Origin of the sequence: Bradyrhizobium sp. JYMT SZCCT0428, assembly GCF_018131075.1 — a bacterium.
Classification (GTDB): domain Bacteria; phylum Pseudomonadota; class Alphaproteobacteria; order Rhizobiales; family Xanthobacteraceae; genus Bradyrhizobium.
In genome coordinates this window covers 1-54673 of record NZ_JAFCLS010000042.1, presented here as the reverse complement: position 1 = coordinate 54673, position 54673 = coordinate 1, and the positions used below count along the sequence as shown (strand labels likewise).

Genomic DNA, 54673 nt, shown 5'->3' with positions numbered 1-54673 from the left:
TGAACTTCTCATGGGTCAGCAGCATCGCGTAAATGGTGTCGGAAAACACCATGCAGGACGCGGTGTCGTCGCAGAACTGCTCGTTCTTCACGGCGCCGATCGCCTGGTAGAACGCGGTGGCGCGGGCAAGGTCGCTGACCGGCAGGTTGACGAAGATCATTTTGGCCATGAATGGGCTCCTTTCGAGGGGTTCGGATCAAGGACGAACCAGCCGGGACCGATCCGACATCGGTTTTGGAGATTTTTTTCGGGCTGATTTTCCGCGCCGTGACGGGGCTTTGCCTGGACTTCAGCAAACCAACTTCGGCAAGCCAATACGCAAATGCCCGGCACGAGGCCGGGCATGACAGATTTGATCGTTATCGCGAAGGGCGACGAGAAGTTACGATTTCTTCTCCGCGGGGTCCCGGTGCACGGGGTCGACCCACAGCACGGTCTCCGGCTTTTCGATCGGCTCGATGTCGAGGTTGATCGCGACCGCTTCGCCGTCGCTGCGCACCAGCACGCATTCCAGCACCTCGTCGCGGCTGGCGTTGATCTCCTGGTGCGGCACATAGGGCGGCACAAAGATGAAATCGCCGGGACCGGCTTCGGCGGTGAACTGCAGCTGCTCACCCCAGCGCATCCGCGCCTTGCCCTTCACGACATAGATGATGCTTTCGAGATGGCCGTGATGATGCGCGCCGGTCTTGGCGTCGGGCCGGATTGTCACGGTGCCCGCCCATAATTTCTGCGCGCCGACGCGGGCGAAATTGATCGCGGCCTTGCGGTCCATGCCCGCGGTCGACGGCACGTTGGGATCGAGCTGATTGCCGGGAATGACACGGACGCCATCGTGCTTCCAGCGCTCGGCGTCGTGGCTGTGCGAGTGATCGCCGTGAGAATGATCGTGCGAGTGATCATGTGTGTGGTCGTGAGAGCCTGACATCGCGCTGCTTTCCGTAAAATCGTTCGCCTTAAAATCGTTCGATGGCCAAGCGTACATAAAAACGTGAACAGAAACCAGCGTTTAGAGTGAACCGCTGGCGCATTGGTGCGTTGCTCTATCGAAGTACAAACATCAGAAGGAATGTTCCATGGGTAGCACGGCAGACAAGGTTAAAGGCGCCACCAACGAAGCCATCGGCAAGGCCAAGCAGGGCATCGGCGAAGCCACCGGTTCTGAGCAACTGCAGGGCGAAGGCATGATCCAGGAAGTCAAAGGCAAGGGCCAGAAGGCCATGGGCGACGCCAAGGAGGCCACCAAGGAAGCCATCGACAAGGCGGCTGCCGCGGCAAACAAGAACCTCTGATCGCGCTGACTGCGCGAAACTGAAAGACCGGTCCTTTGGGACCGGTCTTTTTTTGTTTGCACCATCGGGCGCATGAAGCGAGAAGCCGCGGTTACTTCACCGCCAACAATTCGACATCGAACATCAGCGTGGCGTTGGGCGGAATGACGCCGCCGGCGCCGCGCGCGCCATAGCCCAGCGCGGGCGGAATGATCAGCGTGCGCTTGCCGCCGACCTTCATCGAGGCGACGCCCTCGTCCCAACCCTTGATGACGCGGCCCTGGCCGATCGGAAAATCGAACGGCTCGTTGCGGTCGACCGAAGAGTCGAACTTCTTGCCCTTCTGGCCATTTTCATAAAGCCAGCCGGTGTAGTGCATGACGCAGGTCTGGCCGGGTTTCGGCGAAGCGCCGGTTCCGACCGTGCTGTCGATGATCTGTAAACCTGAAGCTGTGGTCATGGGTTTTCCTGCGGTCTGGGCCGATGCCGGGGCCGGAATAAGGGTTGAAGTAGCAGCCGCCGCCACGGCGGCAAACGCGGTCTGAATGATCGTGCGTCTGGAAGATCGCATCTCGTTGCCTTTCTCGATAAGTCGGAGCGTGTCTAGCGCAACGGAGCTGGTGTTGTCACCCCGTCGGCGCAGCCAAATACGCGTGAAATCGGCGCGCTTCCGGCGTGGTTAATCGGCATCCTTCCTCACTTCTTTATCCCGATGCCGCTCGATCTCTTCAGGCTCCTGCTCGTCGAGGTGAGTAAGCTCCGACCTTGCATCGCAATCCACGCGCAAAAGCTCATCCAGCTTGGCATGGAGCGCCAGATTATCGCGCCGGTTGGCGCGCTGGATGAACAGCGTCATCATGAAAACCGCCAGTGTGCCGACGGCCTCCCAACCGAAGCTATCCCTGGCAAAGGCGAACCACAGCGCACCGTAGGCGACGACCCCAAGGAAGGCGGCGGGGTGTCCCGCCGCTTGCCCGATGTGGGTTGTCCAGTGCTGCTCGGGTACCTTCGCCATCGCTCCTGCTACTTCATCTTGACGCTGGGCTCCCGGCCCCAAACCCGCAATTGACCGAGCTTGCCGACAAAGCCTGCCACGTCCTTTGCCGAAGCCAGATCAATGAAACCTTCGTCGATATCGTCCTCGGCGATCCCGGCTTTCCCAAACAGCGGTGTTGCCGCTTCCACGTGACCGATGAACTTGCAATGGGCAAACGCGTCGGCGACGAAATCGCGCGCGGTGGATTCCTGCAGCAGATCGTCCATTGCCGCAGCCGCCGGCAGCAGCGCAACCGCGTCGTACAATACCGAGGGAGCGCCATCGATCATCTGATCGGCTTCGATCCAGCTGCCGTCGCCGGCCCTGGCTCCTCCGACCTTCGGGGCGATGATTTCGAACGTGGCGCCTTCCTTGGTGAGCGCCTTCTGCAGCGCTTTCAGCAACGCCGCATCGGTGCCGTCGGTGACGAGGATACCGAGCTTGCGGCCCTCGAACCGTTGCGGCCCGTTTTCGACGATGCTCAGTTTTGGGGACGGATCGAGGTCCTGCCGCGTCGGCATTGCCGCAGCGGCCGGCTTGGGCATCGCTTTCAGCCCGAGCCCTGTGCCGACCTTGCCCGCCAGCGTCTCGTCGATGTTGAGCAAATGCGACACCATCCGCTCGCGAATGACAGGGGTTTTCACCTTGCTGAGTTCGAAGGTCAGCGCCGCCGCGATATGATGCTGCTCGCCGCGGGTTTGGCTGATCAGGAACTGCCGCGCCTGGCTGTAGTGATCGGCAAAGCTCTCCGCGCGAAGCCGGCGTTTGGCGCCCTGCTCCACGTCCGCAAATGGCACGAAGCCACGCTGCGGGGACTCGCGTGGTCCTTCGCCGAATGAATTCGGTTGATAGTTGACGCGCCCGACCGGGTTGCGCATCGCCATATGACCGTCTTGCTGGAAATGAGCGAATGGACATTTCGGCGCGTTGATCGGAATATGGGTAAAGTTGGGTCCGCCCAGCCGCTTCAACTGGGTGTCGAGATAGGAAAAATTGCGCCCCTGCAGCAGCGGATCGTTGGAGAAGTCGATGCCGGGCGGCACGTTCTGGGTCATGAACGCGACCTGTTCGGTCTCGGCGAAGAAATTATCCGGCATCCGGTCCAGCACCAGACGGCCGACCGGGATCGGCGGCACCATTTCTTCCGGAATGATTTTGGTAGGATCGAGCACATCGAAGTCGAAACGGTCCGCGAAGGCCTGATCGAACAGCTGAAACTGCAGTTCCCATTCCGGAAAATTTCCGGTCCGTATGGCGGTCCAGAGGTCGCGACGATGGAAATCCGGATCGGCGCCGTTGATCTTCACAGCCTCGTTCCACAACACCGACTGCAGGCCGAGCTTGGGCTTCCAGTGGAATTTGACGAACGTCGACTCGTTCTTCGCATTGACGAGACGGAACGTGTGGACGCCGAACCCTTCCATGAAGCGGAACGAGCGCGGGATGGCGCGGTCCGACATCACCCACATGATCATGTGCATGCTTTCGGGGGTCAGGCTGATGAAATCCCAGAAATTGTCGTGGGCTGATTGGGCCTGTGGAAACGCGCAATCCGGCTCTTCCTTCACCGCATGAACGAGGTCCGGAAACTTGATCGCGTCCTGAATGAAGAACACCGGAATGTTGTTTCCGACGATGTCCCAGTTGCCTTCCTGCGTATAAAGCTTGACGGCAAACCCGCGCACATCGCGCGCCAGATCGGACGAGCCCTTTGCGCCCGCCACCGTCGAGAACCGCACAAAGGCCGGCGTTCGCTCGCCGGCGCGTTGAAACAGGTCGGCACGGGTGTATTTCGAAAGCGGCTTGTAGTTCTCGAAGAAGCCGTGTGCGCCGTAGCCGCGGGCATGAACCACGCGCTCCGGAATGCGCTCGTGGTCGAAGTGGAAGATCTTCTCGCGGAAATGAAAATCTTCGAGCAGCGTAGGTCCGCGGGGGCCGATCTTGAGCGAGTTCTGATCGTCCGACACCGGACCGCCCTGGGCGGTGGTCAGCACCGGCACATCAACTGTCGCAACCTGATGCAGCTCGCCGCCCTCGCCGCGACTCAGTTTCTGATCGTGAATCGTTACCGACCGGGCGGATATTGCTTTGCCGTTGACGGCTGACTTGGAAGATTTGGCCATGAATTTTCCTGGTTAGAAACAATGGCACCAAGCGTCGGTCCATCGAAATGACGAGAAGGCAAAATCCCCCGCGACCGCGGGGGATTTTCAGCTCTGGTTTCAACTGCCTATCGCAGCAGCAGGATCAGGATGATCAGCGGAATCGGAATTCCGACGAGCCAAAGAAAAATGGGCATGGGACGTTCCTTTCATGTTGCAGAGTTAGCGGTGAGCCGCGCGTCGCCATGTACCGTCGCGAAGGGCACCGCCTTCGGTCGCAGCAAGGCTTGCGCAGAACGCGCCGATCAGAAGTGACGCCACGAGCCAGAACGCGAGTTGCGCGGTGGCCTTGCGGGCCGCATCAGCATCTGCCTTGATCTGCGTGACGACATCATTGACGCGCTTTTCGGCATCGGCCTGGCTCAGACCGGTTCGCGCAGCAACGACCTTCGAAACGTAAGTCTTGTCGGGCGCTTTCAGTTCACCGCCGTTGCGGAAGCTTGAGGTGAACAAGCGGGTCATTTCACCGCGCGGGTCCTGCGTATTGCCGGTGCTGGCCGGCGCCGGCGTGTCCGCACGCAGCAGCGTGTCGACGTAACCGTCCATCGGGCCGGACTGGCTCGCCGCAGTCGTCGCCGCCTGGCTTACGCCGGACGCCGCGCCGCCAATCAAGCTGCTCGCTGGCGATGCCAGAAGGATCGCGCCGAGCACGGAAGCGAAAGCCCAGGCGATAAAGCCATGAGCGGTGTCACGAAAATAGACCTCGTCGGTGTGAACGCCGGTCCATCGCGTCCGCAGCCGACCGGCGATATAGCCGCCGATCGAGGAAGCGAGCATCGCAATGACGATGAGATAAAGGCCCGTTCCGATTTTGAAGGTCGTTGCCGACACGCCCGAGCCGCTCCAGGGCGACACGACGGAGAGACCAAGACCGATGCCGAACGCCAGCAATACCAGCGTGAGCGCACAACTGACGACGGCGCCAGCGGCAACCGCGGGCCATGAAACGCCGGAGACGGACGGCTCGACCGTATCGACTCCCGGTTGAATAACGACTGCATCCATAATAGTGCGCTCCAAGCTGACGGCAGAAATTTCAAGTGCCGCATTGTTGTTCAGATGCCGCACCAATGTGCTGTGAGAACTTTGGTTCCGAAGCATTGCCTTCTTCTTGCCGAGAAGCATCGGAAGCACCGACTGAACACGACAACGAGCACGCCCTCGGTTTTTCCGAGGGCGCGTGATCGCTATTGTCTCTGTGCGACGATGGGTCGGCCTAGCCTACCGCGCGATCCGCAGCCTCTTTGGCTTTCTTGCCTGTCTTCTTCACGGACTCTTCGCCGGCCTTTTCAGCTTCGGCGCGCCGCTCGCATCTGTCTCGGATTTCCTCGAGTTCGTCATCGGTGAGATGTTCTATTCCGACAAAGGAATTCTGCGCGGTGCTGACGCGAATGAGTTCGTCCAGCTTGACCTGAATGGCCGCGCTGTCGCGGTTCTGGGAGTTCTGGATCAGAAACACCATCAGGAAGGTGACGATCGTCGTGCCTGTATTGATGACGAGTTGCCAGGTGTCCGAATATTGAAACAACGGCCCCGTGATCGCCCAAACCAAAACGACTCCCGCCGCGACCATGAACGCGGAGGCGCGGCCAGCCGCCAGCGACGTCTTGTTCGCGAGATCACCGAAGAAGCGGCTGAAACCGCCGTGATGCTCCACGGATCTGTTATCCTGCGGATAGGTGTTTTGGCCGGCCATCGACGAAATCTGCTCCTTCAATGCCTGACCGCCCAGCGCGACGCGCCGGCAGCGGCGCTGGCTCCGATCCACGGAGCGAAGTCCTGGATCATTTCGACAGCGCCACAAGGTGAATGAGGTGCATCCGGAGCCTCACTGCGGAATTGTCCGTTGGGGGCTCCGGACGCTCAACACCTAGCGGTTCATGAATAGTGCAAGAAGCAAAATGATCGGAAGCGGAATACCGATTAACCAGAGAAGCGCGCCTTTTCCGAAACCCATGTCAGCCTCCATGATTGATGACTGCATGGACAACGCGTGGCGATGAGCCAGGTTCCAATAGTGCAACCGTCAACCGATCGATCCACCATCCCGGTCCAGCGCGAAATCGCGCAGCAAGGGCGAACTCGCGCCGGCAATCAAATCGCCGATCATCTGCGCGGCGAGATAGCTGAACGTGATCCCGTTGCCGCCATAGCCGTACGCCGCAAAGACGCCCTTGTGTCCGGGCACCGGGCCGATCAGCGGCAGCCCGTCGTGCGTGGTGTCGAACGTGCCGGACCAGCGGAATTCGATTTCGGTGTTTGCGATCGGCCATAGCGCCGCAAGTTTTTGTGCGAGAATCCTGGACTTCTCGGGGATCAGGCGGTCGCGCGCCTCCGGCTCGATCACATCGTCACTGTCCTCGCCGCCGATGATGATCCGCCCTGCCCGCGTCGTGCGCGCATAATGATAATCCTTGCTGTTCTCCCAGATCAGCGCGGCGTCTTTCCAGATGTTCTGCGGCTGCGGCGTGGTCGCAATCGCCCAGCTCGATGACACCGCATGCACCGTCGAATTGACGATATCCGGCATCGTATAGCCGGTCGCGAGTATCACCGAACGCGCCTCGATCTCACGGCCATTGGCCATGGCGACACCGACCGAACGTCCCCCAGGATCGAACGCCACGGCATCGCCTTCAAACGAACGGGCGCCCCGCGCAACAGACGCCTTGAGAAGCCCGCGCGCCAGTTGCATCGGATCGGCATCGGCGGCGCCCTTTGATACGATCGCGCCGGCCCGCGCAATTCCATAAATTTCCAGCAGCCTGGCATGGTCGAGATAATCGCCGGGCAGAGCGGCGCGCTGGCGCAAACGATGCTCTTCGATCAACTCACCGCCGGTGTCACCGGCCGCCAAATAAAGCGACTCCCTGTCATGCAGGTCGCAGGCAATGCCGAGCTGTGCTACCAGCGATCTCAGGCCGGTGACCGCGTTCAGGCTGGCGCGATAGGCGCGCGAGGCGCGCTCGAAACCATAAGCCTCCGTCAGCTCCGTCAGCGAGCGGTCGATTTCCCACAGCAGCATCGAAGTGCTGGCGGCGGTGCTGCCGCGACCCGGCAACTCGCGATCGACGATCACGACGTCGAGCCCTTGGCGCGTCAGGCGCTCGGCGACCAGCGATCCCGTGATCCCCGCGCCGACGATCAGCGCATCGCATTTGAGATTCTCGCTCACCTCACGGCGCGCTGGAAGTCCGGCCGCCGCAAACCACGGTGATTGGCCGCCGCGCAGATCGGCCTGTTCGGTGTCGTCGGTATCGAGAACGCTGATGGCGGACCTCAGGGGGCTGACGCGGGGGACAAACCGGCGCACGCCTGCGCCCATCGCTTAACGAAAGCGATGGGAACTGGTTCCGAGGTCGATGAGGTGAGAGACAGCGGCGGGCAGCAAGCCTGCCCGATCGCTTTAGTATCCCAGCGCGCAACCATCCTTGCGGGGATCGGAACCGCCGGCCAGCGTGCCCTTGTCCCAGTCGATCCAGATCGCCTGGCCGCCGCCGAGCGGGCCGACCACGCTGGTGGTCTTGTGCCCGATCTTCTTCAGGCCCTCGACGATGTCAGCCGGCACGCTGTCCTCGAGCTGGTAGACGCCCTCGTAATGCAGGCCGCGCGGCATATCGATCGCTTCCTGCACGTCGCAGCCATAGTCGAGCATGTTGGTCAGCACATGGCTCTGGCCCACCGGCTGATACTGCCCGCCCATCACGCCGAACGGCATCAGCGCGCGGCCGTTTTTGGTCACCAGGCTCGGGATGATCGTATGCAGCGGCCGCTTGCCCGGCGCGATGCAATTGGGATGGCCGGGCTGGATCCGGAAACCGCCGGCGCGGTTCTGCAGCAGCACGCCGGTGTTGTTGGAAACGATCGCCGAGCCGAACGAGTGCGCGATCGAGTTGATGAACGAGCAGACGTTGCGGTCCTTGTCGACCACGGTGATGTAGACGGTGGATGGATTCATCGGCGGCGCGACGTTCGGCAGGTCGAGCAGTCCGTCCATCCGGATCTTGCTGATGTGCTCTTCGGCGAACTCCTTGGCGAGGATGCCGGCGACATCGACGTGAACCTGCGCGGGGTCGCCGATGTACTGCTCGCGCATCATGTAGGCGATGCGCGCGGCCTCGGCCTCGAGATGAAAACGCTCGACGCTCAGCGCGGGATATTTCGTCAGGTCGAAGCGGGAGAGGATGTTGAGCATGACAAGCATGGTGATGCCCGGGCCGTTCGGCGGGCACTGCCAGACGTCGTGGCCCTTATAGATGGTGCCGATCGGCGAGGTCGTCTCGGTCGAGTGGGCTGCGAAATCCTCCAGCGTGTGCAGACCGCCGATGCCGCGCAGGGTATCGACCATGTCGGCGGCGATCTCGCCGGTATAGAACGCGTCGCGGCCGTTCTTGGCGATCGCGCGCAGCGTCTTGCCGAGTTCCGGCTGGTGGATCACATCGCCGGCGGCGGCCGGCTTGCCGTGCGGCAGCAGATAGCGCTCGGTGTTGGTGCCGTTCTTGAGTTTCTCGAAACCGTTCTTCCAGTCGAAGGCGATGCGCGGGGCGACGATGTAGCCTTCTTCGGCGGCCTTGATCGCGGGCTGCAGCAGGGTATCGAGCCCCATCTTGCCGTGATCGCGCAGGATCGTATCCCAGGCGTCGATGCTGCCTGGAATGCTGACGGCGTGCGCCGAGGTCAGCGGCACCGAGTTGATCTTGCGCTCGAGATACCATTCGGCGTTTGCCGCCATCGGCGCGCGGCCGGAGCCGTTATAGGCGACAATCTTGCCTTCGCCCTTGGGCTGGATCAGCGCGAAACAATCGCCGCCGATGCCGGTCGATTGCGGCTCGATGACGCCGAGCAGTGCGCAGGCTGCGACCGCGGCGTCCGCGGCGGTGCCGCCGGCGCGCATCACGTCGACCGCCACCAGCGCCGCGGCGGGATGCGAGGTCGCCACCATCGCGTTCTGGGCATGGACCGTCGAGCGGCCGGCGAAATGGAAATTCCTCATCAGGAAAGCTTTCTTTTCAGCGTTTTCTTTGGCCACGCCGGGGTCAGGCGCGGGCTAAGTGTGGGTTCTTGGCATATTCATCCCGGGCAGGGCAATGGCTGGTATGCCAGAGATTTGGCCACGAGGGCAGGCCGGCAAACGCAGGGGCTGGCGGCTGATTTTGCAGGGTTTCCCCTCCCCTGCCCGCCTGATAAACGGTCGCCATGCCCCTCAAGGTCGCCGCCTTCTACCAATTCGCTGCGCTGCCGGATTTCCGGGAGCTGCGCGAGCCCTTGCGCGCGTTCTGCGCGGGCCTCGGGCTGAAAGGCAGCGTGCTGCTGGCGCATGAAGGCATCAATGGGACGTTGGCCGGAGACGCCATAGCGATCGACGCCCTGGCCGAGGCGTTGCAGACCGGCGCCCTGTTCGGCGGCCGGCTCGACAACCTCGAACTCAAATTCTCGCAGGCCGCCGCGATGCCGTTTGCGCGGCTGAAGATCCGGCTCAAGAAGGAAATCGTAACACTGGGCGACGCAATTGCCGACCCGACCCGGCAGGTCGGCACCTATGTGGAGCCGGCCGACTGGAACGCGCTGATATCAGCGCCGGATACGCTCGTGATCGACACCCGCAACGCCTTCGAGGTCGCGATGGGGACGTTCGAAGGCGCGGTCGATCCCGGCATCAGGAGTTTTGGGCAGTTCAAGGATTTTGCCGCGCGGCAGCTCGATCCGGCCAAGCACCGCAAGATCGCGATGTTCTGCACCGGCGGCATTCGCTGCGAAAAGGCCAGCGCCTATTTGCTGGCGCATGGATTTAACGAAGTCTATCACCTCAAAGGCGGCATCCTGCGTTATCTGGACGGCGTGCCGAAAGAACAAAGCCGCTGGCGCGGCGAATGCTTCGTGTTCGACGAGCGCGTAGCGCTGGGCCACGGCCTGGAGGAGCGGCAAACCAACGGTGGCTCCCATGAGTGACACCAACGCGCTCGGCGAGCGCATCGACGCACTGGAAATGCGGCTGACGTTTCAGGACGTAACCATCGAGACGCTGAACCAGACCATCACCGAGCAGTGGAAGCAGATCGACGCCCTGACGCGCCAGCTCGCGGAGCTGAAGGATCGGCTGCAGGATGCCGAAAGCAATATCACCGGTCCGGTCAACGAACGGCCGCCGCATTATTGAGGCGACAACGGGAAACGGCCCCCACCAGGGAGGCCGTTCCACCAAACTCAACGCTAAAACGCTCTACTAGCGCTCGCGCTCGATGATGACCTTGCGGTCAGGATCGTAATCGCGCTTGCGCTTGATCACGACGGTCTCATCGCGATCACGGTACTCACGCTCACGGATCACTTCGCGGTCGCGATAGCGGTCACGGTCGGCGCGGCCGACGGTGACGCCAACGCCCGCCGGTCCAACGCCGACGCCCACGTCTTGCGCACTCACCGGCTGAACGAAGGAAATTCCGGCTACCGCGACGGCAGCCATGACAAGATGCTTGATCATCACATGTTCCTCTCTGTGAATCTCTGTGTTATCTGGGAGCAATTCGCGGTGATATGAATTGTTCCGGGGCAATCACGCGCGCTGCAATTGCACTACGCGCGTATGCCAAACCAGATCGCGAGCGCGATCATAGCAGCCACGATCACGGCCCAGACCACAGGCGCGACTTTCTTCGAACTGCCGCTACGCGGCGAGTTGTTGGCGGCGTGGTTGAATTCAGGCTTCATCACATCACCCGCCAGTAAGTGCTAGCGGAAAACCGCGAGCACCTTGTCCCACAGCGTTACGTTGGCGCGATCGCCGTCATGTTTCGACGGCGCCGGTTGCGCGGCGCTGGCGGGATCTGAGGCCGGAAAACTGCCCTCCAGCCCCGCATCGAGTTTTTCGTGCATTTCCCGATCGGCCAACAGCGCGTCACGGGGGTCATCGGCGTGCTTGTCATGCGCCGCGGGATTGAATTTCTCAGCCATGTGGTTCCTCCATTGCCGAGATAACGTCCCCGATCTGCGCCTGTTCCATATCTCGCCTTGGCCAAGCTGGAACCTGCTGTTATCAGAGGCATCAAATATCAGCCTTTCACGCAGGAACCTTTTGTTGACCCAGATATCCCAGAAGCCGTTTCTCGACGTGTTGTCCGGCCACCGTCAGCCGGTGCCGCCGGTCTGGATGATGCGGCAGGCCGGGCGTTATCTGCCCGAGTATCGCGAACTGCGCGCCAAGGCGGGCGGCTTTCTCGATCTGTGCTTCACGCCGGAATACGCCGCCGAGGTGACGCTGCAGCCGATCCGCCGTTTCAACTTCGATGCCGCGATCATCTTTTCCGACATTCTCGTCATCCCCTACGCGCTCGGCCGTTCCGTACGCTTCGAGGCCGGCGAAGGCCCGCGGCTCGACCCCATGGATACGCCGGAGCAGGTGACGGGCCTAGCCACGCAGGCCGACTTCGGCAAACTCGAACCGGTGTATGAAGCGCTGCGCCGCGTTCGCCGCGAGCTCGATCCCAACATCGCGCTGATCGGCTTCTGCGGCGCGCCGTGGACGGTGGCGACCTACATGGTCGCGGGCCAGGGCACGCCGGACCAGGCGCCGGCCCGGATGATGGCCTATCGCCATCCCGAGGCGTTTTCGAAGATCATCGACGTGCTGGTCGAGAATTCGATCCAGTATCTGCTCGGCCAGCTCAAGGCCGGCGCCGACGTGCTGCAGATCTTCGACACCTGGGCCGGCGTGCTGCCGCCGCGCGAATTCCGGCGCTGGTCGATCGAGCCGGCCAAACGCATCGTCGCGGGCGTGCGGGCGCAAGTGCCCGACGCCAGGATCATCGGCTTTCCGCGCGGCGCAGGTGCAATGCTGCCGGCTTACGTCGAGGCGACCGCCGTCAATGCCGTCAGCATCGACTGGGCGGCCGAGCCGTCATTGATCCGCGAGCGCGTGCAGAACCGCGTCGCCGTGCAGGGCAATCTCGATCCGCTGGCGCTGATCGCCGGCGGTGCGGCGCTCGATCGTGCGGTCGACGACGTGCTGGCGAATTACGCCAGCGGCCGGCTGATCTTCAATCTCGGCCACGGCATCCAGCCGGAAACCCCGATCGCGCATGTCGAGCAGATGATCAAGCGGGTGCGGGCGTACAGGGGTTAGCGCGCATCCTCCAAAATCATGTCGGAGGCCTTTTCGGCGATCATGATGGTGGGCGCGTTGGTATTGCCCGACATCAGATCCGGCATGATGGAAGCATCGACCACGCGCAGGCCCTCGATGCCGCGCACTTTCAGACGCTGATCGACCACCGCCAGCGGATCGTTGCCCATCCGGCAGGTCGAGGTCGGATGATAGACCGTGCTGCCGGTGCGGCGGCAGAAATCCAGCAACTCGTCGTCGCTCGCGACCTTCGGGCCGGGATCGACCTCGCCGACCGCAAACGGCTTTAGCGCGGGCGCCGCGAGAATCTTGCGCAATATCCTGATGCCATCGATGAAGGCGCGGCGGTCGGTTTCGGTCGCGAGATAATTGATACGGATTTCCGGCGCCACGCTGGGGTCGGCGCTCTTGATGCGCAGCGAGCCGCGGCTTTCGGGGCGCAGCTGGCAGACCGAGGCCGTGAAGCCCGATTGCGCATGCAGCTTCTCGCCCATCTTGTCGGTCGAGAACGGCAGGAAGTGAATCTGGATATCGGGCGAGGCCAGCCGCGGACTGGTCTTGAAGAACGCGCCCGAGGTGCCGGCCGCGATCGTCAGCGCGCCCTTGCGGAACGCCGCATATTGCAGGCCGGCCATCACCCGCCGAACCGGATTGTTGACGATGTCGTTCAGCGTGATGGATTGGGCGCAACGCGTCACCAGCCGGACCTGCAAATGATCCTGCAGGTCGTTGCCGACGCCTTGCGCGTCGAGGACCACCTCGATGCCGTGACTCTTCAGGAGGTCGGCGGGCCCGACGCCGGAGAGCTGCAGCAATTGCGGCGAATTATATGCGCCGCTGGAGACCAGGACTTCCCTGCGCGCCCGCGCAATGCGAACGCGGCCTTCCTGCTTGTACTCGACCGCTTTGGCGCGGCGGCCTTCGAACAAAATGCGCTGCGCCAATGCCGAGGTTTCGATGTGCAGATTGCTGCGGTTCCTGGCGGGGCGAAGATAGGAGAACGCCGAACTGGCGCGGCGGCCGCGCTGCGTCGTGGTCTGGAAAAATCCGGCGCCTTCCTGGGTCGCGCCGTTGAAATCCGGATTGGTGGGAATGCCGACCTCAGCCGCCGCAACGACAAAAGCTTCCGAGAGCGGATCGGCATGGCGCCAATCCGATACCGGCAGCGGGCCGCCTGTGCCGTGATACTTGTCGCCGCCGCGCTGCTGGTTCTCGGCCTTTTTGAAATAGGGCAGCACGTCGTCATAACCCCAGCCGGCATTGCCGCGCTGGCGCCAGCGATCATAATCCTCGTGCTGGCCGCGCACATAGAGCAGACCGTTGATCGAGCTCGAGCCGCCCAGCACTTTGCCACGCGGCTGAAACACCTGCCGGCCGTTCAAGCCCGGCTCGGGCTCGGTCTGGTACATCCAGTTGACGGACTTTTCCTTGAACAGCTTGCCGTAGCCGATCGGCACGTGGATCCAGAGATTGCTGTCCTTTGGTCCGGCCTCCAGCAGCAACACCGAATGCTTGCCGTCCGCGCTCAGCCGGTTGGCGAGCACGCAGCCGGCCGAGCCGGCGCCGACGATGACGTAATCGAATTCGGCAGCGTCATTATTATTGTTCATTGGTTTCCCCCGCGCGTTGCCGGCACGCCTCCCATCACAATGATGAAGTGGGATGGTTGCGGGCGATGCACCACTCGGATGCATCGCCACACGGGCCGCCGGCTAGGGAAAAGAGGTAGCGGGGGCGTCCGATAGGGTCAAGTTGCCGCAAGCTTTGAGAAATCCGGCGGGCGGCGCTCGGCGAATGCCGTGAAGGCTTCGCGCGCCTCCATCGTCTTCAACCGTTCCGCGAACCGTTCACTCTCTGCCAGTATTTGCGCCATCAACATCTCGGGATTGCGCATCAGCCGCTTGGTCGTGCTGACGGCACCGGCCGGTTGCCTGGCGAGACGTCCCGCAAGCGCCTTTGCCTCGGCATCGAGCCGGTCGAGCGGCACGACACGGTTGGCAATGCCCCACGCCAGCGCGGAGGCAGCATTCACGGATTCGCCGAGCGCAAACATCTCAAAGGCGCGCGCATAACCGATCCGAAGCGGCATCAGCAAGCTGGATGCGGCTTCCGGCACCAGTGCCAGATTGACGAACGGTGTTGAAAGCAGCGCGTTGTCGGCCAGCACCACGAGATCGCAATGCAGCAACATCGTGGTGCCGACGCCGACGGCGCGTCCGTGGACCGCGGCAACCAGCGGACGGCTGGATTGTGCGAGCGATTTCAGGAAGCGGCTGACGTGCCGCTCGCCCTGCATCTGGCCGGTGGCAATCGCCGCGAACTCGCCGACGTCGTTGCCGGCAGTGAACATGTCGCCTTCGCCCCGGATCAGGACCACGCGGACGGCGGGATCGGTTTCGGCGCCCTCGATTGCGTCCGCCAGCGCGCCGTACATTGCGTTGGTCAGCGCGTTCTTCTTGTCGGGCCGCGCCATCGTCAGGGTCAGGATGCCGCCGTCGTTTTCGATTTTGATGTGTTCGGTCATTGCACTTCTCCTCTTGGAAACCTGGTTTGAAAACTGGTGAGCCAGCGCGCGACGATTTCGATTTCGGCGTCGGTGAATCCCTCGGCGAGGCGTGCATTGATTTCGGCAAGCCCGGCCTTCGACTGCGCCAGTGCCACGCGGCCGACCGGCGTCAGCCAAAGCCGCCACGCGCGGCCGTCATCCGGATCGGCGCGCCGCTCGATCAGGCGAGCCGCCGTCATCCGGTCCACCAGGCCGCTGATGCCGGGCGGACCGAGGACCAGCGCCGCACCCGCCTCGCCCATCAGCGCCCCGTCGTGTTGACCGAGGATAAAGAGCAGGCCGGACTGCGCGGCCGTCACCCCGTTCCTCTCGGTCTTCGCCGCGACCCATCGCTGCAGCCGGCGCTGGGCGACGTTGAGCAGAAAGACCAGCCGGCGGTCCGGGCGGGAGGTCACTGGCGGACGCGCTTTTGGAATTTAGTTCGCATGCGAAATATCTACCCGAAGGCTGGGGGCTTGTCACTACTGAATGTGACGTCGCCTCCCTCGGCACCGAGCGAGGTTCCGCGGCCTTCACTGGTCGATCGCAAGCTCTGCTGCTTTGGGTTCACCCTCGGCGCCCGGCTGCAGCGGGGCGACGCCGCATGAGGCGGCCGCAGCAGATCCGCAATGCCGCCCGGCGGCAGCGGCTTGCTGAACAGGTAGCCCTGCATCTCGTCGCAGCCGTGCCGGCGCAAAAACGCCTGCTGCTCGATGGTCTCCACGCCCTCGGCCACGACCGTCATGCCGAGCGCCTTGCCCATGCTGATGATGGCCTGCGCGATCGCCTGGTCCTCCATGTCCTCCGCGAGGTCGCGAACGAAGGATCGATCGATCTTGATGGTGTCGATCGGGAATTGCTTCATCAGCGACATCGAGGAGTGACCGGTGCCGAAATCGTCGATGGCGATATGAATGCCCCGCCCCTCGATGCCGTCCAGCACACGCACGGCGCGCGCGACGTTCTGCATCACCATGCTTTCGGTGACTTCGAGCTGGAGCAGGTTCGGCGGCATGCCGCTGATCGCCAGCGCCGCATCGATGTCATGCAAAAGGCGCTCGTCGACGAACTGGCGCGGGGAAAGGTTGACCGCCATCGAGACCGGCCGCATCCCCTGGCGCTGCCAAATCATGTTCTGCGCGCAGGCTTCCCTGAGCACCCAAAGGCCGATCGGAACGATCAGGCCGGTTTCTTCGGCAAGCGGAATGAACTGGCACGGCGGCAGCATGGCTCCGTCCGGAGCCCGCCAGCGGAGCAGCGCCTCGACGCCGGTGATCTCGCCGGTGTTCAGATCGATCTTGGGCTGATAATGCAGCAGCAGCTCGTTGCGCTCCAGCGCATGCCGGAGGTTGGTTTCCATCGTGAGCCGCTCGATGGGCTGGGTCCTGGTGTCGCGAGTGAAAAACCTGAATCCGTCCTTGCCATCGCCCTTGACGAGATACATCGCTGTGTCGGCATTCGCGGTCAGGGTCTGAATGTCGGTGCCATCAGCCGGATAGATCGCCACGCCAAGCGAGGCGGTGACGTTACATTCGTGACCGCTGAGCTGGATCGGCTCACTCAAAATTCTCAGCAGGTCGCGCGCGACGCCTTCGACGTCCTCCCGCCCGGAAACATCCTCCAGAATGAGGACGAACTCGTCACCGCCAAGCCGGGCGACGACGTCGCAAGCGCGCAACGCTGCGCCGCAGCCGGGCGCCGATCTCGGCCAACAGCCGGTCGCCGGCGTCATGGCCGAGCGAATCGTTGATGACCTTGAAACGGTCGAGATCGATGAACAGCACGGCCAATTGCCGATCCTGGCGCCGCGCCGACTCGATTGCAAAGTGCAGCAGCTGGTTGAACGATTCGCGGTTCGGCAGATCCGTGAGGCTGTCGTGGGAGGCGAGATATTCGATGCGCTGATCCGCGATCGTTTTCGCGTCGGCGCGCTCAAAATTCTCCAATGCGAACGCGACATTGTCGGCAAGGCGCTGCAGCAGCTCGGTCAATTCAGGCGTGAATGCGTTGCGTTCCCTCGACAGGAACAACAGCGCGCCAAGCGCCTCTCCGCCGCGCATCAGCGGCAATGCCGCGCCCGACATGGTCGCACGGTCCCTGGCGCGATTGTAGAAGTGGCTGTTCACCGGAAAGTCGGCGAGATAGTCATTGCTGATGCACGCCTTGCGCGTACGCATCGCGATGCCGGTAACGCCCAGTCCTTCCGGGTGATGCGCATGCGCGGACAAGCGGAGATCGATCACGCGATCCCGTCCGGGCCCCGCCGCCGCGACCACCTTCAGAAACTCGTCGTCGGGGCGCGCCAGCGCAATGACCGTGGAGGTGAAATCACCGCCCAGCACCGCCGCTTCGCATACCCGCCGGAACAACTCCTCGCGCGTGGTTGCCCGCATGATCGCTTCGTTGGTGGCGCCCAGGGCGGCGAGCAGGCGCGCAATCCGCTCCTTCTGCCGTTCGGCAGCGCTTGGCTCGGCTTCCTGCGTCAGCCCATCCAGCCCGAACGAGACGTTTTCGACGATCCGCCCCATCAGGGCGGTCATCTCGTCATCGAGCCGGTCGCCGCCGCCAAAGAAGAAGTACATGACCCCTACGGTCCTGGCGCCGGCGGACAGCGGGAACACCGCACATGCCGCCAGCCCGGCTTTCTCCACCAGCGGCAACCACGGGCGCGAGCGCGGATCGTTGGGCACGTCGTTGCTGAGACAAGGCTTGCCTGTCCGGAATGCCGTCCCGCCCATGCCCTGTCCTTGTGGGATCGCGGGATCGCACGAGAAACGCAGGCTCGCGGTGATCTCGGGATAGACGCTCGCCTGCGCGGCCAGCCTGAACCAGGTGGTGTCAGGCTCGGGCAGGAAGATGGCGGCGCCCAGCAGTTTTCCCTGCTCGACCGTGGCCTCACAGACGCGCGTGAACATCTCGTCTTCCGAACGCGCCCGCATGATCGCTTCGTTGGTCGCGGTGAGCGCGGCGAACATCCGGGTGATGCGCGCCGTGGCCTTGTCGCGGTCAAAATTGTCCAGTGCAAAGGAGGCGTTTTCCGCCATGCGCTCGAGCAGGCCGACCGTTTCTTCGTTCAAAGCATCGGGTTGTTCCAGATAAAACAGCAATACGCCGATCGGTTTTTCGTGTCGCTTGATCGGCACGGCAGCGGCCGACCGGGCTCCGATCTGACGCGCCTGGACATGCCAGCGCTTGGTCCGTTCGTCGTTGGTGTAATCGTTGGAGACGAACGAGCGTCCGGTACGAAATGCGGACGGAGCCAGGCCCGTGCCATCGTCCGAATCCGCGTGGACCGAACTGGCATTGTCCGCGTTCTTCAGCGTATCGACGCCAAGGCCGGCGCCGGCAACACAACGCAACCGCCCGCTGCCGTCGGCGAGCAGCATGCCCGTGCCGAGGAACTTGCCGCCAAACACCGCAGCGTCGCAAACCCTTTGAAAAAGCTCATCCTCCGATTTAGCCCGCAGGATGGCTTCATTGGTCGCGCTGAGCGCTCCGAACATGCGCGCCAAATTGGTACGCAACATCATCGATCCCCTATGTCGCGGAGCAAGTTGACGTTTCGCCGCCAAACCAGGGTTATGAAAAGCGGTAAACAAGGAATGAATCGGGCTTAAGAATAACGGGCGGCTAAGATTTCTCGATCTTCGTAGGTAGTTCCCCGGACTGCTGCTTCGCCTTTGGGCATTGGCGGCCACGGATGGCATGCCGTCAGCCGGCGACACCGAGGCTCAAGACAGCGGCCCAACTCATTGGTTGCCCTTTGGTCCCAGCGGGAGGATGCTGCCCGCCAAGGGCAAAGGGAGCGCGACATGAGCAAGACAGGTCTCGACAATCGCCACCGCAACCACGATGGCGAAATCAGCCACAAGCACGGCGCCACGCTGGTTGGCACGTTTCGCAAGATTTACGGACAAGGATTCGCCGCCGGTTATCCGGCAACCGAGAAGCTGAGCGACGTTTTGCTTCAGCTCAACGAGACCTCGCTGAGCCAGCTTCGCCGGGATTACGAGACCGGCCACCTCGAACACAAGATCGCGAAATCCGCGAAGTAAGGCCCCCCGCACAGGTAAAGATCTGCATGGCGAAGATCCTGCTTTCGATGCAAGACTTGCAGGCACATGCGTTGGCAAAGCTCCGCAATGAACCCGGCTGCTCCAGCGTTCGCGGGATCGCCATCAATCGCGCCACGGATGAGCGGGCTGAGAACAATTGGTCGATGTGCGTGGTGTCCGCGGGCGACGCCGATGCCAACGCGGCGGCACGCGCCGCGCTCGATATCCAGAAGGCTTTGCGCCATGACTACAATCTGGAGGCGGAGTGACCGCCAGGGCTGCAGGCCCCGGTTCTCAGCCGAGGATTGACCGGTACAGGTCCAGATATCTATCTGCCATGCGGTCTACCGTGAAACGCGCCGATACCGCGGCACGGCAAGCAGCGCGATCGATCTCGTCGATGCGAGCTATCGCATCGACCGCCGCATCGAGGCTGTCGACCAGAAATCCGGTCACGCCATCGTCTATGAGCTCGGGCATCGATCCGCGGTTGCGGGCGATGACCGGCGTTCCGCAGGCGAGCGCTTCCACCACCGACAGACCGAACGGCTCGTCGAAATTGATGAGGTGAAGCAGCGCCCGCGCGGAGCCCAGAGTCTTCGCGCGTACCGTTCCGCCAACCGGGCCAAGATAGACTACGGATTCGTCGTCGAGTGCGGTCGCTACGTGCTCGTCGTAGTAATTCTGGTCCTGGACGATGCCGGCCATGATCAATTTCCGGCCGGATCGATCTGCCGCAGCGATCGCTTCAGCCGCCCCCTTGTCCGGGTGAATGCGACCGAAGAAGAGCAGATCTTCGCTGCCGTGCGGGTCGAACGGGAAATCCTCCAGCGGGATGCCATGGTGGATTGTTGCGGCATAGCGCAGGTCCGGATGGCGATCGGCGTCGCTGATGGCAACATAGTGGACGCGTTCTTCGTATTCCTTGTAGGCGGGCAGGATGCGCGCGGAAGAGAAACCGTGGATCGTCGTTACGACAGGGGTTCCGACCAGCCGCGAGAAGGCGAGCGGGACGAAATCGGCCTGGTTGTGAATCAAGTCGAACTGACCAGCCTGCTCAAAGACATGGGCGACATGGAGCATCTCCCACACCTTCGCGTCGATCGCGGTATCCTCGGAATAGGGCGCAGGGCAGACGGCATCGAGCTTGCCCGCCGTCCGGCTGTCCTTGGTGGCGAACAGGGTGATGTCGACACCGCGCGCGACCAAGGCCTCGGTCAAGAGACTAGTCACCTGCTCCCAGGGGCCGTAATGGCGCGGCGGTGTCCGCCAGGAGATCGGCGCCAGCATGGCAATGCGCACGTGATCATCCTTCTCTGCTGCGGGCTATCCGGCCTCGAGCACGACAGCTTCATTCGACCCTAGCAGGAGGGCACCGTCTTCGACCAGCGCCGCATCCGCGACCGTGGACAGCAGCACCCGGCTCCCGCGCCCCCAATCCGGCAACGGCAGTCGATGCGATTGTGCGCCGAGGTTGAGCGCCACAATCAGCCGCTCCGAACCGTGCCGGCGTTCGTAAACCAGCATTTCGTCGTCCACATTCAACAGAACGAAGTTGCCGATCGACAAAGCGCGGCGATTGCGTCTGAGCGCAAGCAACCGACGATAAAGCGTCAGGATGGATTGAGGTTCCTCCGACATTCGCGCCACGTTGCGCGTCGGCCAGTCGGCATTGAGCGGCAGCCACGGATGCGCTGTGGTGAAACCGGCATTTTCGCTGTCATCCCATGGCATCGGCGTGCGCACGGGATCCCGGCCCAACGCCAGACCGGGCTCACGCAACTCGCGCGGATCCCGTACTTGCGACGCTTCGATCATGACATCGCTCAAACCAAGTTCGTCGCCATAGTAGAGCGTGGGCGTGCCACGGAGCGTCAACAACAGCACCGCAGCGACGCGGGCCTGGGCCTGCCCACGCTTGGCCGCAACGCGCGGCCGGTCATGGTTGCCGAGCACCCAGTTTGGCCAGCCACCCAAAGGTAGCGCTGCCTCATAGCTGGTGATGACAGCCGCCAGGGCGCGCGCCTGCCACGGCGTATCGATGAGCTGGAAATTGAAGGGCAAGTGCACCTCCGGGCGCTCACCGCCGTAATAGTGCATCAGACGATCGACCGGCAGGTAGATCTCACCGATCAGAACCCGTTCGCCTTGTCCCCTGGCGCCATAGCCGTCGGCGATGTCGCGCATTTCGGCGGCGATCCGGTGCACCTCGGGCTGGTCTGTGGAATGGAGTTGAAGCAGGCGGTGCATTTCACCCATTTCGGGCCGATAGGCCGGGTTGGGCGGATTGTTCGGGAAGTCTGCGGCCTTCACCATGTGCCAGAGCACGTCGATGCGGAAGCCGTCGACGCCGCGATCGAACCAGAAACGCATCACGTCATACATCGCTGCCCGCACGGCTGGATGACGCCAGTTGAGATCCGGCTGCTCCTTCAGGAAGGCGTGGTAGTAATATTGTCCGGTGGTTTCGTCCCATTCCCAGGCCGAGTCGCCGAAATCGCTGATCCAGTTATTGGGCGGTCCGCCGTCAGCCGCAGCATCGTGCCAGATGTACCAATCTCTTTTCTGATTTTGCCGCGAAGCGCGGCTCTCGACGAACCATGGATGCTGGTCGGACGTGTGGTTGGGCACGAAATCGAGCAGAACCTTGAGCCCCCGCCGATGGGCTTGCATCAGCACGTCATCGAAGTCTGCCAGCGTCCCGAAGCGTGGATCGATGGCGCAATAGTCGGCAACGTCATAGCCAAAATCAACCATCGGCGACGGATAGATCGGGGAGATCCAGATCGCATCGACGCCAAGGCTGACAAGATCATCGAGCCGCCGCTCGATCCCTCTGAGGTCGCCTATGCCGTCACCATTGGTGTCCTGAAAGGAACGCGGGTAGATTTGATAGATCACGCCATTCTGCCACCAGGGCGCGGTCATGCCGACACCGCGTTTGGCAGGCGCGCCGGTTGCCGTTTACTGATCACGTGAGGTCGTCAAACTCGTCCACCTATCCACCGCGTCAACCCGACGGATTGCGACGAGCAGCGGCAAAACGACTCTGTTCCTGTTGCGATCGGAAGTCGACGGTTTTCTCCCGTTCTCGCGGCGCGAAGCGACACTAGGCCCTATCCAGGCATCCGATTGGGCAATTATGATGCCATCGATGAGGTGAAAAGCCATGATCGCCACCGCCTGCAAGAGGACCGACGCGACAACAACAAGAGCAAGGAGATCGTGATGAACCTGCCGAGGCATTTGCTGCCGACCACGGTGGTCGGAAGCTATCCGCAACCGGAATGGCTGGTGGACCGCGCGATGCTGTCGAAGGTGGTTCCGCGTACGCGCATGCATGCGATGTGGCGGCTGCCGCCGCAGCATCTGCAGGAAGCGCAGGACGACGCCACCATCGTCGCCGTCAGAGACATGGAGCGCGCCGGCATCGACGTGGTCACCGACGGCGAAATCCGCCGCGAAAGCTATTCCAACCGGTTTGCGACCGCGCTTGAAGGCATAGATGACGAGAAACCGGCGATGATCACCTCGCGCAGCGGACATGCGACGCCCGTGCCGCGCGTGGTCGGCCCGGTGAAGCGCAACGGCCCGGTCGAGCTCCACGACATGGAATTCCTGCGCAAGAACACCGACCGCGCGGCCAAGATCACGCTGCCCGGCCCGTTTACGATGAGCCAGCAGGCCAGGAACGAGTTCTACAAGGACGACGAAGAACTCGCGATGGCGTTTGCGGAAGCCGTCAACGCCGAAGCACTGGACCTGCAAAAGGCCGGCGCCGACGTGATCCAGCTCGACGAGCCCTGGGTCCGCAACAATCCGGACCTCGCAAGGCGCTATGCCGTCAAGGCCATCAACCGCGCATTGGCCGGCATCACTGTGCCGACGGTCGTGCATCTGTGCTTCGGCTATGCCGCGGTCGTGCCGGGTTCGACCAAGCCGGCGGGTTATTCGTTCCTCGCCGAACTCGCCGACACCAGCGCCGAACAGATTTCGATCGAGGCCGCGCAGCCGAAGCTCGATCTCGGTGTGCTCAAGGATCTCTCATCGAAGAAGATCATGCTGGGCGTGCTTGATCTCGGTAATCCCGAGATCGAGACGGCCGCCATCGTCGCCGATCGCATCCGCAACGGCCTCAAGCATGTCGCGGCCGAACGCCTGGTGGTGGCGCCCGATTGCGGCATGAAATACATGCCGCGCCACGTCGCATTCGGAAAGCTGAAGGCGATGTGCGAGGCAGCTGCGATCGTGCGCAAAGAGATCAGCTAAGGTGTGGCGTGTTTCGGTTGATTGAACGCTCCCGTCATCCTGAGGTGCGAGCGTAGCGAGCCTCGAAGGATGGGCCACGGGCACATTCATCCTTCGAGGCGCGCAAGGGCGCGCACCTCAGGATGACGAGAGACCTGCAAGGACCTATACCTCGGCGTAGAGTTCGATGACGTTGTCCTCGGGGTCGCGGAAGAACAGCGCACGATGGTGCCAGCTCGGTATGTCCCGGGGCGGGCTCAGGATCGTCACCCCCTTGGATTGCAACGTCGCATAACAGGGATCGATCAGATGCGGCGCAACCCGGAAGGCGAGCTGGACCGCAGCCGAGCCGGGAGCAAACGGACCATCGTGCCACGCAGCCCAGGGACCGCGCGGCCTCAAGGTGAGCAGCGCGGAGCCGACCTGAAAGCTGACCCAGTTCTCACTGTCGTGAGCGAGCGGAAAGCCCATCACGTCGAGATAGAACTGCCTGGTCTCCTGCATCTTCGAACACAGCAGAATGGTGTAGTCGAGATTGCGAATGTCACCCAGACTCATGCAGCTGCCATCCTTGATAAAAATCGATCTGAAATGACTGGCCACGCCGCGAGATGGCCAACGAAAATGATAGCTCTTATGGGGCTACATCGTCAAAGCAGCTTGGCGCGAACGAACAGCGCGCGCAACGCGGCGGTCGCCTGCACCGTCAGCATCGCATTGTCAGCGGCGCCTCGCAGCGTACGGACCGCATCGGCGTGCAACGACTTGAACTCGATCCATTCGACCGAGCTCAGATTGGTGATAAACTGATAGGCCTGGCCGACGGTACCGATCGATACCGTCTTGCCGTTCAAACTGATCTTGAACGTGGCCCGCAGCGGCGTATCGGAATTGGAGACGTTATTCGCAATCATGATGGCGACGTCGAACGTCGCGACGCGGTCAAGCCCTCACTCAGGCTCGGCACCACGACGAGGCGCTTGACCTGCCCGTTTCGATAGGCCTGCAGGAACTTGTCGTATTCCTTGATCGAGACGCAGCCGTTGGAATCGCCGTTGGGCCCGAGCAGGTAGGAGTGCACCAGCAATCCGGTTCGTCCGAGGGTGTCGGCATCACCCACCGGCGTCATGCGAAGCGCCGCGACACCGTGAAACAGCTTCTCCCGCGGCTTCAGATCATAGACGTTCGGCGGCGTCGCCCCGACCATGCGCATGGCGACCGAGGCTGGATTGTCCATCAGGCCGCCGAGGCCTGAATGCGCCTCGAGCTTGGCGCCGTTCGGCATATAAACGGTCCGCGCTGAGATGTCGTAGACGGCGGTAAAGTTGTCATATCCGAGCGCGCCGAGATCCGGCTTGTTGACGAACAAGCCGTCGCCCGGCGTCAACGACGCGAGCGTAAAGCGCATCGGCACCATATCGGCCAGCTTCTGGAACATGGTCCGGTCATCCGACCGGGCCGGCGGAGGCGGCGACGGATCAACCCTGAGCGCCAGACTGGCTTCGGCCGGCCGCGACCTCGGCAGCGGAATCGCGGGCCCGGACGGCGAGGCGGGCTGGTCGGCCTGCGCATCCGGCGACAGCTCGGCCAGCTGGCTTTCGATGTGACCAAACTCGGCGTCGAAATCCGTTCGCGCCGGACGGAAGACGGGACGCGAGGGATACCTGATCGACGGCGCGTTGCGCGCCGAGCCCGATCCGAACCTGTCATCGAACGAGAATGCGCCGGCGCTTTTGGCGGCTTGTGGATTTCGTAGCCAGGCAACGAGATCAACATTCATCGACCAGGCGGCCAGCGCCGACGTCACCACGAGCAAGGCAGCGGCGAAGGCGGCCTTGCCGATCCATGGAAAACCGCGGCTCGAATCAGGCCCGGTCGTGCTGGTGGTCCTGTTATCCATCCGTCCCCGGCTCGGCGCTTCGGAATCAGACCTGATGCCGCAAGGGATTCACCGAATAAGCCCAAATATAATGCAATTCAAAGTAAGGCATAATCGAGACACCGGACCACGGCTAGGGTCACCAATCGAAACCGCAGCGACTCGGGTAATCTTGGTAAACAGCCGCCGGTTCCAGGTGTGACATTAATGAAGGCACGCTCAGGGCCGGAGCGTCGGGCTGGTATTCGGCGCAGGCGCCTGTTCCAGCTCGGAATCTTCCGGCAGCTTGTCCGCATGCACCGATAGCGCGGGCCCGATCCAGATCGGATCGGCAAGATGGTCGCGGCGCGGATTGGTCGTGTTCGGGTGGACCAGAACGCTCAGCCTGCCATGATTCAGCATCAGCCAGGGCACCAGTTCAGGGAACACCTCCTTGGCAAAGGCCACCTGGTACATCGCCCGATCGTGGGGGCCGACCTTGACGTCGTGCCACCGGCCGAGCGTCACCGAAAAGCGCTCGCCGATCCAGCCGCGCAACTGCTCGGCCTCGCCCCGCGTCGCCGCCGGATCGTAATAGATATGGGCGTGGTAGCTGGCGATCTCGCTCAGGGGTCGCGGACCATCCTTCTCCGGCAACTCGCTCATCCCAACCGCTCCGCCTACCGTTCAAACCGGTCGCGATGATCGCTGGTGCCGAGGGCGCGGTCAATCCGCAGAGGCGGCCTTCCCGCGCTTGCTGCTCTCGTAAACGGTCATCCCGGCGGCAGGATCGAGGTCGGTCTCGGTCGCCTCGGTCAGGCGCGCCATCATCATGTAGAAACCGATCGTCATGATCGATTCGACGATCTCCTGCTCGCTGAAATGCGCGCGCATCCCGGCAAACACCGGCTCAGGCACACGCACATTGTCGACCACTTCCCGGCCAAAGGCCAGCAGCGCCTGTTCGGCTGCATTGAACGCGGCGTCGGCGTAATTGCCCTGTTCGATGCAGTCGATCTGCGGCTGCGTGACGCCGACCCCGAGCGCGATCGGGACATGCTGGCGCCATTCATAGGCGCCGCCTTCCCGCTGCGCGGCCTGCAGAATGAGCAATTCGCGATTGGCGTGGCTGAGCTTCTGCTTGTGCAGGATGGAATTGGCGAAGCGCATCGCGGGAATAAAATTGGTCTCGGCATGCGCCAGCATCCGGAAGATGTTCAGCTTCACCGGCATCCTGTCGAACGCCGTGCGGGTGTCGCCGCTGGTCTTCTCGGGGTCGATCAGGGGTAATCTGGCCATGTGCGTTTCCTTGTGTTTGCTGTTTTTTCGACGTTGACCGGCGGCTCAGCGCGCCCTGACTTCGCGGATCGGATCGGAGCCGTCCCAGGTGGCCGCGATCTGCTTGATATGCTCGAAGAACCGTCCCTTGCCACCGCTGATGTCGGAGATCTCGACGATGGTGCCGGGATGGGATTCCGTATCGAAATAGCAGAAGCGGCCGTGCTCGCCGCCGATCTGACCTTCGTGCCCGACCTTGTAGCCCAGCGACAGCGCGCGGTCGTAGAGCGCCTGATAATCCCTCGTCCAGTACGACATGTGCTGCATGCCTTCGCGCCCGGAATCGAGAAACTCCCTGTACATGGAGGGTGCGTCATTCCGTTGCTGGATCAGTTCGATCTGAAGATCGCCGGAATTGGCGAGCGCGATACTCATCTCCACGCCGGACTCGGCACCGCGGTGGCGGAAATAGTCGGTCTTGACCCGGTCGATGTAGAACCAGGGCCCGACGCCCATCACGTTGATCCAGTGATCCATCGCAGCGCGGATGTCACGCACCACATATCCGTTCTGACAGACGGCGCCAAAAATGCGGCTCATGTTACCCTCCGTTGTCGGCGGCATTCGCCCACCTGTTGCGCCTGACGTTGTTTCCGCTTCCGCGCCTCAGGTCAGGTGAAAACCTTCATATCCGCGCGCGGCGATCTGCGCGCAGCGGTGCCGGTAACCTTCCCCGACATAGGGCATGAAAACGCGCGGTTTTCCGGCGATGTTCGCGCCGAGGTACCAGGAGTCCGCTTTCGGAAACAACGTGCGTTCGGCCATCTCGGCGACATGCGCCATCCAGGCGCGCTCGGCTGCGGGATCGGGCTCAATGATCCGAAAATCCTGCGCGCGCATATGGTCGATGCAGTCGGTCAGCCAGTCGACATGCTGTTCGCAGGCGTTGATCATGTTGCCGATCACCGACGGACTGCCGGGTCCGGTGATGATGAACAGGTTGGGAAAGTCAGCCACGGCGATGCCGAGATAGGCGCGCGGTCCCTCGGCCCACGCGTCCTGCAGACGAAGCTCATTTCGTCCGCGAATATCCATCGCGAACAGCGCGCCGGTGATGGCGTCGAAGCCGGTCGCGAACACCAGCGCGTCCAAATCGAACTGGCGCGCCGAGGTCTTGACGCCGTCCGCCGTCAGCGCTTCGAGCGGTTCTTCCTTGAGATTCACCAGTTCGACATTGTCGCGGTTGAAGGTCTCGTAATAATTTGTATCGACGCAGATGCGTTTGACGCCCAATGGATATCCCGAAGGGCTCAGCGCCGCGGCGGTTGTGGGGTTTTTGACGATCTGGCGGATCTTCTCGCGCACGAAATCGCAGGCGACGTCGTTGACGGCCTCATGGGTCAGGAGGTTCGGGAACGACAGCAAAAACCCGCCGCCTCCTTCCTGCCAAAGCTCCTCGTAGCGCCGCCATTGTTCGTCGCGCGAGGGTATCGGCGCCTCGAACGCTGACGAATTTACGCGGCCGGCATTCGGACTTGCGAGGCTCTCGCAGTAGGCCGGAAAGGCCGCTTCGAACTGCTTGAAGTCCTCGTCCCCAAGCGCGCGGTTGCGCGCCGGCACAGAGAAATTCGGTGTGCGCTGGAACACCACGACGTGTTTGGCGGCTTCCGCGATCAGCGGAATCGCCTGCACGCCCGATGACCCCGTGCCGACGACGCCGACGCGCAGACCGGAGAAGTCGACCTCCTGTTCCGGCCAGCGGGCGGTGTGGTAGATCGGACCGCGAAAGCTCTCCAGCCCCGGCGTCTTCGGGCTGTTCGGCACCGACAATGCACCTGTCGCCATGATGCAGAAGCGGGCGCGGATCTGGTCGCCGCGATCGGTCCGCACCAGCCAGCGCCCGCTCGCTTCATCGAAGGAGGCGGAAACAACGCGGGTCTGAAACCGCAGCAGGTCGCGCAGTTGGAAGCGATCGGCGACGAATTTGGCGTAGTCCAGTATCTCGCTTCGTGCGGCGTATTTCTCCGACCAGCGCCACTCCCGCCGCAACTCCTCCGACCAGGTGTAGGAATAATAAAGGCTCGGAACGTCGCAGCGCACGCCGGGATAGCGGTTCCAGTACCAGGTGCCGCCGACTTCGGGGGCGGCTTCGAAGCCGATGACGGAGAGGCCCTTATCGCGCAGCCGGTGCAGCGCATAGAGGCCACCAAAACCTGCGCCGACCACGACCGCGTCATAATCGCCTTCGACCGCCGCGCGTTCGGCGCGATTCCCCGTGTCTTGCTTGTTCGCCTGAGTTGCCATGGCCTGTTTCCTGTCAGCCGATCGAACGGCCGCCGTCGATCACGAGTTCGGTGCCCGTGACGTAGCGGCTCTCGTCACTAGCGAGCCACAGAATGCCGCTCGCGATGTCTTCCGGCATCGCCTTGAAACCGAGCGGCACCGCGCGTTCGGTCAGCTTGTCCAGGGTCGCGCCGCGCGGCGGCCCCGAATTCAAACCCTCCTCGGCGGTGCCGATCAGCGTGTCCCAGATCGCGGTTTCGGTGATGCCGGGGTGAAGCGAGTTGACCCGCACCCCGTCCTTGGCGGCGGCGCATTCCAGCGCGACGGACTTTGTGAACAGGCGAACGCCGCCCTTGGTCGCGCAATAGCCGGATACGTTTGGCGAGGCCTTGAGTCCCGCAATCGAGGAAACATTGATGATGCTGCCGCCACCGCCTGCGCGCATCAGCGGAAGCGCGGTTTTGACGCCGAGGAAGACGCCATCGAGGTTGACGGCGACCTGCCTGCGCCAGTCGGCGAGCGACATGTCGACGACCGGACTGGAGAGACCGATTCCGGCGTTGTTGACGAGCACGTCGAGCCGGCCGAACCGCGCCTTGGTCTTTGTTATCACCGACTGCCAGTCATCCTCGCTGGTCACGTCGTGATGGAAATATTCCGCCTCGCATCCGGCCGATCGTAGTTCGCCCAGCAAGCGTTCACCATTCTCGTCCTGCAGATCGGTCGCGACGATCTTCGCGCCCTCGCGGGCCAGAAGGATGACCGCGCCCCGCCCGATCCCGTTGGCGGCGCCGGTCACCAGCGCGACCTTGCCTTCGACCCGCCGTTTCATGCGCTCTGCCCGTTCACGCAAAATCCTCCCGGTCCGGTCGGGCGCCGTTCTTGGAAACGTTTTCACGATTGAGCTTGATGTTTCCGCTGATGTCAATATTAATAGGTAAAGTGCTTCAAATAACGTTTCCAGAACCAGTTTGATTTTGAGCCGACCGGGCTCGAACGCAAACGAATCCGGGCACTTGGGACGAGACAGCGGGCAAGCAGGACCGATGGCCAGAACCCAGCCGACCTCATCCCTTCGGCCGACCATCCGCGATGTCGCCGCGCAAGCCGGCGTGTCGGTCAGCAGCGTCAGCCGGGTATTGAACCGCGAGCCGCACATCAGTCCTGAACTGCACGCCCGGATCATGCGCGTCGTGGACCGCCTTGGCTTCGAGCCAGATTCCGCCGCGCAGGCACTGCGCTCGCGCGCGAGCAACACGATCGGCTGCATGGTCTCTGATATCTCCAACCCGCTCTACAGCGAGATGGTGAACGCCGCGGAAGAGGAATTGCAACGCGCCGGCTACGTCCTGATGCTCGGCGCAACCCGGCACGCCGAGGAACGCGAAACCGCGTTCATATCCGCGGTGCGCCGGCGGCGGATGGATGGATTGCTGCTGTTCGCCGGAGACAACACCCACAAGGATTTTACAAGCGCGCTGGCTACGCTCGACCTGCCCTGTGTCGGGATCGACCGCGAGGTGCCGGGCGCGCCGTCGGTGCGCGCCGATCATCGCAGCGGCGGCTTTGAGGTGACGCGCTATCTCATCGGCCTCGGCCATCGCCGTATCGCGCTGCTGACCGGGCCCGCGGCGGTGCTGCCGAGCACCGAGCGGGTAGCCGGATATCGGCAGGCGCATGTCGAAGCCGGACTTGATGTCGATCTCGATCTCGTCCGCCCGCAGGTGCACGGCTCGGGCATCGCCTTCAGCGACGTCTGCCAGTTGCTGCAAGGGCCAGCGCCGCCCACCGCCATCATCACGCTGGGAACGCATATGCTCGCCAGCGTGATGGACGCGCTCGCCAGCAACGGCATTCGCTATCCGGGCGACATCTCGCTGGTGTGTATCGGCGATACGGATCTGGCCCGGCACGCGACGCCGGCCATCAGCACGCTGACATGGGACTTGAGCGAAATCGGCCGGATCGCCGCAAAAACCCTGCTTGAGCGGGTGCGCGACGGCGATCAGGCCCAGGACACAAGGCCGATTTATCTGCCGACCCGATTCATCCTTCGACATTCCTGCGCCGAGCCGCGCGCCAAATGATTTGAGGACCTGCCTGCCTATTTGCCTGCTCTAGCGACCATCAAAAAAGAAAATACCGGAAACCCAAGGGAGTTGCGTATGAAGTTCCGCACAACGATGCTGACGTTGCTGACGCTCGTATTGGCTACCTGTTCGGCAAGGGCCGAGGACGCGTCGGACTACCCCTCCAGAAAAATAAAAATGCTGTTGCCGTTCGCGGCCGGTGGCGGCGGCGACGTGATCGGCCGGCTGCTGGCCGACAAGATGGGCAAGCGCCTGGGGCAGACCATTTTCGTCGAAAACCGCACGGGAGCGGCCGGCACCATCGGCACGCAAATGGTCGCGACCTCGCCGGCGGACGGTTACACCATCATGATCGGTGGCATGACCACGCATGTGCTTGCGCCCGCGTCCTATACCAGCCTGCCCTACGATCCGATCAAGGATTTTGCAGTCATCGGCCGCATCGGAACGTCGGCGATCCTGGTGGTGGCCTCGAAGGATTTTCCGGCGAGCGACCTGCGCGGCCTGATCGCTATGGCGAAAAAGGGCGATCAGATCCAGTACGGATCCTGGGGCGTAGGCTCGACCGGGCATTTCTGCGCGGAGATCCTGTCGCAGAAGGCCGGCATCAAACTCGAACACGTGCCGTTCAGCGGCGCGGCCAAGATTGCTAACGATCTGATCGGCGGCCACATCTCGCTCGGCACGCTGGATATGGCCACAGCGACGCCGCTGGTGAAGGATGGAAAGGTAAAGGCGCTGGGCACATGCGGGGATCGCTCGCCAAGCCTGCCTGAAGTCGCAACCTACAAGGACCAGGGGATCGATTTTGAGCGCAGCCTGTCCTGGGTCATGTACGCGCCCGCAGGCATTCCCGACATCGCCGCGAAGAAGCTTTCAGCTGCACTGCAGGAATCGATCGCCGAAGCGGACATGACCGAACGGCTGCTCGCGCTCGGCGTCACCGCGGACTTCATCCCCGGAGACCGGCAGCGCGACATCAATTTGCGCGACATCGAAGCCTGGAAGGTGGTCGCCAGAGAAGCCAAGATCGAGATCAAGTGAAGGAGCGGGCGATCCGGCCGAAATTGCCGGAGCGCCGCGCCCTCACCACGCTCAGTTCTTCTTGCCGAACAGCACCGGAAGCTGGCGCGGGCCGCGCACCGTGCCTTCCGACCAGGTGACCTTGCCGGCCGGATCGAGCCTGAAGTCCGGAATTCGCTTCAGCCATTCCTCGATCGCGACCGTCATTTCCATGCGGGCGAGGTTGGAGCCGACGCAGCGGTGAATGCCGAGGCCGAACGCGGCATGGCGGTTCTCCTTGCGGTCGATCACCACCTTGTCGGCGTCGGGAAACATCGCGGGGTCGCGGTTGGCCGCCGGGAACGACAGCAGCACCATGTTGCCCGGCTTGACCGGGCAGCCGCTTATGGTGGTTTCCTTCATCACTTCGCGCGCCATCGTGACCGGCGAGTAGGCCCGCAGAAACTCCTCGATCGCGCTCGGCATCAATTCCGGCTCCGCGATCAGCCGGTCGCGGTCCGCGGGCGTATTCGCCAGATGCCACAGCGAGGAGCCGATCGCGCTCCAAGTGGTATCGATGCCGGCAATCAGCAGCAGGCGCAGCGAACCCAGTACCTGGGAATCTTCCAGCGGATTGCCGTCCTTGTCCTTGGCCTTCATCAGCGTCGAGATCAGATCGTCGGTCGGATGCGTCTTGCGATGCTCGATATGGCCGGCGAAATACGCGCTCATCTCCTGCACCGCCTGCACCAGCATGCTCTCGTTCTTGATGCTGAGCTCAAGGATCATGTGGATCCATTTGACGAACAGATCGCCATCCTTCTCGGGAATGCCGAGCATGTGCGCGATGGCGCGCACCGGAACATGCTTGGTGTAGCGCGCCGCGGCGTCGCATTGGCCGTCTTCGATGAATTCGTCGATCAGCTCGTTGCAGATCGCGCGGACCCGCGGCTCCAACTTCGTCATCGCGTCCGGCGTGAACGGCGGCAGCAGCAATTGCTTGGCCGGCTTGTGCTCGGGCGGATCTGACGTGATCGGAGGCGCGGCGTTGCGCTGCACTTCAGGCCGCACGTCGCGCACGATGACGCGCCGCGAGGAGAAATGCTCGGTGTCGTAGGCGATCTCCTTCACCGCCTGATAGGTGGTCGGCAGATAGCAGCCGAGGAAACGCTTGGTGTGCACGACAGGGCATTCATTGCGCAACTCGTCCCAGATCGGAAACGGATTCTCGGTCCAGCGCGGATCGGTATGATCGAAATCGTTGACCCAATCGGTGACCGGAGGATGTTCGGGCATCATGCTGACGGAATCGGACATCGCGCAAATTCCTTTTGCTTGGTTCGTTCAGGACGAGCTTGATTTCAGGACCGGACGATCGCCCCTATTCTTCCTGCACTTCGATCGCGATTTCGGGGCAATTGGTCTGGGCCAGCCAGGCCTTGTCTTCCAGGCCCGCGGGGACCGAACCGTCGCCGACTTCATGGGCATTTCCGAATTCGTCGAGCTCGAACAGTTCCGGCGCCAGCGACTTGCAGCGTGCGTGTCCCTGACATTTGTCCTGATCGACGCGGATCTTCAGCTTTCCCGACATGCGAGCGCTCCTTCAAACCGCGCGCGCTCAACCGGCGCGTCGCATTTCCTCATGTTGATTTGGGCGTTGCCAGCCGCGGCCGGCCGCCTCTTCAAGTTATATCCTATTACATTATCGTCGCGATTGTGCTGTCAAGCGGAAAGTTATAGATCATTACACTGAATGCCGCCTCGCCCTGCACGTAAAGCGCTCAACACCTATCACCATGGGGATCTCCGCGATGCCCTGGTTCAGGCCGCGCTCGGGGAGGTGGAACTCGGCGGTCCCGAAGCGATCAGCATCAGCGCGCTGGCCAAGAGGCTCGGCGTCTCGCAGCCGGCTCCCTACAAGCATTTTGCCGACCGCGAGAGCCTGTTCACGGCGGTAACGGCCGAAGCCTTCCGCCAGTTCAACGCCATCCTGCGCGAGTCGATCGGAAAACCCTCCAGGCGTTCGAAGCTGTCGCGCCTGGCGCAAGCCACATTGGATTTCGGTCTTCGCCGCAACGGCGTCTACCGCCTGATGTTCGCCTCACGGATCATGGCATGCGCACCCAAGGGCAGCGAGCTGCACGTCGCCGCGATGGAAACCTTCGAGCTGCTGCTGGAATCCCTCGAAGCGCCCGCGGTGGGATTGCTGCGCGAACGCAGCGCCCTGCAAATCTGGGCTGCACTGCACGGCGTGGTCATGCTGGCCGAACAGGGACTTCTCACCGGCCAGCTAGCCAATGTCAGCCGGGAAGAGCTGGTCGAAGATATCGTCAAGCAGACCAAGCTGGCGCTGGCGGTGGCCATCAAGGCGGCGGACAAGAACGGCCGATAAGGCTCGGCCGGTCCTCATGGTGCGGCGTCCGCAAATCCGTTACCATGGAGCTTGCGTAGCTGTTGCCGGAAAGCGGCTGCCCTGGATGCGAGTGGGCCGGTGCAAGTTCGATTGAAAATGAGATTTGCGCACACCCGGCCGGCGCGAACCGGCCGGCGGCTGGCGCTCGGGATATTGCTGTCGCTGTGCTGTTCCGGTCTGGCGTTCGGCCAAAACAACAGCAAGGACAATGGCGAGGACGAAGATGAACCGGCCAAGCCGAAGCCGGTATTGCCTAACATCTATCTCGACTTGCGAACGATCTACACCACCCTGCCGGCCGGTACGCTCTCGATCGGCTTCAACGCGCCGCCACTCTTGTCGACGCTGTCGGGCCTGACGTCGCTCGGGACCCTATCGTCGCCGGCCAGCCGAAGCGTCAGTCTCGACATTCCCGTGACGGTTGACGTCAACGAGTGGCTGTCGGTCTACGGTGGCGTCAGCGGCGCTTCGTCCCAATCGGGCAGCCTGCCCTGGTCGTCGTTCGATATCTACGGTTTTACCGTCGGATTTCAGGCCGACCTCTATCAGCAAAACGGCGGCATGTTTCCAACGGTGACGATACAGAGCAACGCATCGCGATCGATTTCCGACGCGCCATTGGCCACGACCTCCTACAATACGATCCTCGAATTCGGCTACGCGCTGAACGCGGACGAAACGCGGGGACTGCTCGCCGGCGCGCAGTACACAAAAATCATCGTCGATTCCATCTTCGCTGAAGTGAAGCCTGGCTATGTCGGCTATGTCGGCGGCTACTATCAGTGGGACAACAACTGGAAGCTGACCGGCCGCTTCGGCGTGCAATCGTTCGGCGGCGCGCAGCTTCTCAATCTCACGCCGTTCCCGGCCTTCACCCAGCCGATCGTACGGCTCGATCTCGACCGCATGGACGATGACGACAACCGCCTGTTCGGCGTCACCGCGCAGATCGCCTGGACGCCGAAGCCGTCCTATCAGCTGACGGTGAGGACGCCGCTCTATGCGATCAAGAATTAAGGCGCATTCCGGCACCCGCGGATGCCGCCGCTGATCACACTGACACATTCACATCCAGGAGAAGACATCATGACATCCAGCGACGGCGCACGGACGCTCAAGGGCAAGGTTGCATTGGTCACCGGCGCGGGCCGCGGGCTCGGCCGCGCCTTTGCGGAAAAACTGGCTGCGATGGGCGCCGACGTCGCGATCCACGGCATGCGCGAGAACGGACCGGCGGAATATGGCGAGGGATCGACGCTGACGGCGGTCGCGGAAGATATCGCCAAGGCGCATGGCGTGCGCACCATTCGCGTGCTCGGCGATCTCACGCAAGGTGCCGACATCGCCCGCGTGGTCGAGACCACGACGCAAGAACTGGGGCCGATCGAGATCCTGGTCCACAACGCCGGCGGCGACATCGCCGCCAGGGGCGGCAAGCCGGATCCGAACGACGCCATCGGCATCAGGGAAGAGGACGTGCGCGCGGTGCTCGATCGCAACCTGCTCAGCACGATCCTGACCTGCCAGGCGGTGGCGCAGGAGATGATGAAGCGGCGCCAGGGCCGCATCGTCACCATCGGCTCGGTCGCGGCCTTCAAGGGCCGCACCAACGGTTCAATCTATGCCGTCGCCAAAGCCGGCATGACGCATTACACGCGCTGCCTCGCCGATCAGCTGCGCGCCTACGACATCAATGTGAACTGCATCGCGCCGGGCGACACCCGCACCGGCCGCTTCATGGGCACGCGCGCGGTCGACCAAAATCGACTGGTCGAAACCGGCACGCTCGACCGCATCGCCACCGTCGATGAAGTCGCGCGCGTCGTCGAGATGTTCGCAGGTCCGATGGGGGCGTTCGTCTCAGGACAGGTGTTGCGCGTCGACGGCGCCGGGCAGTGCTGGGCGGCCTGACACCCGCTCTCTCAACTGATCAAACTCGCCGGAATTGTAGGTGGCGCCATCGGGCGTAATGATCTCCACGTCCCAGCAGCCGTCCGATATCAGTTCATCGGCCTTTTTCATCGCGGCCAGCACCGACTCCCGCCGCAAGGTCACAGTTCCCGATGTATCGAGCGCGGTAATGAGAAATACCATGGGCGGCTCCTGTTTCGGATTCGCCCCAGTGTGGCTGGGAATACGGCCGGGTCAAGCGGCATGAATTGTGGGCCAAAAATTGTGGACCAAGAGAAGAAAACCCTACCCCGGAACGGCGGCGGGAAAGGGACTTCCACGTTCTGGCCACAGATTGCATACCGCTACCCTTGCTTCCGGGCCGAACTGAGCGACATTAGGGGCTCGTTCAATGGAAGCCGTCATGAGCCCGCCCGCCTTCGATCCCTTTGGAGAACTGGTCCCGACCGCCGATTCGGCGGCCGCGCCGGAGCGCGACTCTAACTGGCTGAAATCGGCCGGTATCGGGCTGTTCTGGGGCTTGGTTGGCGTCATCGTGCTGGCACGCGCGATGTACTTCGAACCGGGCGCTTTCAGCTTCGGACAGGCCGTGGCGTGGGCGCAGGGCCTGTTCGGGTTGCTCTAGGGCGCACACTCGATACGTCCCCCGGTGGAAGCAGGAAGAAAAATACTCTCCCCATCTGGCTGAATCGAAAATTTATTGGTGAAGCCGAGCAGGCCGGCGCATAAACTGTTCTCCAAAACGGGGGGCATGTGCCGCAACAAGACCACGAGACGGACGGGATAAGGTCGGAACCAGGCGCGCTCGGCCGCAGCCTGGCCCTCATTCCCGGCATCGCACTTTGCGGCGCGATCACCGCCGTTTCGCTGGGCGCCCAACTGGTCGAGGAGCGCATCTTCGCCCACCCCTATGTCGAAGCGCTGGTCATCGCGATCCTGCTCGGGATGGCGATTCGCACTGCCTGGCAACCCTCCGAGCGCTGGCGCTCCGGCATTGCCTTCAGCGCCAAACAGCTGCTCGAGGTCGCCGTCATGCTGCTCGGCGCTTCCGTCAGCTTTGCCGCGATCGTGGCGTCCGGCTACCTTCTGGTCGCGGCGATCGTCGCCACCGTCGTCATCATGCTGGCTGTCAGCTACGGCCTCAGCCGGATGCTCGGCCTGCCGACCAAACTGTCGATCCTGATCGCCTGCGGCAATTCGATCTGCGGCAATTCGGCAATCGCCGCGGTGGCGCCCGTGATCGGCGCCGATGGCGACGATGTCGCCTCGTCAATCTCCTTCACCGCGATCCTCGGCGTCCTGATGGTGCTGGGCCTGCCGCTCCTGATCCCGTTGCTCGCCCTGTCCGCGACGCAATACGGCATTCTGGCGGGTCTCACTGTCTATGCCGTTCCGCAGGTGCTGGCGGCAACGGTCCCCGCCGGTATCGTCGCCACGCAGATCGGCACGCTGGTGAAACTGGTGCGCGTGCTGATGCTGGGGCCGATCGTGGTCGCCCTCTCGCTCGTCGCCGCCCACCGCCGCAAGCGCCATGCCGACGCGACCAGGGCGGTCGCGATCAGCCCGTTCAAGCTGGTGCCGTGGTTCATCATCGGCTTTCTGGTGCTCGCCGCGCTGCGCTCGCTGCAGCTCGTGCCTGACATCGCGGTCGCGCCGGTGACAAAAACCGCTGGTATCCTCACCGTGCTGTCGATGGCGGCGCTCGGCCTTGGTGTCGACGTGCGCGTTCTCTCGACGGTCGGCGGCAGGGTCACCGCCGCCGTCACGCTGTCGCTGCTCCTGCTGCTCGGCCTGAGCGTCGGACTTGTCCATTTCTTCAGATGAAGCAAACGGTCAGAGTGGCCTACGCCGTTCTCATTCCGTTGGACAGTATCTCCTGCAATCTGGGATCGCCTACTCCGAAGAACGCGGCTTCTATTCGTGCCGTCAGGTTCGGCTGCAATAGCCATTCTCCAACTGTTTTGGCCGCCTCCTCGTGGCTCTCCAGGCAGGCAGAGTGGAGATAGGTCTTGTCCCGCTCCTCGATCACATACTCGCGCAACGCGGCCATATGGATGGCAGCGGCCGGGTCCTCAGCACCGGCCCAATTATGCAACAGCCGATCGATATCGCCGCCTGCGGTCACAGCTAGCGTCACGACGCTCCTGATATTGAAGGCGAGGCGATATCCAACAGGCTCCAGGTCGAGGCGGGTCAGGCTGTGCTTGAGGAATGCATCGAAGAAGCGGTCGATGCTCTCCACCTCCGCCCGGCGCCACTTGTTCCGGTAGTCGGCCTGGCCAAGCCGGCGCAGGCAGATATCCAGCCCGATGTGGTCAGGGTAATCATGCGCGGCGATCAGCTCGAAATAACGCGGCAGGAAGTAGCGTAGCTCCCGGGCGACCCGATCATCGTCATAGTCATGCGCGGAGTTGGTGTACTCGGCCAGCAGATCGGCCGGGATTGACCGCAAGGGCGTGTTGACCAGCTGTCGCTCTTCCTCCTCGGTCATGCAACAACGGCAATGGCATACGATGAGGTGATGGCCCAATCGATAGGCGCCGAAGACCCGGTAGGCTTCCTCGATGGCGACCGTGAGTTCTGAAGGCATGCTACAAGACGTTTGCTGATGAGTTCACAGAACTAGCACAAAATCCCGCTCAGGACTGTGGCCAACGCCTTCGATGCGCCTGGCGTTCTCCATCGAGATCAAAGCCAGGCTGTCCGAATCAGCCGGGAAGCCCACGTTCCCCGCCGGTTCTATAGGGGCGATTGACGATACGAGAGACCGCTACCGCCTTTCCCCAACAACACAGATCTGCGAAATTTCCTTCGATCGTCCGCCTAAAGCGTAAAAAACTTGTCGAATAGTGGGTTCAAATCCCGGAGGCACAACCGCCGATACCGACACGCGCTGGTGGTCGACATTCAAGGCGCGATGACGCCCCCCGTATTCGGCACAATCGTTCGCTGGTGAAATCGATTCAGGAACGCAATCAGCCGGGGATTTTGCGGCCGATGGATCACGCTCGCGGCGGCGCCGATCTCCGCCATCACGCCCTCGCTCATGAACCCGACCCGATTGGACACGTCGGCGGCGAACGCCATTTCGTGGGTGACCAGGATCATGGTCATGCCGTCGGCGGCGAGCTTGCTGATCACCGCAAGAACCTCTGCCACAAGTTCCGGATCGAGCGCCGAGGTCACCTCGTCGAACAGCATCACATCGGGCTTCATGGCAAGCGCACGCGCAATCGCCACACGCTGCTTTTGCCCGCCGGACAGCCGGCTCGGAAAACTATCTGCCTTGTCCGCCAGCCCGACCTTGGCCAGCAGGTCGCGACCAAGTTCTTTCGCCTCGGCCCTGGCCATGTTCTTCACCTGCACCGGACCTTCGATAACGTTGTCGAGCGCCGACATGTGCGGGAACAGATTGAAGTGCTGGAATACCATGCCGACATCGCGGCGCAGCAGTGCGAGCCGGGTCTTGTCCGGCCCTCGCTTGCCATCGCCGAATGCGAAGTGATGGGAGCCGATCGCGAGTTCACCATTCTGCGGCAATTCAAGCAAATTCAAGCAGCGCAGGAACGTCGACTTGCCGGAGCCGCTGGCGCCGATCAACGTCACGACCTCGCCGCGCGCAACCGAGAGAGATACGCCTTTCAACACTTGGTTGGTGCCGAAAGCCTTCTGGATATTGCTTGCGACGAGAATCGGAGGCGCTTGCGTCATCGGTGTGCCCCCATGCGCTGCTCAACCTGATCGGCGACAAGGGTAAGCGGAAACAGCACCACGAAGTAAAGCACGGCAATCGTGGTATAGACCTCCAGCGGCCGATAGCTCGCCGCCGTTATCACCGATCCCTGATAGAGCAGATCGCCGACCGCGACGGTCGACACCAGCGAGGTGTTTTTCAGCTGCATGATGGTCTGGTTGATCAGCGACGGGACCATCACCTGAATCGCCTGCGGCAGGATGATGCGCCGAAAAATCTTGCTCTGTTGCATGCCGATCGCGTGACCGGCCTCCCACTGACCTCGATCAATGGCCTCGATGCCGCCACGAAAGATCTCGGCATAGAACGAGCCGGCATACAGCGAGAGTGTCAGGAAGCAGGCCGTGGTCGCCGACATGTCAACACCGATCAGAACCGGCAGGGCATAGTAGACCCAGACCAACTGGACCAGCAGTGGCGTACAGCGAAACACCTCGATGTAGGCGCGCAGCGGGATCGAAACCCAGCGCGGTCCGGCGGTGCGCAGGATACCAACGGCGAGGCCGATTGCGAGACCGGCGAGAACGGTGACCAGCGTGTAAATCACGGTGACACCGAGCCCTTGCCAGATCAGCCCCCAATACGGCCTGAGCGCTGCGAAGTCCCACACATACATCGTTGATGTCTCGTCAGAACTGAACTTCGGGCGGAATGTCATCCGCCGCGAGGCCAATGGCCTCAAAGCCCTTCAGCATCCATTCCCGGGTCTGACCCATGGCCCGGTTATAGTCCGCCCAGGCGCTGAGAAAGTCCTTGTAACGGCGATCGGACTCAGCGCGAATGCCCATGTTGGTCGGCAGTGTCAGCAGCGGCCGCGGGATCACCAGTTCCCCGAGATTCGGATTCTTCTTCAGCGTTGAGACGGCGAGCACGGCGAGCGAGACGTTGCAATCGGCGCGGCCGGTTGCGACCGCCAGGATCGCCTCATCGCGATTCTTGAACCCGAGGATCGTAGCCTTGGGACAATAGCGTCGTGCGATCATCTCATGGGTGGAGCCGATGTCGACGGCGATCTTGACCTCGGGTTTGTTGATCTCTTGCCAGGTCTGCGGCTTGGCAAAGCCCTTGCGGGTAATGACCGTGAAGGAGTGGACCAGGATGGGAGTCGAAAAGTCGATCACCAGCGCGCGTTCCGGCGTCGGGTTTACCGCAAAAGCGAGATCCACCTTGTCGCCTTGCAGGTCCAGAATCTGGTTACCCCAGGTCGATTCAACGGTCTCTACTTTTGCGCTCAACTTGGCGGCGATGTCGTTCGCCATGTCGATGCAGGCGCCCGACCATTTGCCGGTCGGCAAATCCTTGTGGAAGTACGGCTCCTAGCCGACGATGACGGCAACGCGCAGCACACCGCTTCGCTTGATGCGCTCCAGCGTGGAGCCCGGAGCTCCCGACTGGGCAGCAGCTAGGTCAACTCCGGCGGCGATAGCAACACCGGCCAATGCAACGCTCGTGAAGGCTTCCCTACGATTCATGGTCTGAACCCCGCTGAAATCTTGCCCTCGGCGTTCCTGCCCACGGGCCCGCCCAAACTATTTCTGTATTCAGGATGAAATGCAAGACGGGATTTTATAAAAATGACTATGGCTACGGCAGCTCCAAATCGCCGCCCAATTTATACGCAATAGCTGAAAAATGGCTCAGTTTGGACGCGTTGCGGCGCGACAAATCCCGCTTGCCTTTGGAATTCAATTCTGAATACAGTAGTGAGCGCAGTTAGCCGCGACGCCGACGAACGACTGCCGATCGTCGCGCCGCCTGCCCGGCCCAGCCTGGCCGAAATTGATCAGCTTTTGGATGATTGAAGGAGAGACCGTTGCGAGCCGTATTCGTCGACGCCAATGAAACCCTTGCTGCGGTCACCGAAAGACTGGTGCGCGCGGATGACCCCAAGGTGATCGTCAACCGCGATGCGTCGGTAACGCCGCAGCAACTGCCGTCCGTGCTCGGCGGGGCCGAGATCGCGATCATCGACCATACCCACCTGCCGGCGGAGATCGCCGGGCAATGCAAAGGCCTGAAGCACGTGGTGTTTCTCGGCACCGGCGCCCGCAGCTACATGAACCCGGAGGCGCTCGCCGAACTCGGTATTGCCGTGCACATCATCAAGGGCTACGGCGACACCGCGGTGGCCGAATGCGCCATCGCGCTGATGTGGGCCGCCGCCAGGGGTTTTGCGCGGATGGACCGAGAGATGCGCGCCGGCAACTGGCTGCGCAGCGATGGCATCGAACTGACCGGCAAGACCATCGGCCTGATCGGCTTTGGCGGCATCGCCGCGCAGGTGGCGCGGATCGCAGCCGGCTCCGGCATGAAGGTGCTGGCGTGGAATCGCACACCGAAGACGCATCCTGGCGTCGAGTTCGTGACGCTGGAGCGGTTGCTCGCCGAAAGTCACGTCGTCTCGCTGCATCTGCTGCTCAATGACGATACCAAGGATTTCCTGTCTGCAGAGCGCATTGCAGCGATGCGTCCAGGCGCGATCCTGATCAACACCGCCCGCGGCGCCGTGGTCGACGAAGCCGCCATGGTCGAGGCGCTGCGCTCCGGGCAGATCGGTCACGCCGGCCTCGATGTGTTCGTCACCGAACCGCTGCCGGCCAGGCACGTGCTGACCACGCTGCCAAACGTCACGCTGTCCGCCCACTCCGCATTCCGTACGCCGGAGGCTAGCGACAATCTCATTGGGGCGGCGCTCGATCACTGCCGCCGCATCGTCACCACGGACCGTTGAAAATTGCAGAAGGAATGACGTCCATGTCGAGCATCGTTCGCATCGATCAGAACGCCCGGCGCAGCCGCGCCTCCGTGTTTGGCGATCTGGTTTTCCTCGCCGGCCAAGTGGCCGACGACAAGAGCGGGGATATTGCCAGCCAGACCCGCCAGGCGCTGGCCAAGGTCGACGACATGCTGGCGCGGGCCGGCACCGACAAGTCGCGCGCACTCAGCGTGCAGATCTGGCTGAAGAGCATGGACGATTTCGAAGGCATGAACGCTGTTTACGACGCCTGGGTGGTGCCGGGCGACACGCCGACGCGCTGCTGCGGCAAGATCGAACTGGCCGATCCCGCTTATCGCGTCGAAATCGTGGTGATCGCGGCGCGCTGATTTCGCGCCAGAACCACGGCGCCGCCGTATGGAGGTTCCATGTCATTCTCGTCAAATGCGCTTTCGATGTCACCCTTGATGTCACCCTTGGCATCGGTCGAGTCTGGCTTCCGTCCGGCGCCGCGCCTTCGCTCTATCGGTGTCTCGGAAATCCTGCGGATCGGAGCCATCGCCACCCGTCTGAAGCGCGAGGGCCGGCCCGTCATCGTGCTCGGCGCCGGCGAACCCGATTTCGATACGCCTGATCACGCCAAGGCGGCGGCCGAACAGGCCATTCGCGCCGGCCAGACCAAATATACCGTGCTCGACGGCACCGCAGAGCTGAAGGCGGCGATCGCCGGCAAGTTCAGCCGCGAGAACGGACTGAACTACGCCGCCGACGAGATCACCGCCGGTGCCGGCGCCAAGCAAATCATTCACAACGCCTTCATGGCGACGCTGAGTGCGGGGGATGAGGTGATCCTCGCCGCACCCTACTGGACCAGCTACCGACATGGTGCTGATCGCCGACGGCACGCCGATCAATGTGACCTGCCGTGAGGAGAACGGCTTTCGCCTCGACGCCGGCGATCTTGAAGCCGCAATCACGCCGCGCACCCGCTGGCTGTTGCTGAACTCGCCGTCCAATCCGACCGGGGCGGCCTATTCGGAGATCCAGTTACGACCGATCCTTGAGGTGCTGAAGCGCCATCCGCATGTCTGGCTCATATCAGACGATATCTATGAGCATCTCATCTACGACGGATTGCCTTTCGTCACTCCAGCCCAGCTCGAGCCCAGCCTGAGGAGCCGCACGCTCACCGTGAACGGCGTCTCCAAGGCCTACGCCATGACCGGCTGGCGTCTCGGCTATGGCGGCGGCCCGAAGGAACTGATCGCCGCCATGGCCGTCGTACAGAGCCAGAGCACCACCAATCCGTCGTCGATCAGCCAAGCCGCGGCCATCGCCGCACTGTCCGGACCGCAGGATTTTCTGATTGAACGCCGGATCGCGTTCCAGCGGCGCCGCGATATCGTGGTCGACGGGCTCAATGCCATCAACGGCATCAGCTGCCGTCGCCCGGAAGGCGCCTTCTATGTTTTCGCAAACTGCGCCGGACTGATCGGCAGGCACACTGCCGACGGCAGCGTGATCGACAGCGACGCTGCGTTGTGTCGCTATCTGCTCGAACGGCATAATGTCGCCGTGGTTCCTGGCAGCTGCTTTGGCCTCGCACCATACATCCGCTTGTCCTATGCAGCTTCCGAAGCGAACCTCATCGAGGCGATCGGACGCATTTCGGCAGCCGCCATGGAGTTGTCATGACCAAGCAGCCACTCATCAACAGCCGCACCGGCGGCCAGATCCTGATCGACCAGCTCGTCATGCAGGGCGTCGAGCGCGTCACCTGCGTGCCCGGCGAAAGCTATCTCGCCGCGCTGGATGCATTGCATGACAGCCCGATCGACGTCGTGATCTGCCGCGCCGAAGGCGGCGCTGCGATGATGGCCGAGGCCTATGGCAAGCTGACCGGACGGCCCGGCATCTGTTTCGTCACCCGCGGCCCGGGTGCAACCAATGCCAGCCATGGCGTGCACATTGCCATGCAGGATTCGACGCCGATGATCCTGTTCATCGGTCAGGTCGACACCGGCATGCGTGAACGCGAAGCGTTCCAGGAAGTCGACTACAAGGCAGTGTTCGGCACGATGGCGAAATGGGTGGTCGAGATCGACCGGCCCGACCGCATTCCGGAATTGGTGGCGCGAGCGTTTCGCGTCGCCATGCAGGGCCGCCCCGGCCCGGTGGTGATTTCGCTGCCCGAGAACATGCTGACCGAACAGGCCGCGGCCGTCGATGCGCCGCGCGTCGAACCGGCGAAAGCCTGGCCGGCGCCCGCCGATATCGCTGCGCTAGGCGGCATGCTGACCAAGGCGAAGCGGCCGATCGTCATCCTCGGCGGCTCGGGATGGGACGCAGAGGGTTGTGCCGCCATCGCGCGCTTTGCCGAGCGCTTTGATCTGCCGGTGACCACATCGTTTCGCCGCGCTTCGCTGTTTCCGGCGGAGCATCCGAACTACGCCGGCGACCTCGGGATCGGTCCGGACGCCCGTCTGAAGAGCCGCGTCGTCAACGCCGACCTCATCCTGCTGATCGGCGGCCGCCTGTCGGAAATGCCGTCGTCGTCTTATGCGCTGCTCGAGATCCCCTCGCCGCGTCAGGCGCTGATTCATGTCCATCCGGGCGCCGAAGAACTCGGACGCGTCTATCAACCACAGCTCGCCATTCAGGCAAGCCCGGCGGCATTTGCTGTCGCCCTCGACGAACTGAGGCCGACCGCGCCGCCGGCCTGGTCGGGCGAAGCTGCCAAAGCCCACGCCGACTATCTCGACTGGACCGCAACGCCGCGCACGCTGCCCGGTGACTTCCAGTACGGCGAAGTGGTGGCTTGGCTACGCGACCGGCTGCCGAAGGATGCCATCGTCTGCAACGGCGCCGGCAACTATGCCGGCTGGCTGCATCGCTTTCATCGCTTTCACACCTTTGCCGCCCAGCTCGCGCCGACTTCCGGCTCGATGGGCTATGGCGTGCCGGCGGCCGTGATCGCCAAGCGCCAGCATCCGGAGCGCGTGGTGGTGGCGTTTGCCGGCGACGGCTGTTTTCTGATGAACGGTCAGGAGTTCGCGACCGCCGCGCAATATGCTGCTGCGATTATCGTGATCGTCGTCGACAACGCCCAGTATGGCACCATCCGCATGCATCAGGAGCGCGACTATCCAGGCCGCGTGATCGGCACCCAATTGCAGAATCCGGACTTCGCGCTCTATGCCAAGGCGTTCGGCGGTCACGGCGAGCGGGTCGAGCGGACCGAGCAATTCGCACCCGCATTCGAACGCGCGCTGGCCTCCGGCAAGCCCGCGATCCTGCACTGCCTGCTCGATCCGCGCGCGCAATCCCATGCGAAGGATTTCGTGCCACAGCAGGTTGCAGCGCCATGACCGAGCCCGCCCGCCGTCACATCGCCATCATCGGAGCCGGTGCCATCGGCGTGATCAGCGCCATCGAGTTGCTGCGAGATGGTCATCGCGTCACGGTCATCGAGCCCGCAACGCCGGGTGGCGAACAGGCGGCGAGCTATGGCAATGCCGGCTGGCTATCGACACATTCGGTGATTCCGCCGGCCATGCCGGGAACCTGGAAGAATGTACCGAAATTTCTGAGCGATCCACTCGGCCCGCTCGCAGTCCGCTGGAGCTATCTGCCGAAGGCGTTGCCCTGGCTGGTGCAGTATCTGCTCTCGGGCTGGACCGATGCACGCGTCGAGGCGACGGCGCGCGCTCTCCGCCCGCTATTGATCGATGCACCGGCCCTGCACAGGAAGCTCGCCGAGGAAGCAGGCGTTGGTCACCTGATCGAACGTCAGGGCGTCATGCACGTCTATCCGTCGCGCGCGGCGTTCGACGCCGATGCCCTGGGGTGGAGCATCCGCAAGCGCGTCGGCGTGACCTGGATGGAACTCTCCGCAGACGAGATGCGGCAGCGCGAGCCGGATCTGCATCCGCGCTATCAGTTTGGCGTGTTGGTCGAGGAAGCCGGTCGTTGCCGCGATCCTGGCGGTTATGTCGCGGCCCTCGCCGATCACGCTCGTTCGCTGGGCGCGGAATTTGTCGCTGCGACGGCCAGGGGCCTGCGGCAGGCGAACGGCAAGCCGGTGTCGGTGCTGACCGACAAGGGTGAAGTGACCTGCGACGCGGTGGTGGTTGCCGCCGGCGCCCATTCCAAGCCGCTGGCGGCGTCGATCGGCGACCGCCTGCCGCTGGAGACCGAGAGCGGCTATCACGTCATGATCGAAAGCGCCGAGACCGGTCCGCGCACATCGATGATGGCCTCCGACGCCAAGATGGTGGTGAACTGGACCGACCGCGGCCTGCGCGCCGCCGGCCAGGTCGAGATCGCCGGGCTCGCGGCCGCGCCGAACTGGAAACGCGCGGAGATTCTGCGCGATCATCTGCTCGGCATGTTTCCAAAACTGCCGAAAGATCTGCCGCCGGCCGCGATTCGCAGCTGGCTCGGACACCGGCCGAGTATGCCGGATGGCCGGCCGTGCCTGGGCTATTCCAGTGCCTCGCGCGATGTCGTCTATGCCTTTGGCCACGGCCATGTCGGCCTGGTGAGTTCGGCCCGCACCGGGCGCGTTGTGGCTCAACTCATCGGCGGTCGCGAACCCGAGATCCCGGTCGCGCCGTTCGATCCGAAACGCTACCTTTGATTTTTCGTCGCCGTGAAGAGAACCAGACCATGACCGCACATTCGTCCCCTGTCCTCACACCGCGCATCGCCCGCGGCGGCAAGGCCATCTATGGCGCGCCGCTCGGCATCCTGATGCTGGAAGCCAGGTTTCCGAGGATTCCCGGCGACATGGGCAACGGCACAACATGGCCGTTTCCCGTGCTCTACCGGGTGGTGCCAGGTGCAAGCCCGGAAAAAGTAGTGCTGAAGGGCGCGGCCGGCCTGCTGCCGGATTTCATCGATGCGGCGAAGGATCTGGTGCGGCTCGGCGCCGAGGCGATCACCACCAATTGCGGTTTCCTATCCTTGTTCCAGAAAGAGATCGCGGCTGCTACCGGCGTGCCGGTCGCGACCTCCTCGCTGATGCAGGTGCCGTGGGTGCAGGCGACGCTGCCGCCCGGCAAGCGTGTCGGACTGGTCACCGTCTCGGGCTCGACGCTGACGCCGGCCCATCTCGAAGGCGCCGGCGTGCCGCTCGATACGCCGCTGGTCGGCACGGAGAACGGCCGGGAGTTTTTTCGCGTGCTGATCAAGGCCGAGAAAGAGGACATGGACGTGGCACTCGCCGAACAGGACGTCGTGGAGGCCGGCAGACAGCTCGTCGCCAAGAATCCCGATGTCGGCGCTATCGTGCTGGAATGCACCAATATGCCGCCCTATGCGGCGGCGCTGCAGGCCGCCGTCGGCATTCCGGTCTATGATATCTATTCGATGATCACCTGGTTTCATGCGGGCCTTCGCCCCCGCGCTTTTTCCTGACCTCAGGCGGCGCCCTGCCCGTCACGGGGCCGTTGAAAACGCCGGCGCCGTGATTGCAAGCTCAACGTACATGTTCGCATAATGAAGTGTATTCGAAAGTACATTCAGTAATGATCAAACAGCTGGAGATTTCCTCCGATAGCGTCGTCGACCGGGTCTATGAACAGCTCAAGGCGATGGCCGTGAGCTTCGAGTTCAAGCCTGGCGCGCGGGTCAACGAGGGCGCCATTGCCAGCAAGCTGGGCGTCAGCCGGACGCCGCTGCGCGAGGCACTGAACCGACTGAACACCGAAGGCTTTCTGCGCTTCATGCCCGGCAAGGGTTTCTTCTGCCGCGAGCTCGACGCCCAGGAGATCTTCGACCTGTATGAACTGCGCAAGTCGATCGAGATCGCCGCGGTCCGCCTGGCCATCAAGCGCGCCCGCGACCAGGATATCGACGCGCTGCTCACCTTCCTGCGGGACACCGGACCCGACCCAGGCGAACGGACCTCGATGGAGCTGGTCCGGCTCGACGAGACCTTCCATGAGGGGCTCCTGAGCATGTCGAACAATGGCGAGATGCTGCGCGTACTGCGCAACGTCAATGCACGCATCCGCTTCGTCCGCTGGATCGACATGGATCGGATCAACCGCACCAAGACCCAGGCCGAGCATCGCGCCGTGCTGCTGGGCGTCAAGGCGCGCGACGAAGCCAAGTGCGTGCCGGTCCTCGAGAAGCACATCGATCGGCGCCTTGATCAGATCACCTCGGCGATCAAGGAAGGCTACGCTCAGATTTACATGCCCACGGCAAAATCGGCCGAAGGCTGAGGTTCCGCGTTTGTTGAAGCCGTCGGAACGTCGAACGGCATAGGGGCCGCCTTCGTGGCAAGCGCCATCAACGCTACCTATCAAGCGCTACCAGCGACCGGAGAGCATCGCAGACTGGCGTACAAAATCGTACGAATGGTAGCGAGAGAGGGACTCGAACCCCCGACCCCAGGATTATGATTCCCGTGCTCTAACCAGCTGAGCTACCTCGCCACGGTTCACCGTCACGGCTCAATATGCCGCAGTCGCGAACGCGCGGCATATAAGGAGGCGGTCGGGCACCTGTCAAGCAACCCCGCCTCATTTGAAAAGGGCCTGCAAACGGCGCTATTTGGGCCGGATCGAAGGATCGCCGCCGGGACTTCCGGGCGGCGGAATCACCGGCGTTTTGCCGCCACCGGGCGCAGGTGCATGCATTTCGGGATCAATGCCGGCGGGCGGGCAAAGCACACCATCGGAGCGCGCCAGCCTTTCGCCGAGCGGTTCGGCCCGCTGGCCGGTGGTGGTGGTGCCTTCCGGTGCTGCCGCGCCGGAATGCGGCATGGGCTGCATCGGCGCGCAATTGGCGGTCCGCGCAGCCGATGGCGGCGCGGTCGGAGCCGGGGGAGTGGCCGGACTCGGCGGGGCCTGCGCCGCCGCCACGCCGGAGGCCGCCATCAGAACACACGACAGAAAGAGCGAGCGTTTTGTTGCCATACAGGGAAAACGGCCCGCAGCCGCGGAGGTTCCCGCCTGATTTCAAGACTTGTAATTTCAGGACTTGCAATTTCAGGACTTGCGGAAGCGGATCAGCGAAAAATGCCCCATCGGCGGCATCGGCCGCCGTTCCGTCAGGCTGACGCCGCCATGTTTGGCGGCCCAATTGGTCAATCGTTCCCACGGGAATTCCGGCCGCCAGCCGAGCCGCCGCGCCAGCGGCGCGAAGGCGAGTTCAAAGACGCGCCGCGGGCCGCTTTCGGCGCCGATATGATTGACCAGGATGAGTTCGCCGCCGGGTTTCAGCACGCGGATGAAATCATCCAGCGTGCGTTCGGGATCCGGCACCGCGGTGATGACATATTGCGCCACCACCGCATCGAAGAAGGAATCCTTGAACGCCAGATTCTTGGCATCCATCACCGCGAGCGTTTCGACATTGGAGAGGCCGAGCGCGCGAACCCGCTGTTGCGCCCGGCGCAGCATCGGTTCGGAAATATCGACGCCGCACAATTTGGTGCTGCGCGAATAATCCGACAGCGACAATCCGGTCCCGACGCCGACGTCGAGAATGCGCCCGCCGATCTTGTCGGCTTCCGCGATCGTCGATTGACGGCCGTGCTCGAACACCTTGCCGAACACGAGATCGTAGACCGGCGCCCAGCGCCCATAAGCCTTTTCGACCCCCTCGCGGTCGATGTCCGCAGTCATTCCCTTAAGCCCCCGCCCTTATGCCCCGCATTTTTTAGCCGCGCATCACCTCGGCAAGCGGTGGTGATGTTGCCGCCGATACCCCTGCCCTCGCCGCGGCGTTCCGCGCGGTCGCACTTCTGATGAATCCGCCGCCGAGCACGCGCGCCTGCCCCGAGGGCGCGTCGTAAAACACGCAGGCCTGGCCCGGCGAAACGCCCTCTTCGCCGGCGACGAGTTCAACTTCATAGCCGCCATCGACCGCACGCAGCCAGGCCGGCTGCGGCGGGCGCGTCGAGCGCACGCGCACGAACATCTCGATGCCTGCGCCGATCACGCGCTCCAGCGCGCCATCGCCGATCCAGTTGACGTCACGCAGCTGGATACGGTCCATCCGCAGCGCCTCGCGCGGTCCCACCACGACGCGTCGGCTGGCGGCATCGAGCTTGACGACATAGAGCGGCGCGGCTGACGCGATGCCCAGTCCCTTGCGCTGGCCGACGGTGAAATGAACGATGCCCTGATGCTGGCCGATGATTTGGCCGTCGAGATCGACGATGTCGCCGGGCTCGATCGCGCCGGGCTTCAGGCGGCCGATGATGTCGGTGTAGCGCCCGGTCGGGACGAAGCAGATGTCCTGGCTGTCCTGCTTGTCGGCGACCTCGAGGCCAAAGCGCCGCGCCAGTTCGCGCGCCTGCGGCTTGGTCATGTCGCCGAGCGGAAAGCGCAGATAGTCGAGCTGCTCGCGCGTGGTCGCGAACAGGAAATAGCTCTGGTCGCGGTCGGCGTCGGCCGCGCACACCAGCGCCCGCGATCCGTCAGCGAGACGTCGCGAGGCGACATAATGTCCGGTGGCGAGCGCGCTGGCGCCAAGCTCGCGCGCGGTGGCCAGCAGGTCGCGAAACTTGACCGAGCGGTTGCATTCGATGCACGGCACCGGCGTTTCGCCGAGCGCGTAGCTGTCGGCGAAATTGTCGATCACCGACTCGCGAAAACGGCTTTCGTAATCGAGCACATAATGCGGAATGCCGATCCGCTCGGCGACGTTGCGGGCATCGTGAATGTCACGGCCGGCGCAGCAGGCGCCCTTGCGATGGGTGGCCGCGCCATGGTCGTAGAGCTGCAGCGTGATGCCGACCACGTCGTAGCCCTCGGACTTCAGCAAGGCAGCCGTCACCGAGGAATCGACGCCGCCAGACATGGCGACCACGATCCGTGTGTCCTGGGGGCGGCCTTCGAGGTCCAGACTGTTCGGCATGGGTCAATCGGCTTCAATCGCGAGGCAGCGCCGCGCGGCAAGAGTTCAAAAAAGCCTTTTACGTATAAGGCCTTAAGGCACGTTCTGGCCATCTCAGGCCGGACCGGAAGCCCGCTCTTTAATATAGGCCGTATTCCCGGGAGGCAATCAGCCGGACCGGGTTTTGGGCCGGCAATGGACGGCAATTCTTGCCGCCGGGCAGAAAAGGGGGCCGGCCCATGGCCTCCGCTGGCGGCCGGGCGTCGAACTAAGCAATTGAAATAAAACGATATTTTTTGAGCAACCAGCATGGCCCGGTCCTTGCTCAGAGGTAGCCAAGGTTTCAGCGCGAGGGTCGCCCGTGGTTAGTGTCACGTCAGAACTATTGGCAAACGTGTCTTTTCAAGGCGCGACGGCGAGGTCGGGGCGGCCGGATACCGATCAGACGGCCGGAAACGACAGCTTTGCCGCGCTGGTCGACAGCAACAAGGCCGCTGCCAACAGCGACAACCGTCCCCAAGACACTACGCCACGAGACACCGCGCTGCGACGTGCCGATGATTCGCAAAGCCCGGCAGACCGGGCGCGCGACAACACCGCCGCATCGGACAAGGCGGCTTCGGACAAAGCGGCATCCGACAAGGCCGCGCGCAGCGACGCCAACAGCCGCGATGCCGGCAGCAACGCCCGCGACAACGCCGAGGCAGACACCCAGACTGACGCAACCCACCGCTCCAAGCCGAAATCGGATTCCTCCAAGTCCGACGCGTCGAAACCGGACGAGACCAAGGCGGAAGGAAAGCCCGCTTCCGGCGAAGGCGCTGCGGCCACCGATCAGACCGAAGCGACACAGGATGCGGCCGCACTGGTAACGGCGAGCGCCGTGGCCACCGTGATTCCTGTCGCCACGGCGACAGGTGAAGCCTCGAGCGCAAAAGCTCCGACCGATACCGCGACCGCGCCGCTTGCCATCGCCGCAGCCGCCATTGCCGCCGCCGCCTCGCTCAGCGGGGCAGCCGCTCCGGCGGCCGATGCCAGCGCAAATCCGGCTGCGAACGCAAACGCCGCCAAGACAGAGGGCGCGAAGATCGATGCCCAGACCGAGGTCAGCGTAGCCGTCACCGCGCAGGCCACGTCCGCCGACACCACGGTCACGTCAGGCATCGCGTTCGCTGCATCCGCAGCCGCGACGGCTGCCGGCGTGTCGAAGAACGCAACGCAAGCCAAAACGCCGGTCGCCACGAAAGAAGCCGCTGCGACATCAGCCGAGTCCGACAAGGCAGCCGGCACGACCGCCGCCCCCGCGGCGCCGGCGCCCGGCACCATCGTTCCCGCCACCGCGCCGCAGGCGGAGGTCGCAGGCCAGCCGAAAGCCGAGAATGGCGTCGTCGACGCCGCCAAGGTGGAAATCGCAGGCAACGGCGCTCCGACACCATCGGCCAATGCGGCCGCCCATGCGCATCCGGTCACAGCCGATGTCAGCCAGACGCTGGCTGGCGCATCCAACACCGGCTTGCAGGCAGCCGGCGCGATCCAGACGCAGCAGCCGGCATCTTCCACCACACCGGCCCCGGCACCCCAGCTCAACGTCGCCGTCGCGACATCAGCGGCGGTGCCGCTCAGCGGGCTAGCGATGGAAATCGCAGTCTCCGCCAAGAGCGGCAAGAGCCGTTTCGAAATCCGGCTCGACCCGGCCGAGCTTGGCCGCATCGACGTCCGTATCGATGTCGATCGCAACGGCCAGGTCACCTCGCATCTGACGGTGGAGCGGCCGGAGACGCTGTCGATGCTGCGCCAGGACGCCAACCAGCTGCAGCGCGCGCTCGACAATGCCGGACTTTCGACCGGCAATAGCGGGCTGCAATTCAGTCTGCGCGATCAATCCTCGCAGGGCCAGAACGACGGCAACCAGTCCAATCCCAACGCCCATCGGCTGGTCGTCAGCGAAGAAGACAGCATTCCGGCGGCGGTTGCCGGCCGCAACTATGGTCGCATGCTCGGAGCGAGCGGCGGCGTGGACATCAGGGTTTAACGGAGAGCGTTATGGCAGTCGATGCAACCATGCCGACGACGATCGTCTCGGCACCCGCAACGGGCAGTTCGAGTTCCAGCAGCTCCACGAGCTCGACCGCGACGACGGGGATCGCGGATAATTTCCAGACCTTTCTGACGCTGCTGACGACGCAGCTGCAGAACCAGAACCCGCTGGATCCGCTCGACACCAACCAGTTCACCCAGCAGCTGGTGCAGTTCGCCGGCGTCGAGCAGCAGCTCAAGTCCAACGAGCAGTTGAAGTCGCTGCTCGAAATCGAAAAGAGCGCCCAGGCGACCCAGGCGCTGGTCTATGTCGGCAACACGGTTGCGGTCGACGGCAGCAAGGCGGCGTTCGACAAGTCGGCGACCTGGAATTTCCAGAGCGACAAAGACACCTCGGCAACCATCACGATCACCAACTCGGCGGGACAGACCGCCTACAGCGGCAACTACACGCTGAAACAGGGCGGCAGCAGTTTCGTCTGGGACGGCAAAGGCAATGACGGCGTGCAGTGGCCGGCCGGCACCTACACGCTGACCGCCACCGGCAAGGACAGTTCCGGCAACAACGTGGCGATCTCCACCGAAGTCCAGGGCGTCGTGGATTCGGTCGATCTCAGCGCCTCCCCGCCGCTGCTTTCGATCGGCGGGCAAAGCTATACGACCGACAAGATCAAGCGCGTGGTGCGCCCGTCGACGACGACCTAGCCCTGTGCTTTCGTCGTCCCTGCGAACGCAGGGACCCATAGCCGCCGGCTTTGGTTTTGCGAAGAACGCCTCATCCATCTTGCTCAATCGTGAGCACAACGCGGTATGGGTCCCCCGATGCGCAATTGCGCATCTGAGCGTGCGCAGGGACGACGTGGAGTGGGAATTCAGATTCAACTATCAAACAGCGAGAGGATGTGCGTCCGCGATCTCGCGGCGCCATGCGCCCGAGCTTTGCCAAAATTCCTTGCCCTCCAATGAGAGGGCGCAGGGAAGACCGGGTGCGCGCTGCACCCGCGGTCCCGTGTGCGGTTTGCACTAAAAAGGCTGCACACGA

The 54673-nt window shown here is 63.0% G+C and carries 58 protein-coding genes, 1 tRNA gene and 2 pseudogenes (1 of these 61 cut by a window edge); 23 read left to right on the top strand and 38 right to left on the bottom strand.

Annotated features, from left to right (window positions below; genetic code table 11):
* A protein-coding gene (locus tag JQ575_RS32845) for a VOC family protein (protein WP_212037317.1) crosses the window boundary here: on the bottom strand, positions 1-169 show its beginning. Its footprint begins 263 nt before the window's first position; the window shows 169 of its 432 coding nt (coding positions 1-169); its start codon is at positions 167-169; its stop codon lies off the left edge, out of view.
* A gap of 213 nt (positions 170-382) precedes the next feature.
* On the bottom strand, positions 383-928 hold the full coding sequence (locus JQ575_RS32840) for a cupin domain-containing protein (RefSeq protein ID WP_212037316.1): 546 nt from the start codon (positions 926-928) through the stop codon (positions 383-385).
* 148 nt (positions 929-1076) lie between these two features.
* Between JQ575_RS32840 and JQ575_RS32835 the strand changes: the two genes are divergently transcribed.
* Positions 1077-1292 carry a CsbD family protein gene (locus tag JQ575_RS32835; protein WP_212037315.1) on the top strand — a complete coding sequence of 72 codons (216 nt, stop codon included), beginning with the start codon at positions 1077-1079 and terminating at the stop codon, positions 1290-1292.
* Positions 1293-1383: 91 nt separating this feature from the next.
* Here the strand turns inward: JQ575_RS32835 and JQ575_RS32830 are convergent, their stop codons facing one another.
* The 7 genes from JQ575_RS32830 to ggt form a co-directional block, all read right to left on the bottom strand.
* Positions 1384-1842, bottom strand: a complete 459-nt coding sequence (locus JQ575_RS32830; RefSeq protein WP_212037314.1) for an FKBP-type peptidyl-prolyl cis-trans isomerase — start codon at positions 1840-1842, stop codon at positions 1384-1386.
* A 108-nt stretch (positions 1843-1950) separates the two neighbouring features.
* Entirely contained in the window at positions 1951-2286 is a 336-nt protein-coding gene (locus JQ575_RS32825; RefSeq protein ID WP_212037313.1) for a low affinity iron permease family protein, read from the bottom strand.
* Between the two features lie 8 nt (positions 2287-2294).
* The gene (locus JQ575_RS32820) at positions 2295-4430 is read right to left on the bottom strand and encodes a catalase (protein ID WP_212037312.1); all 2136 of its coding nucleotides are present in this window, start codon (positions 4428-4430) and stop codon (positions 2295-2297) included.
* A 201-nt stretch (positions 4431-4631) separates the two neighbouring features.
* Positions 4632-5474, bottom strand: a complete 843-nt coding sequence (locus JQ575_RS32815; protein ID WP_212037311.1) for a hypothetical protein — start codon at positions 5472-5474, stop codon at positions 4632-4634.
* A gap of 211 nt (positions 5475-5685) precedes the next feature.
* Positions 5686-6165, bottom strand: a complete 480-nt coding sequence (locus JQ575_RS32810) for a low affinity iron permease family protein (RefSeq protein ID WP_212037337.1) — start codon at positions 6163-6165, stop codon at positions 5686-5688.
* Positions 6166-6495: 330 nt separating this feature from the next.
* Positions 6496-7782 (bottom strand): FAD-dependent oxidoreductase, encoded by a 1287-nt coding sequence (locus tag JQ575_RS32805; protein ID WP_312016065.1) that lies wholly within the window; start codon positions 7780-7782, stop codon positions 6496-6498.
* A gap of 93 nt (positions 7783-7875) precedes the next feature.
* Positions 7876-9462, bottom strand: coding sequence for a gamma-glutamyltransferase (gene ggt, locus JQ575_RS32800; RefSeq protein WP_212037309.1), 1587 nt, complete (start codon positions 9460-9462; stop codon positions 7876-7878).
* Positions 9463-9665: 203 nt separating this feature from the next.
* Between ggt and JQ575_RS32795 the strand changes: the two genes are divergently transcribed.
* Positions 9666-10418 (top strand): rhodanese-related sulfurtransferase, encoded by a 753-nt coding sequence (locus tag JQ575_RS32795; RefSeq protein WP_212037308.1) that lies wholly within the window; start codon positions 9666-9668, stop codon positions 10416-10418.
* Positions 10411-10626, top strand: a complete 216-nt coding sequence (locus tag JQ575_RS32790; RefSeq protein ID WP_212037307.1) for a SlyX family protein — start codon at positions 10411-10413, stop codon at positions 10624-10626. The genes JQ575_RS32795 and JQ575_RS32790 overlap by 8 nt, the downstream gene beginning before the upstream one ends.
* Positions 10627-10692: 66 nt before the next feature.
* On the opposite strand, the gene JQ575_RS32785 is transcribed toward JQ575_RS32790, so the two are convergent.
* The 3 genes from JQ575_RS32785 to JQ575_RS32780 form a co-directional block, all read right to left on the bottom strand.
* A complete protein-coding gene (locus tag JQ575_RS32785) occupies positions 10693-10950 on the bottom strand; it encodes a hypothetical protein (RefSeq protein WP_249167059.1) in 258 nt (85 codons plus the stop codon).
* A 92-nt stretch (positions 10951-11042) separates the two neighbouring features.
* Positions 11043-11177 carry a hypothetical protein gene (locus JQ575_RS45835; protein ID WP_283842665.1) on the bottom strand — a complete coding sequence of 45 codons (135 nt, stop codon included), beginning with the start codon at positions 11175-11177 and terminating at the stop codon, positions 11043-11045.
* A 21-nt stretch (positions 11178-11198) separates the two neighbouring features.
* Positions 11199-11420, bottom strand: a complete 222-nt coding sequence (locus JQ575_RS32780) for a hypothetical protein (protein ID WP_212037306.1) — start codon at positions 11418-11420, stop codon at positions 11199-11201.
* Positions 11421-11544: 124 nt separating this feature from the next.
* Here JQ575_RS32780 and hemE point away from each other — a divergent pair, with 124 nt between their 5' ends.
* Positions 11545-12588, top strand: coding sequence for a uroporphyrinogen decarboxylase (gene hemE, locus JQ575_RS32775; RefSeq protein ID WP_212037305.1), 1044 nt, complete (start codon positions 11545-11547; stop codon positions 12586-12588).
* On the opposite strand, the gene JQ575_RS32770 is transcribed toward hemE, so the two are convergent.
* From JQ575_RS32770 to JQ575_RS32750, 5 genes are all read right to left on the bottom strand, one after another.
* Positions 12585-14198 carry a GMC family oxidoreductase gene (locus JQ575_RS32770; protein WP_212037304.1) on the bottom strand — a complete coding sequence of 538 codons (1614 nt, stop codon included), beginning with the start codon at positions 14196-14198 and terminating at the stop codon, positions 12585-12587. The genes hemE and JQ575_RS32770 overlap by 4 nt on opposite strands.
* Before the next feature lie 137 nt (positions 14199-14335).
* On the bottom strand, positions 14336-15112 hold the full coding sequence (locus tag JQ575_RS32765; protein ID WP_212037303.1) for an enoyl-CoA hydratase: 777 nt from the start codon (positions 15110-15112) through the stop codon (positions 14336-14338).
* Positions 15109-15549, bottom strand: coding sequence for a MarR family winged helix-turn-helix transcriptional regulator (locus JQ575_RS32760; protein ID WP_312016064.1), 441 nt, complete (start codon positions 15547-15549; stop codon positions 15109-15111). Before JQ575_RS32760 ends, JQ575_RS32765 begins: the two co-directional genes overlap by 4 nt.
* Before the next feature lie 41 nt (positions 15550-15590).
* Positions 15591-16811: a bifunctional diguanylate cyclase/phosphodiesterase gene (locus JQ575_RS32755; RefSeq protein WP_212037302.1), complete on the bottom strand. Its 1221-nt coding sequence runs from the start codon at positions 16809-16811 to the stop codon at positions 15591-15593.
* A complete protein-coding gene (locus JQ575_RS32750) occupies positions 16774-18831 on the bottom strand; it encodes a sensor domain-containing diguanylate cyclase (protein ID WP_212037301.1) in 2058 nt (685 codons plus the stop codon). The genes JQ575_RS32755 and JQ575_RS32750 overlap by 38 nt, the downstream gene beginning before the upstream one ends.
* Positions 18832-18945: 114 nt before the next feature.
* Between JQ575_RS32750 and JQ575_RS32745 the strand changes: the two genes are divergently transcribed.
* Together JQ575_RS32745 and JQ575_RS32740 are read left to right on the top strand one after the other, a co-directional pair.
* On the top strand, positions 18946-19188 hold the full coding sequence (locus JQ575_RS32745; RefSeq protein WP_212037300.1) for a hypothetical protein: 243 nt from the start codon (positions 18946-18948) through the stop codon (positions 19186-19188).
* Between the two features lie 26 nt (positions 19189-19214).
* Complete coding sequence (locus JQ575_RS32740) at positions 19215-19457, top strand: hypothetical protein (protein ID WP_212037299.1); 243 nt, start codon at positions 19215-19217, stop codon at positions 19455-19457.
* Between the two features lie 25 nt (positions 19458-19482).
* On the opposite strand, the gene JQ575_RS32735 is transcribed toward JQ575_RS32740, so the two are convergent.
* Complete coding sequence (locus JQ575_RS32735) at positions 19483-20490, bottom strand: glycosyltransferase family 4 protein (RefSeq protein ID WP_212037298.1); 1008 nt, start codon at positions 20488-20490, stop codon at positions 19483-19485.
* Positions 20491-20514: 24 nt separating this feature from the next.
* Positions 20515-22116, bottom strand: coding sequence for an alpha-amylase family glycosyl hydrolase (locus JQ575_RS32730; protein ID WP_212037297.1), 1602 nt, complete (start codon positions 22114-22116; stop codon positions 20515-20517).
* Between the two features lie 300 nt (positions 22117-22416).
* Here JQ575_RS32730 and JQ575_RS32725 point away from each other — a divergent pair, with 300 nt between their 5' ends.
* Positions 22417-23457, top strand: a complete 1041-nt coding sequence (locus JQ575_RS32725; protein WP_212037296.1) for a uroporphyrinogen decarboxylase family protein — start codon at positions 22417-22419, stop codon at positions 23455-23457.
* Positions 23458-23601: 144 nt separating this feature from the next.
* Here JQ575_RS32725 and JQ575_RS32720 read toward each other — a convergent pair whose 3' ends face one another.
* The 8 genes from JQ575_RS32720 to JQ575_RS32685 form a co-directional block, all read right to left on the bottom strand.
* A complete protein-coding gene (locus JQ575_RS32720; RefSeq protein WP_212037295.1) occupies positions 23602-23994 on the bottom strand; it encodes a VOC family protein in 393 nt (130 codons plus the stop codon).
* A gap of 92 nt (positions 23995-24086) precedes the next feature.
* Complete coding sequence (locus JQ575_RS32715; RefSeq protein ID WP_212037294.1) at positions 24087-24350, bottom strand: hypothetical protein; 264 nt, start codon at positions 24348-24350, stop codon at positions 24087-24089.
* Positions 24347-25336: a DUF2778 domain-containing protein gene (locus tag JQ575_RS32710; protein ID WP_212037293.1), complete on the bottom strand. Its 990-nt coding sequence runs from the start codon at positions 25334-25336 to the stop codon at positions 24347-24349. The genes JQ575_RS32715 and JQ575_RS32710 overlap by 4 nt, the downstream gene beginning before the upstream one ends.
* Before the next feature lie 198 nt (positions 25337-25534).
* Positions 25535-25960, bottom strand: a complete 426-nt coding sequence (locus JQ575_RS32705; RefSeq protein ID WP_212037292.1) for a DOPA 4,5-dioxygenase family protein — start codon at positions 25958-25960, stop codon at positions 25535-25537.
* Between the two features lie 60 nt (positions 25961-26020).
* Complete coding sequence (locus tag JQ575_RS32700; RefSeq protein ID WP_212037291.1) at positions 26021-26593, bottom strand: carboxymuconolactone decarboxylase family protein; 573 nt, start codon at positions 26591-26593, stop codon at positions 26021-26023.
* Between the two features lie 45 nt (positions 26594-26638).
* Positions 26639-27172 carry a VOC family protein gene (locus tag JQ575_RS32695; protein ID WP_212037290.1) on the bottom strand — a complete coding sequence of 178 codons (534 nt, stop codon included), beginning with the start codon at positions 27170-27172 and terminating at the stop codon, positions 26639-26641.
* 66 nt (positions 27173-27238) lie between these two features.
* Positions 27239-28876 carry an NAD(P)/FAD-dependent oxidoreductase gene (locus tag JQ575_RS32690; protein ID WP_212037289.1) on the bottom strand — a complete coding sequence of 546 codons (1638 nt, stop codon included), beginning with the start codon at positions 28874-28876 and terminating at the stop codon, positions 27239-27241.
* Between the two features lie 13 nt (positions 28877-28889).
* Positions 28890-29687, bottom strand: a complete 798-nt coding sequence (locus JQ575_RS32685; RefSeq protein ID WP_212037288.1) for an SDR family NAD(P)-dependent oxidoreductase — start codon at positions 29685-29687, stop codon at positions 28890-28892.
* 214 nt (positions 29688-29901) lie between these two features.
* Between JQ575_RS32685 and JQ575_RS32680 the strand changes: the two genes are divergently transcribed.
* Both JQ575_RS32680 and JQ575_RS32675 read left to right on the top strand, forming a co-directional pair.
* On the top strand, positions 29902-30942 hold the full coding sequence (locus tag JQ575_RS32680) for a LacI family DNA-binding transcriptional regulator (protein WP_212037287.1): 1041 nt from the start codon (positions 29902-29904) through the stop codon (positions 30940-30942).
* A 78-nt stretch (positions 30943-31020) separates the two neighbouring features.
* On the top strand, positions 31021-31989 hold the full coding sequence (locus JQ575_RS32675) for a tripartite tricarboxylate transporter substrate binding protein (RefSeq protein WP_212037286.1): 969 nt from the start codon (positions 31021-31023) through the stop codon (positions 31987-31989).
* Between the two features lie 51 nt (positions 31990-32040).
* On the opposite strand, the gene JQ575_RS32670 is transcribed toward JQ575_RS32675, so the two are convergent.
* Together JQ575_RS32670 and JQ575_RS32665 are read right to left on the bottom strand one after the other, a co-directional pair.
* Positions 32041-33264, bottom strand: a complete 1224-nt coding sequence (locus JQ575_RS32670; RefSeq protein ID WP_212037285.1) for a cytochrome P450 — start codon at positions 33262-33264, stop codon at positions 32041-32043.
* A gap of 64 nt (positions 33265-33328) precedes the next feature.
* Positions 33329-33538 carry a ferredoxin gene (locus JQ575_RS32665; RefSeq protein ID WP_192740598.1) on the bottom strand — a complete coding sequence of 70 codons (210 nt, stop codon included), beginning with the start codon at positions 33536-33538 and terminating at the stop codon, positions 33329-33331.
* 162 nt (positions 33539-33700) lie between these two features.
* Here JQ575_RS32665 and JQ575_RS32660 point away from each other — a divergent pair, with 162 nt between their 5' ends.
* The 3 genes from JQ575_RS32660 (at position 33701) to JQ575_RS32650 (ending at position 36271) form a co-directional block, all read left to right on the top strand.
* Entirely contained in the window at positions 33701-34339 is a 639-nt protein-coding gene (locus JQ575_RS32660) for a TetR/AcrR family transcriptional regulator (RefSeq protein ID WP_212037284.1), read from the top strand.
* A gap of 117 nt (positions 34340-34456) precedes the next feature.
* On the top strand, positions 34457-35377 hold the full coding sequence (locus JQ575_RS32655) for a hypothetical protein (RefSeq protein WP_249167058.1): 921 nt from the start codon (positions 34457-34459) through the stop codon (positions 35375-35377).
* 69 nt (positions 35378-35446) lie between these two features.
* Positions 35447-36271 (top strand): SDR family NAD(P)-dependent oxidoreductase, encoded by an 825-nt coding sequence (locus tag JQ575_RS32650; RefSeq protein WP_212037283.1) that lies wholly within the window; start codon positions 35447-35449, stop codon positions 36269-36271.
* Here JQ575_RS32650 and JQ575_RS32645 read toward each other — a convergent pair.
* Entirely contained in the window at positions 36221-36454 is a 234-nt protein-coding gene (locus JQ575_RS32645) for a hypothetical protein (RefSeq protein WP_212037340.1), read from the bottom strand. The two genes, JQ575_RS32650 and JQ575_RS32645, sit on opposite strands and share 51 nt — an antisense overlap.
* A 220-nt stretch (positions 36455-36674) precedes the next feature.
* Here JQ575_RS32645 and JQ575_RS32640 point away from each other — a divergent pair, with 220 nt between their 5' ends.
* Positions 36675-36896, top strand: a complete 222-nt coding sequence (locus tag JQ575_RS32640; protein WP_212037282.1) for a hypothetical protein — start codon at positions 36675-36677, stop codon at positions 36894-36896.
* 128 nt (positions 36897-37024) lie between these two features.
* A complete protein-coding gene (locus tag JQ575_RS32635) occupies positions 37025-38095 on the top strand; it encodes a YeiH family protein (RefSeq protein WP_409364844.1) in 1071 nt (356 codons plus the stop codon).
* Positions 38096-38114: 19 nt separating this feature from the next.
* Here JQ575_RS32635 and JQ575_RS32630 read toward each other — a convergent pair whose 3' ends face one another.
* The 4 genes and pseudogenes from JQ575_RS32630 to JQ575_RS32615 all read right to left on the bottom strand — a co-directional run bounded on the left by JQ575_RS32630 (position 38115) and on the right by JQ575_RS32615 (position 41497).
* Positions 38115-38861, bottom strand: coding sequence for a hypothetical protein (locus JQ575_RS32630; RefSeq protein WP_212037281.1), 747 nt, complete (start codon positions 38859-38861; stop codon positions 38115-38117).
* 317 nt (positions 38862-39178) lie between these two features.
* Positions 39179-39982 carry an amino acid ABC transporter ATP-binding protein gene (locus tag JQ575_RS32625; protein ID WP_212037280.1) on the bottom strand — a complete coding sequence of 268 codons (804 nt, stop codon included), beginning with the start codon at positions 39980-39982 and terminating at the stop codon, positions 39179-39181.
* Complete coding sequence (locus JQ575_RS32620; protein WP_212037279.1) at positions 39979-40641, bottom strand: amino acid ABC transporter permease; 663 nt, start codon at positions 40639-40641, stop codon at positions 39979-39981. Before JQ575_RS32620 ends, JQ575_RS32625 begins: the two co-directional genes overlap by 4 nt.
* Positions 40642-40654: 13 nt before the next feature.
* Positions 40655-41497 (bottom strand): annotated as a pseudogene (locus tag JQ575_RS32615) (transporter substrate-binding domain-containing protein).
* 341 nt (positions 41498-41838) lie between these two features.
* Here JQ575_RS32615 and JQ575_RS32610 point away from each other — a divergent pair.
* From JQ575_RS32610 to JQ575_RS32580, 7 genes and pseudogenes are all read left to right on the top strand, one after another.
* Positions 41839-42756 (top strand): NAD(P)-dependent oxidoreductase, encoded by a 918-nt coding sequence (locus JQ575_RS32610; protein WP_212037278.1) that lies wholly within the window; start codon positions 41839-41841, stop codon positions 42754-42756.
* A gap of 23 nt (positions 42757-42779) precedes the next feature.
* Positions 42780-43130 carry a RidA family protein gene (locus JQ575_RS32605; protein WP_212037277.1) on the top strand — a complete coding sequence of 117 codons (351 nt, stop codon included), beginning with the start codon at positions 42780-42782 and terminating at the stop codon, positions 43128-43130.
* A 78-nt stretch (positions 43131-43208) separates the two neighbouring features.
* Positions 43209-44436: pseudogene (locus tag JQ575_RS32600) on the top strand (pyridoxal phosphate-dependent aminotransferase).
* Positions 44433-46109 (top strand): thiamine pyrophosphate-binding protein, encoded by a 1677-nt coding sequence (locus JQ575_RS32595; RefSeq protein WP_212037276.1) that lies wholly within the window; start codon positions 44433-44435, stop codon positions 46107-46109. The pseudogene JQ575_RS32600 and the gene JQ575_RS32595 overlap by 4 nt, the downstream one beginning before the upstream one ends.
* Positions 46106-47380 carry an FAD-binding oxidoreductase gene (locus tag JQ575_RS32590; RefSeq protein WP_212037275.1) on the top strand — a complete coding sequence of 425 codons (1275 nt, stop codon included), beginning with the start codon at positions 46106-46108 and terminating at the stop codon, positions 47378-47380. Before JQ575_RS32595 ends, JQ575_RS32590 begins: the two co-directional genes overlap by 4 nt.
* A gap of 29 nt (positions 47381-47409) precedes the next feature.
* Positions 47410-48159, top strand: a complete 750-nt coding sequence (locus JQ575_RS32585) for an aspartate/glutamate racemase family protein (RefSeq protein ID WP_212037274.1) — start codon at positions 47410-47412, stop codon at positions 48157-48159.
* Positions 48160-48269: 110 nt separating this feature from the next.
* Positions 48270-48971, top strand: a complete 702-nt coding sequence (locus JQ575_RS32580) for a GntR family transcriptional regulator (protein WP_212037273.1) — start codon at positions 48270-48272, stop codon at positions 48969-48971.
* A 136-nt stretch (positions 48972-49107) separates the two neighbouring features.
* Here the strand turns inward: JQ575_RS32580 and JQ575_RS32575 are convergent.
* From JQ575_RS32575 to mnmA, 4 genes are all read right to left on the bottom strand, one after another.
* Positions 49108-49184 (bottom strand) — tRNA-Met (locus JQ575_RS32575).
* A gap of 114 nt (positions 49185-49298) precedes the next feature.
* The gene (locus JQ575_RS32570) at positions 49299-49667 is read right to left on the bottom strand and encodes a hypothetical protein (RefSeq protein ID WP_212037272.1); all 369 of its coding nucleotides are present in this window, start codon (positions 49665-49667) and stop codon (positions 49299-49301) included.
* 72 nt (positions 49668-49739) lie between these two features.
* Entirely contained in the window at positions 49740-50378 is a 639-nt protein-coding gene (locus JQ575_RS32565; protein WP_192737539.1) for a class I SAM-dependent methyltransferase, read from the bottom strand.
* 34 nt (positions 50379-50412) lie between these two features.
* A complete protein-coding gene (gene mnmA, locus JQ575_RS32560) occupies positions 50413-51615 on the bottom strand; it encodes a tRNA 2-thiouridine(34) synthase MnmA (protein WP_212037271.1) in 1203 nt (400 codons plus the stop codon).
* A gap of 373 nt (positions 51616-51988) precedes the next feature.
* On the opposite strand from mnmA, the gene JQ575_RS46235 reads away from it, so the two are divergent.
* Both JQ575_RS46235 and JQ575_RS32550 read left to right on the top strand, forming a co-directional pair.
* Positions 51989-53626 carry a flagellar hook-length control protein FliK gene (locus tag JQ575_RS46235; protein ID WP_212037270.1) on the top strand — a complete coding sequence of 546 codons (1638 nt, stop codon included), beginning with the start codon at positions 51989-51991 and terminating at the stop codon, positions 53624-53626.
* A gap of 11 nt (positions 53627-53637) precedes the next feature.
* A complete protein-coding gene (locus tag JQ575_RS32550) occupies positions 53638-54336 on the top strand; it encodes a flagellar hook assembly protein FlgD (protein ID WP_212037269.1) in 699 nt (232 codons plus the stop codon).
* Positions 54337-54673 lie beyond the last annotated feature (337 nt).

What these genes read in the sequence shown, in the direction of transcription:
- JQ575_RS32550 (WP_212037269.1), top strand. Translation starts at nt 53,638, where the DNA reads ATGGCAGTCGATGCAACCATGCCGACGACGATCGTCTCGGCACCCGCA.
- JQ575_RS32640 (WP_212037282.1), top strand. Translation starts at nt 36,675, where the DNA reads ATGAGCCCGCCCGCCTTCGATCCCTTTGGAGAACTGGTCCCGACCGCC.
- JQ575_RS32645 (WP_212037340.1), bottom strand. Translation starts at nt 36,454, where the DNA reads ATGGTATTTCTCATTACCGCGCTCGATACATCGGGAACTGTGACCTTG.
- JQ575_RS45835 (WP_283842665.1), bottom strand. Translation starts at nt 11,177, where the DNA reads ATGAAGCCTGAATTCAACCACGCCGCCAACAACTCGCCGCGTAGCGGC.
- JQ575_RS32675 (WP_212037286.1), top strand. Translation starts at nt 31,021, where the DNA reads ATGAAGTTCCGCACAACGATGCTGACGTTGCTGACGCTCGTATTGGCT.
- JQ575_RS32705 (WP_212037292.1), bottom strand. Translation starts at nt 25,960, where the DNA reads ATGAGCGAGTTGCCGGAGAAGGATGGTCCGCGACCCCTGAGCGAGATC.
- JQ575_RS32585 (WP_212037274.1), top strand. Translation starts at nt 47,410, where the DNA reads ATGACCGCACATTCGTCCCCTGTCCTCACACCGCGCATCGCCCGCGGC.
- JQ575_RS32565 (WP_192737539.1), bottom strand. Translation starts at nt 50,378, where the DNA reads ATGACTGCGGACATCGACCGCGAGGGGGTCGAAAAGGCTTATGGGCGC.
- JQ575_RS32685 (WP_212037288.1), bottom strand. Translation starts at nt 29,687, where the DNA reads ATGAAACGGCGGGTCGAAGGCAAGGTCGCGCTGGTGACCGGCGCCGCC.
- JQ575_RS32650 (WP_212037283.1), top strand. Translation starts at nt 35,447, where the DNA reads ATGACATCCAGCGACGGCGCACGGACGCTCAAGGGCAAGGTTGCATTG.
- JQ575_RS32790 (WP_212037307.1), top strand. Translation starts at nt 10,411, where the DNA reads ATGAGTGACACCAACGCGCTCGGCGAGCGCATCGACGCACTGGAAATG.
- JQ575_RS32840 (WP_212037316.1), bottom strand. Translation starts at nt 928, where the DNA reads ATGTCAGGCTCTCACGACCACACACATGATCACTCGCACGATCATTCT.
- JQ575_RS32710 (WP_212037293.1), bottom strand. Translation starts at nt 25,336, where the DNA reads ATGGATAACAGGACCACCAGCACGACCGGGCCTGATTCGAGCCGCGGT.
- JQ575_RS32815 (WP_212037311.1), bottom strand. Translation starts at nt 5,474, where the DNA reads ATGGATGCAGTCGTTATTCAACCGGGAGTCGATACGGTCGAGCCGTCC.
- JQ575_RS32725 (WP_212037296.1), top strand. Translation starts at nt 22,417, where the DNA reads ATGAACCTGCCGAGGCATTTGCTGCCGACCACGGTGGTCGGAAGCTAT.
- JQ575_RS32670 (WP_212037285.1), bottom strand. Translation starts at nt 33,264, where the DNA reads ATGTCCGATTCCGTCAGCATGATGCCCGAACATCCTCCGGTCACCGAT.
- JQ575_RS32765 (WP_212037303.1), bottom strand. Translation starts at nt 15,112, where the DNA reads ATGACCGAACACATCAAAATCGAAAACGACGGCGGCATCCTGACCCTG.
- JQ575_RS32630 (WP_212037281.1), bottom strand. Translation starts at nt 38,861, where the DNA reads ATGCCTTCAGAACTCACGGTCGCCATCGAGGAAGCCTACCGGGTCTTC.
- JQ575_RS32595 (WP_212037276.1), top strand. Translation starts at nt 44,433, where the DNA reads ATGACCAAGCAGCCACTCATCAACAGCCGCACCGGCGGCCAGATCCTG.
- JQ575_RS32830 (WP_212037314.1), bottom strand. Translation starts at nt 1,842, where the DNA reads ATGCGATCTTCCAGACGCACGATCATTCAGACCGCGTTTGCCGCCGTG.
- JQ575_RS32620 (WP_212037279.1), bottom strand. Translation starts at nt 40,641, where the DNA reads ATGTATGTGTGGGACTTCGCAGCGCTCAGGCCGTATTGGGGGCTGATC.
- JQ575_RS32625 (WP_212037280.1), bottom strand. Translation starts at nt 39,982, where the DNA reads ATGACGCAAGCGCCTCCGATTCTCGTCGCAAGCAATATCCAGAAGGCT.
- JQ575_RS32605 (WP_212037277.1), top strand. Translation starts at nt 42,780, where the DNA reads ATGTCGAGCATCGTTCGCATCGATCAGAACGCCCGGCGCAGCCGCGCC.
- JQ575_RS32770 (WP_212037304.1), bottom strand. Translation starts at nt 14,198, where the DNA reads ATGAACAATAATAATGACGCTGCCGAATTCGATTACGTCATCGTCGGC.
- JQ575_RS32655 (WP_249167058.1), top strand. Translation starts at nt 34,457, where the DNA reads ATGAGATTTGCGCACACCCGGCCGGCGCGAACCGGCCGGCGGCTGGCG.
- JQ575_RS32795 (WP_212037308.1), top strand. Translation starts at nt 9,666, where the DNA reads ATGCCCCTCAAGGTCGCCGCCTTCTACCAATTCGCTGCGCTGCCGGAT.
- JQ575_RS32665 (WP_192740598.1), bottom strand. Translation starts at nt 33,538, where the DNA reads ATGTCGGGAAAGCTGAAGATCCGCGTCGATCAGGACAAATGTCAGGGA.
- JQ575_RS32700 (WP_212037291.1), bottom strand. Translation starts at nt 26,593, where the DNA reads ATGGCCAGATTACCCCTGATCGACCCCGAGAAGACCAGCGGCGACACC.
- JQ575_RS32780 (WP_212037306.1), bottom strand. Translation starts at nt 11,420, where the DNA reads ATGGCTGAGAAATTCAATCCCGCGGCGCATGACAAGCACGCCGATGAC.
- JQ575_RS32720 (WP_212037295.1), bottom strand. Translation starts at nt 23,994, where the DNA reads ATGAGTCTGGGTGACATTCGCAATCTCGACTACACCATTCTGCTGTGT.
- JQ575_RS32580 (WP_212037273.1), top strand. Translation starts at nt 48,270, where the DNA reads ATGATCAAACAGCTGGAGATTTCCTCCGATAGCGTCGTCGACCGGGTC.
- JQ575_RS32715 (WP_212037294.1), bottom strand. Translation starts at nt 24,350, where the DNA reads ATGATTGCGAATAACGTCTCCAATTCCGATACGCCGCTGCGGGCCACG.
- JQ575_RS32810 (WP_212037337.1), bottom strand. Translation starts at nt 6,165, where the DNA reads ATGGCCGGCCAAAACACCTATCCGCAGGATAACAGATCCGTGGAGCAT.
- JQ575_RS32590 (WP_212037275.1), top strand. Translation starts at nt 46,106, where the DNA reads ATGACCGAGCCCGCCCGCCGTCACATCGCCATCATCGGAGCCGGTGCC.
- JQ575_RS32745 (WP_212037300.1), top strand. Translation starts at nt 18,946, where the DNA reads ATGAGCAAGACAGGTCTCGACAATCGCCACCGCAACCACGATGGCGAA.
- JQ575_RS32740 (WP_212037299.1), top strand. Translation starts at nt 19,215, where the DNA reads ATGGCGAAGATCCTGCTTTCGATGCAAGACTTGCAGGCACATGCGTTG.
- JQ575_RS32835 (WP_212037315.1), top strand. Translation starts at nt 1,077, where the DNA reads ATGGGTAGCACGGCAGACAAGGTTAAAGGCGCCACCAACGAAGCCATC.
- JQ575_RS32570 (WP_212037272.1), bottom strand. Translation starts at nt 49,667, where the DNA reads ATGGCAACAAAACGCTCGCTCTTTCTGTCGTGTGTTCTGATGGCGGCC.
- JQ575_RS32690 (WP_212037289.1), bottom strand. Translation starts at nt 28,876, where the DNA reads ATGGCAACTCAGGCGAACAAGCAAGACACGGGGAATCGCGCCGAACGC.
- JQ575_RS32660 (WP_212037284.1), top strand. Translation starts at nt 33,701, where the DNA reads ATGCCGCCTCGCCCTGCACGTAAAGCGCTCAACACCTATCACCATGGG.
- JQ575_RS32730 (WP_212037297.1), bottom strand. Translation starts at nt 22,116, where the DNA reads ATGACCGCGCCCTGGTGGCAGAATGGCGTGATCTATCAAATCTACCCG.
- JQ575_RS32785 (WP_249167059.1), bottom strand. Translation starts at nt 10,950, where the DNA reads ATGATCAAGCATCTTGTCATGGCTGCCGTCGCGGTAGCCGGAATTTCC.
- JQ575_RS32820 (WP_212037312.1), bottom strand. Translation starts at nt 4,430, where the DNA reads ATGGCCAAATCTTCCAAGTCAGCCGTCAACGGCAAAGCAATATCCGCC.
- ggt (WP_212037309.1), bottom strand. Translation starts at nt 9,462, where the DNA reads ATGAGGAATTTCCATTTCGCCGGCCGCTCGACGGTCCATGCCCAGAAC.
- JQ575_RS32825 (WP_212037313.1), bottom strand. Translation starts at nt 2,286, where the DNA reads ATGGCGAAGGTACCCGAGCAGCACTGGACAACCCACATCGGGCAAGCG.
- JQ575_RS32695 (WP_212037290.1), bottom strand. Translation starts at nt 27,172, where the DNA reads ATGAGCCGCATTTTTGGCGCCGTCTGTCAGAACGGATATGTGGTGCGT.
- JQ575_RS32680 (WP_212037287.1), top strand. Translation starts at nt 29,902, where the DNA reads ATGGCCAGAACCCAGCCGACCTCATCCCTTCGGCCGACCATCCGCGAT.
- mnmA (WP_212037271.1), bottom strand. Translation starts at nt 51,615, where the DNA reads ATGCCGAACAGTCTGGACCTCGAAGGCCGCCCCCAGGACACACGGATC.